Annotated in this window: 17 protein-coding genes and 2 pseudogenes (1 of these 19 cut by a window edge); 4 read left to right on the plus strand and 15 right to left on the minus strand. The window is 72.8% G+C overall.

Annotated elements, in window-relative coordinates; all coding sequences use genetic code 11:
* From ACH4S8_RS08985 to ACH4S8_RS09000, 4 genes and pseudogenes are all read right to left on the minus strand, one after another.
* Positions 1-966 (minus strand): annotated as a pseudogene (locus tag ACH4S8_RS08985) (SDR family NAD(P)-dependent oxidoreductase) (its annotated part extends 4,515 nt beyond the left edge of the window); the annotation flags it as partial.
* 54 nt (positions 967-1,020) lie between these two features.
* Complete coding sequence (locus tag ACH4S8_RS08990) at positions 1,021-11,787, minus strand: SDR family NAD(P)-dependent oxidoreductase (protein WP_398392033.1); 10,767 nt, start codon at positions 11,785-11,787, stop codon at positions 1,021-1,023.
* Positions 11,788-11,858: 71 nt separating this feature from the next.
* Complete coding sequence (locus tag ACH4S8_RS08995; protein ID WP_398392357.1) at positions 11,859-35,231, minus strand: type I polyketide synthase; 23,373 nt, start codon at positions 35,229-35,231, stop codon at positions 11,859-11,861.
* Positions 35,232-35,672: 441 nt separating this feature from the next.
* Positions 35,673-35,949, minus strand: a pseudogene (locus tag ACH4S8_RS09000) (acyl-CoA dehydrogenase); the annotation flags it as partial.
* 376 nt (positions 35,950-36,325) lie between these two features.
* On the opposite strand from ACH4S8_RS09000, the gene ACH4S8_RS09005 reads away from it, so the two are divergent.
* Complete coding sequence (locus ACH4S8_RS09005; protein ID WP_398392034.1) at positions 36,326-38,494, plus strand: SpoIIE family protein phosphatase; 2,169 nt, start codon at positions 36,326-36,328, stop codon at positions 38,492-38,494.
* Positions 38,495-38,664: 170 nt separating this feature from the next.
* Here the strand turns inward: ACH4S8_RS09005 and ACH4S8_RS09010 are convergent, their stop codons facing one another.
* The 4 genes from ACH4S8_RS09010 to ACH4S8_RS09025 all read right to left on the minus strand — a co-directional run bounded on the left by ACH4S8_RS09010 (position 38,665) and on the right by ACH4S8_RS09025 (position 45,267).
* Entirely contained in the window at positions 38,665-39,849 is a 1,185-nt protein-coding gene (locus ACH4S8_RS09010) for a type III polyketide synthase (RefSeq protein ID WP_398392035.1), read from the minus strand.
* 1,468 nt (positions 39,850-41,317) lie between these two features.
* Positions 41,318-41,758, minus strand: a complete 441-nt coding sequence (locus ACH4S8_RS09015; protein ID WP_398392036.1) for a hypothetical protein — start codon at positions 41,756-41,758, stop codon at positions 41,318-41,320.
* 394 nt (positions 41,759-42,152) lie between these two features.
* Positions 42,153-43,265: a catalase family protein gene (locus tag ACH4S8_RS09020; RefSeq protein WP_398392037.1), complete on the minus strand. Its 1,113-nt coding sequence runs from the start codon at positions 43,263-43,265 to the stop codon at positions 42,153-42,155.
* Positions 43,266-44,973: 1,708 nt separating this feature from the next.
* Positions 44,974-45,267: a hypothetical protein gene (locus ACH4S8_RS09025; protein ID WP_398392358.1), complete on the minus strand. Its 294-nt coding sequence runs from the start codon at positions 45,265-45,267 to the stop codon at positions 44,974-44,976.
* A gap of 467 nt (positions 45,268-45,734) precedes the next feature.
* Between ACH4S8_RS09025 and ACH4S8_RS09030 the strand changes: the two genes are divergently transcribed.
* A complete protein-coding gene (locus ACH4S8_RS09030; protein ID WP_398392038.1) occupies positions 45,735-47,120 on the plus strand; it encodes an MFS transporter in 1,386 nt (461 codons plus the stop codon).
* Positions 47,121-47,177: 57 nt separating this feature from the next.
* Here the strand turns inward: ACH4S8_RS09030 and ACH4S8_RS09035 are convergent, their stop codons facing one another.
* The 4 genes from ACH4S8_RS09035 to lnt form a co-directional block, all read right to left on the minus strand.
* Positions 47,178-49,103, minus strand: coding sequence for a helix-turn-helix domain-containing protein (locus ACH4S8_RS09035; RefSeq protein WP_398392039.1), 1,926 nt, complete (start codon positions 49,101-49,103; stop codon positions 47,178-47,180).
* Between the two features lie 134 nt (positions 49,104-49,237).
* Positions 49,238-50,038, minus strand: a complete 801-nt coding sequence (locus tag ACH4S8_RS09040) for a 3-hydroxybutyrate dehydrogenase (RefSeq protein ID WP_398392040.1) — start codon at positions 50,036-50,038, stop codon at positions 49,238-49,240.
* A gap of 60 nt (positions 50,039-50,098) precedes the next feature.
* Complete coding sequence (locus tag ACH4S8_RS09045; protein ID WP_398392041.1) at positions 50,099-50,572, minus strand: NUDIX hydrolase; 474 nt, start codon at positions 50,570-50,572, stop codon at positions 50,099-50,101.
* A 147-nt stretch (positions 50,573-50,719) separates the two neighbouring features.
* On the minus strand, positions 50,720-52,333 hold the full coding sequence (gene lnt / locus ACH4S8_RS09050; protein WP_398392042.1) for an apolipoprotein N-acyltransferase: 1,614 nt from the start codon (positions 52,331-52,333) through the stop codon (positions 50,720-50,722).
* 249 nt (positions 52,334-52,582) lie between these two features.
* Here lnt and ACH4S8_RS09055 point away from each other — a divergent pair, with 249 nt between their 5' ends.
* Positions 52,583-53,632 carry an O-antigen ligase family protein gene (locus ACH4S8_RS09055; protein WP_398392043.1) on the plus strand — a complete coding sequence of 350 codons (1,050 nt, stop codon included), beginning with the start codon at positions 52,583-52,585 and terminating at the stop codon, positions 53,630-53,632.
* A 72-nt stretch (positions 53,633-53,704) separates the two neighbouring features.
* Here the strand turns inward: ACH4S8_RS09055 and ACH4S8_RS09060 are convergent, their stop codons facing one another.
* Both ACH4S8_RS09060 and ACH4S8_RS09065 read right to left on the minus strand, forming a co-directional pair.
* Complete coding sequence (locus tag ACH4S8_RS09060) at positions 53,705-54,250, minus strand: hypothetical protein (RefSeq protein ID WP_398392044.1); 546 nt, start codon at positions 54,248-54,250, stop codon at positions 53,705-53,707.
* Between the two features lie 75 nt (positions 54,251-54,325).
* Positions 54,326-55,111, minus strand: coding sequence for a glutamate racemase (locus ACH4S8_RS09065; RefSeq protein ID WP_398392045.1), 786 nt, complete (start codon positions 55,109-55,111; stop codon positions 54,326-54,328).
* 58 nt (positions 55,112-55,169) lie between these two features.
* Between ACH4S8_RS09065 and ACH4S8_RS09070 the strand changes: the two genes are divergently transcribed.
* Positions 55,170-56,348 carry a glycosyltransferase gene (locus ACH4S8_RS09070; protein ID WP_398392046.1) on the plus strand — a complete coding sequence of 393 codons (1,179 nt, stop codon included), beginning with the start codon at positions 55,170-55,172 and terminating at the stop codon, positions 56,346-56,348.
* Positions 56,349-56,353: 5 nt separating this feature from the next.
* Here ACH4S8_RS09070 and ACH4S8_RS09075 read toward each other — a convergent pair whose 3' ends face one another.
* On the minus strand, positions 56,354-57,664 hold the full coding sequence (locus tag ACH4S8_RS09075) for a TerD family protein (protein WP_398392047.1): 1,311 nt from the start codon (positions 57,662-57,664) through the stop codon (positions 56,354-56,356).
* Positions 57,665-57,671: the final 7 nt, after the last annotated feature.

Consider the following 57,671-nt stretch of genomic DNA (forward strand, 5'->3'; position numbering starts at 1 on the left):
GGCGCCGGCCAGCGCTTCGAGGATCACGCGCTGCTGCGAGGGGCCGTTGGGCGCGGTCAGGCCGTTGGACGCGCCGTCCTGGTTGACGGCGCTGCTCCGGACGACGGCGAGCACCCTGTGACCGAGCCGGCGGGCGTCCCGCAGCCGCTCCACGAGCAGCAGGCCGGCGCCTTCGGACCAGGACGCGCCGTCCGCCGCCGCCGCGAAGGACTTGCAGCGGCCGTCGGGGGCGAGTCCGCGCTGGCGGCTGAACTCGACGAAGGCGCTCGGGCCCGCCATGACCGTCACGCCGCCGGCGAGCGCCATGGAGCACTCGCCGCCCCGCAGCGCCTGCACGGCGAGGTGCAGGGCGACGAGCGAGGACGAGCAGGCGGTGTCGACGGTGACCGCGGGACCCTCGAATCCGAAGGTGTAGGCGATGCGCCCGGAGGCGACGCTGCCGGAGTTGCCGGTGCTCATCAGCCCCTCGACCCCCTCGGGGAGGACGCCGGGCGTGAAGCCGTAGTCGTGGTACATCAGGCCGGCGAAGACGCCGGTGCGGCTGCCCTCGAGGCCGGAGAGGTCGATGCCCGCGTGCTCGAAGGCCTCCCAGGCGGTCTCCAGCAGCAGCCGCTGCTGGGGGTCCATGGCCAGCGCCTCGCGCGGTGAGATGCCGAAGAACTCGGCGTCGAAATCGGCCGCGTCGTGCAGGAAGCCGCCCTGCCGGGTGTAGACCTTGCCGGGCCGCTCGGGGTCGGGGTCGTAGAGCGCGTCGACGTCCCAGCCGCGGTCCTCGGGAAACGCCGAGATGGCGTCTTCGCCCTCGGCCAGCAGCCGCCACAGTTCCTCGGGGGAACCGACGCCGCCGGGGAACCGGCAGCTCATGCCCACGATGGCGATCGGCTCCTGGTCGCGGGCCTCCAGCTCGCGCACCCGCCGCCGGGCCTGGCGCAGGTCGGTGGTGGCCCGCTTGAGGTAGTCCCGGAGCTTGTCCTCGTTCATCATCGGTGTCGCCCGCCCCCTTTTTTTGGCCTGTGCAGTTCAGGAGATGCCGAGTTCGTCGTCGAGGAGCTCGTACAGCTCCTCGTCGCTCGCCGAGCTGAGGTCGTCTTCGTCCTCGGCTCCGCCGGCGCCTCCCGGATCGGCCGGCTCGTCCCCGTTCCAGCGGGCGAGCAGCGCCTGGAGACGCATGTTGATCCTGGTTCGGGTGACGTTGTCGACGCCGTCCGCTCCGGTGCCGTCGAGGGCGCCGTCCAGGGCGGCGGCGAGGCGGTCGAGCTCGTCGAAGACCGGTGCCGTCCCGGCCGCACCACCGGGGAGGTCCTTCAGCACCCGCCGCGCGAGTACCGCGGGCGTCGGGTGGTCGAAGACCAGCGTCGCGGGCAGCCGCAGGCCGGTGGCCTTGTTCATCCGGTTGCGGAACTCCACCGCGGTCAGCGAGTCGAAGCCCAGGTCGCCGAAGGCCTGGTCGGGCTGGACGGCCTTGGCCGAGCCGTGGCCGAGGACGGCGGCGACCTCGGAGCGGACGAGGTCCAGGACGGCCTCTTCGCGCTCGTTCTCGGGCAGGCCCGCGATCCGTTGCGCCGGCGGTACGGAAGCCGCCCGGTCCGTGCGCCGCGGCCGGCCGCCGACGAGCGCCCTGAGCAGTGGCGGCACCGGCGCGGTCGCGTTCCGCAGGGCGGCGAGGTCCAGCCGGGCCGCCAGCACGAGGGGCTCCTGCAGTGCGAGCGCGGCGTCGAGAAGTTCCAGGCCGTCCTCGTCGGACAGTGGCAGCACGCCGCCGCGGGCGAGCCGGGTCCGGTCGGTGCCGCCGAGGGACTCGGTCATGGTGCCGGTGCGCTGCCACAGGCCCCACGGCAGCGACACCGCGGGCAGCCCCTGGGCGCGGCGGCGCCGGGCGAAGGCGTCCAGGAAGGCGTTGGCCGCGGCGTAGTTGGCCTGGCCGGGGGTGCCGAGTGTGCCCGCGAGCGAGGAGAAGACCACGAACGCCGACACGTCGCCCGCCAGTTCGTGCAGGTTCAGCACCGCGTCGGCCTTGGGGCGCAGCACCTTCTCCAGGCGCTCCGGCGTGAGCGAACCGATCACGCCGTCGTCGAGGACGCCGGCCGTGTGGACGACGGCCGTCACCGGCGTGCCGGACAGCACCTCGGCGAGGGCGTTCCGGTCGGCCACGTCGCAGGCGGCCCAGAGCACTTCGGCACCCGCGGCGGTCAGTTCCGCCCGGAGTTCCGCCGCGCCCTCGGCGTCCGCACCGCGCCGGCTCATCAGCAGCAGGCTGCGCACGCCGTGCTCGGCGACCAGGTGCCGGGCGACGAGCCCGCCCAAGGCGCCGGACGCGCCGGTCAGGAGCACCGTGCCGGTCCCGAAGTCCGGGGTGGTCCGCGGGGCGTCGGCGGCGGCCCTGGCGAGCCGGGGCAGCAGGAGCGCGTCGCCGCGGAGCGCCGCCTGCGGCTCCTCGGAGGCGAGGAGGCGGGGGACGGCTGTCGCCACGGCCCGCTCCAGGTCGGCATTCGCTTCGATGTCGAGGAGGACGATGCGGTCCGGGTTCTCCGACTGTGCCGACCGGACCAGGCCCCACACGGCCGCCTGCACCGGGTCGCCCTCTTCCGGCTCGTCCCCGGCGGCGACCGCGCCCCGGGTCACCAGCACCAGGCGGGCGGCCCGGTCCTCGGCCGACCACCACTGGACCAGCCGGAGCACTTCGGCGAGGACGCTCCGGACCCGCTCGGCATCGGTACCCGACCCGCCGGGGCAGGGGACGACGACGGCGTCCGTGTCCGCCTGCGCCCCGGTCTCCACCGCGGGGGCGGCGAGGAGAGCGGTGATGTCGTCGTAGGCCTGTACGGCCGGTGTCCGCGCGTCGGCCGTGGCGGCGAGCGGTGCCCACTCCACGGTGAACAGGGAGTCCCGGGAGCTCGTGCGCAGCTGTTCGGCCGACACCGGGCGCAGCGTCAGCGACTCGACCGACATGACGGGACGGCCCGTGCCGTCGGCGGCCTCCAGCCGTACCGTGTCCCCGCCGGCCGGGGAGAGCCGTACCCGCAGGCCCGTCGCTCCGGTTCCGTGCAGTGTGACGCGGGACCACGCGAAGGGCAGCAGGGGCCCGTCGGCGGCCGGTACGAGACCGCCCGCGCCCAGCGCGTGCAGCGCGGAGTCGAGCAGGGCCGGGTGCACGCCGAACGCGTCCGCGTCCGCCTGCGCCCCGTCGGTGACGGCGAGTTCGGCGTAGACCGCGTCGTGGCCGCGCCATGCGGCACGCAGCCCCTGGAACAGCGGGCCGTAGCTCAGGCCGAGGTCCGCCAGGCGGTCGTAGAAGCCGTCCAGGTCCACCGGCTGGGCGTCGGCCGGGGGCCAGCTGCTCAGGTCGGTCCCGGAGGGGGCCGCGCCGGTGGTGAGGACGCCGGTGGCGTTGCGTGTCCAGGGGCCGTCCTCGGCTCGCGAGTGGACGCTCAGCGGGCGGCGGCCGGAGTCGTCCTGGGCTCCCACGAGGACCTGGAGCGCGACGCCGCCGTGTTCGGGCAGCACCAGCGGTGCCTGCAGGGTGAGTTCCTCGACCTGGTCGCAGCCGGTCTCGGCCGCGGCACGGGCGGCCAGTTCCACGAAGGCCGTGCCCGGCAGCAGCACCGTGCCCAGCACCGCGTGGTCGGCCAGCCAGGGCTGGGCCCGCAGGGACAGCAGCCCGGTCAGCAGGTGACCGCCGGCGTCCGGCAGCTCCACCGCCGCGCCGAGGAACGGGTGATCGGTGGCGTCCAGCCCGGCCGCTCGTACGTCACCGGCCGGGGCGCCCGCCTCCAGCCAGTACCGCTCGTGCTGGAACGCGTAGGTCGGGAGGTCGACACGGCGCGCACCCGGCAGGACGGCGTCCCAGTCGATGGCGACACCGTGCACCTGGGCCTGGGCCAGGGCGAACATCAGCCGGTTCCGTCCGCCGTCGCGGCGGCGCAGCGTCGGTACGACCGCGGCGTCCGCGCCGGCGGCCTCGATGGCGTCCTGGATGCCCGCCAACTGGACGGGGTGCGGGCTGACTTCGACGAACACGTCGTGCCCGTCGGCGAGAGCGGACCGGATCGCGTCGTGGAACCGCACCGTCTGCCGCATGTTGCGGTACCAGTAGCCGGAGCCCAGCTCGTCCGCGGCCAGCTTCCCGCCCGTCACCGTGGAGTAGAAGGGCACGGAACCGGGGAGCGGGCTGACGCCGGCGAACCCCTCGCTCGCCTGCGCCTCGACGCGCTCGATCTGCGGCGAGTGCGCGGCGTAGTCGACGGCGACCTTGCGGGCCTGGACGCCCTCCTGTCCGCAGTGCGCGAGGAGTTCGTCGAGGGCGTCGGTGTCCCCGGAGACCACGACGGTGGCGGGCCCGTTCACGGCGGCGACGCCGAGGCGGCCGGTCCACCGGCCGACCAGTTCCCGTGCCTTCTCGTCCGGGAGCGTGACCGAGGCCATGGCGCCGCGGCCCTGGAGTTCGCGGACCGCGAGGCTGCGCCGCACCACGATGCGCGCTCCGTCCTCCAGGGAGATCGCTCCGGCGATCACCGCCGCGGAGACCTCGCCCTGGGAGTGCCCGACGACCGCGTCGGGGGTCACTCCGAAGGAGCGCCACACCTCGGCGAGGGCGACCGTCATCGCCCAGAGCACGGGCTGCAGCACGTCGACCCGGTCCTGCTCGGCCTCGGAGGTGCCGCGCAGCACCGAGGTCAGCGACCAGTCCACGTGCGGCGCGAGGGCGCGTTCGCAGGCTTCGATCCGGTCGCGGAAGACCGGGGAGTTCTCCAGCAGTTCGGCGGCCATGCCCACCCACTGCGATCCCTGCCCGGGGAAGACGAAGACGGTCTTGCCGCCGGTGCGCGCGGTCCCGGTCACCACACCGGGCGGCGTATCGCCGTCGGCGACACCGGCCAGTCCCCGCCGGAACTCCTGGAGGGTCTGCCCGACCACTACGGCGCGGTGTTCGAAGGCCGCCCTGGTCGTGGCCAGCGAGTGGGCCACGTCGGCCACCAGGGCCGTCTCACCGTCGTCGTCCCTGTCGCCGTCGTTGTCACGGCCGCTGTCAGGGTCGTTGTCGTCATCCCTGGCGTTGTCCCTGGCGTTGTCGTTGTCGTTGTCGTCCAGGAAGGACACGAGGCGGGCGGCCTGCGCCCGCAGCGCTGCTTCGGTCCTGGCGGAGAGCACCCACGGCACGGCCGCGCCGGAGCCGGACGCCGGGGGCAGTTCCTCGGCCGCGGGAGCCTGCTCGATGATGGTGTGGGCGTTGGTGCCGCTGACACCGAAGGACGAGATCGCGGCCCGGCGCGGGCGGTCCCGCTCGGGCCAGTCGACAGCCTCGGTCAGCAGCTGTACGTCACCGGCCGACCAGTCCACGTGCGGCGTGGGTTCGTCGACGTGCAGGGTCCGCGGCAGCACGCCGTGCCGCATCGCCATGACCATCTTGATCACACCGGCGACACCCGCCGCGGCCTGCGTGTGACCGATGTTCGACTTCAACGAGCCCAGCCACAACGGCCGTTCGCCGTCCCGTCCCTGGCCGTACGTGGCGAGCAGCGCCTGCGCCTCGATCGGGTCACCCAGCCTGGTGCCCGTGCCGTGCGCCTCCACCGCGTCCACATCGGCAGGCGTGAGCCCGGCGGACGCCAGCGCCTGCCGGATCACCCGCTGCTGCGCAGGACCGTTGGGCGCGGTCAGACCGTTGGACGCACCGTCCTGATTCACGGCGCTCCCCCGCACGACAGCCAGCACACGGTGACCGTTGCGCTCCGCGTCGGACAACCGCTCCACCAGCAGCATGCCGACACCCTCACCCCAGCCCGTGCCGTCGGCACAGGCCGCGAACGCCTTGCACCGGCCGTCGGGCGACAGCCCGCGCTGACGGCTGAACTCCACGAAGACCGTCGGGCCGGCCATGACGGTGACGCCGCCGGCCAGCGCCATCGTGCACTCGCCGTTGCGCAGCGACTGGACGGCCAGGTGCAGGGCCACGAGCGAGGACGAGCATGCCGTGTCCACCGTGACCGCCGGGCCCTCCAGCCCGAACGTGTAGGACACGCGCCCGGAGGCGACGCTGCCGGAGCCTCCGGTGGTGAGCAGGCCCTCGACGCCCTCGGGCAGTTCGCGCGGGCCCTGGCCGTAGTCGTGGTACATCAGGCCCGTGAAGACGCCGGTACGGCTGCCCCGGACCGTCGCCGGGTCGATCCCGGCGCGTTCGAACGCCTCCCAGGACGCCTCCAGCAGCAGCCGCTGCTGCGGGTCCATCGCCAGGGCCTCGCGGGGGCTGATGCCGAAGAAGCCGGCGTCGAACTCGGCCGCCTCGTGCAGGAAGCCGCCGTCGCGCGCGTAGGTCTTGCCGAGGCGCTCGGGGTCGGGATCGTAGAGCCCGTCGACGTCCCAGCCGCGGTTGTCCGGGAACCGGGAGATGCCGTCCCGGCCGGAGGCCACCAGCCGCCACAGGTCCTCCGGTGAGCGGACCCCACCCGGGAGGCGGCAGCTCATGCCGACGATGGCGATCGGCTCGTCGGCGGCGGCCGCGGTCTGCCGCGCCGAGGTCGCGACCGTGGCGGCCAGGGCCTCGCCGAGGAGTTCGGTGCCGATGTACCGGGCGAGGGCGACGGGGGTGGGGTGGTCGAAGACGAGGGTGGCGGGCAGGCGCAGGCCGATGGCGGAGGACAACCGGTTGCGCAGCTCCACGGCCGTCAGCGAATCGAAGCCCAGGTCCTGGAAGGCGTGCGCGGGCTGGACGGCCCGGGGCGAGGAGTGCCCGAGCACGGCGGCGACTTCGGCCCGGACCAGCTCCAGGAGGGCCTCGTCGCGCTCGTCGGCGGCCAGACCGGCGAGGCGTTCGGCCAGGGATCCGGTGGTGGCGCGCCGGGCCGTGCCGCGTACGGAGACACGGACGAGTCCGCGCAGCAGGGCCGGTACGGTTTCTGCGCCCCGGTTGCGCAGGGCGGCGGCGTCGAGGCGGACGGGGACGAGCACGGGCTCGTCGGAGGCGAGCGCCGCGTCGAACAGCCGCAGACCGTCCTCGGTGGACAGCGGCAGGACGCCGGAGCGCGCCATCCGCGACCTGCCCGTCTCGTCGAGGGCGTCGGCCATGGCACCCTCCTGCTCCCACAGGCCCCACGCCAGCGAGACCGTGGGCCGTCCCTGGGCGTGGCGGCGCCGGGCGAAGGCGTCGAGGAAGGCGTTGGCCGCGGCGTAGTTGCCCTGGCCGGGGTTGCCGAAGACGCCCGCTGCGGAGGAGAACAGCACGAACGTCGTGCTCGGGCCGGTGAGTTCGTCCAGGTTGAGCACGGCGTCGGCCTTGGGCGCGAGGACGGCGTCCACGCGCTCCGGGGTCAGCGCGGCGATCACGCCGTCGTCGAGCACACCGGCGGTGTGCACGACGGAGTCGACCGGGGTGGCGGCCAGCAGCCGGGCGAGGGCGTCGCGGTCGGCGAGGTCGCAGGCGGCCCACGTCGCTTCGGCGCCGAGCGTCGCGAGTTCGGCCTTCAGGTCCGCGGCGCCCGGGGCGTCCGCGCCACGGCGGCTGACGAGCAGCAGCCGGCGCACGCCGTGTCCGGTCACCAGGTGACGGGCGAGGGTTGTGCCCAGCGCGCCGGAGGCGCCGGTGAGCAGCACGGTGCCGAGGCCGGAGGCAGCGCCCTCGGCGAGGACGGCGGCCGCTTCGTCCGCGGGGCCGGTGGCCGCGTCTCGCGTTGCCGGTAAGGCGGCGCGGGCCAGGCGCGGTGCGCCGGCCTCCCCTTCGCGGACGACGACGTGGGGCTCGCCGGACAGTACGACGCCGGGCACGAGCGCGGCCGCCTCGTCCGGGCGGTCGGTTTCGAGCAGCACGATCCGGCCGGGGTTCTCCGCCTGGGCCGAGCGCACCAGTCCGCCCGCCGCGGCGTGCGCGAGGTCGTCGCAGCGAGCCACCAGCACGAGGCGCGGCGTCCGGTCCTCGGCGAACCAGCGTTGGAGCAGCCGCAGCACGTCGGTGGTGACCGCGCGGACCCGCTCGGCGCCGGTCGCCCCTTCCGGACCGTCGGGGCACGGGACCACGACCACGTCCGGCTGCGACGGCCCGTCGGCCCCGGCCAGTGCGGCGATGTCCGGGACGTACGCGACCGCCGTCCCGTCCGCGGCGTCGGAGGGCAGGGTCAGCGGCGCCCGCTCGACGGTGAACATCGCGTCACCGGAGCGCTTGCGGAGCTGCTCGGCCGACACCGCGCGCAGTGTCAGCGACTCGACGGACGCCACCGGCTCACCGGCGCCGTCGGCCACCAGCAGGGACACGGCGTTCGTACCGGCCGGCGCCAGTCTGACCCGTACGGTGGAGGCGCCCGTGGCGCGCACGGACACCCCGGACCAGGCGAACGGCAGGAGCGGTCCGTCCGCCTCGGCCACGAGGGAGCCGTCCACGCCGATCGCGTGCAGCGCCGCGTCCAGCAGAGCCGGGTGCAGGAGGAAGGAACCGGTGTCCGTGCCGTCGGGGAGGGCGACTTCCGCGAAGACTTCCCCGCCCGCGCGCCAGGCGCTCCGCAGTCCACGGAACGCCGGTCCGTAGGCCAGGCCGAGGGCGGCCAGCCGGTCGTAGAAGCCGTCGAGGTCGACCGGCTCGGATCCTGCCGGCGGCCACGCCGTGAGCGTCCGGCCGACGGCCGCGGCACCCGCCTCTTCGGTCCCTGTGGTGACGAAGCCGGTCGCGTGGCGGACCCACGGCAGGTCGGCGTCGTCCTCGGGGCGCGAGTGCACGGTCAGCGGCCTGCGGCCGGTGCCGTCGGCCGCGCCGACCCACACCTGAACCGCGACGCCGCCCTGCTCGGGCACCACCAGGGGCGCTTCGAGGGTGAGGTCCTCCAGCAGTTCGCAGCCGGCTTCGTCGGCGGCGCGCACAGCCAGTTCGACGAACGCGGTGCCCGGCAGCAGCACGGTCCCGAGCACGGCGTGGTCGCTCAGCCACGGGTGTGTGCGCAGGGACAGCCGACCGGTCAGCAGCCGCTCGTCGCCGCCGGCCAGGGAGACGGCGGCACCCAGCAGCGGGTGGTCGGCCGAGCCCAGGCCGGCGGCGCGGACGTCACCGGGTGCGGCCGGTAAGGCGTCGAGCCAGTAGCGCTCGTACTGGAAGGCGTAGGTGGGCAGGTCGACGCGGCGGGCGCCGGGGAAGAAGGCGTGCCAGTCCGGGGAGACGCCGTGTGCGTGCAGTTCGGAGACGGCGGCGACGAGTGCGGCCCGCTCGGGGCGGTCGGCGCGCAGGGCGGGCACGGTGACGATGTCCGCGTCGTCGGCGAGGCAGCCCTGGGCGAGGGCGCTCAGCACGCCGCCCGGGCCGATCTCGACGAACGTCGTCACGCCCAGGTCGTGGAGGGTCCGGACGCCGTCGGCGAAGCGGACCGCCTCGCGGACGTGCCGGACCCAGTACTCCGGGGTGTACGGCTCGGCCAGACGACCGGTGAGGTTCGAGACCACCGGGATCCGCGGCTTCTCGAAGGTCAGCCCGCGGACGGCCTGGGCGAACTCCTCCAGCATCGGGTCCATCAGCGGCGAGTGGAACGCGTGGCTGACCTTCAGCCGGGAGGTCTTGCGGCCCTGCTGCCGGAAGACCTCGGCGATCGCGGTGACCGCGTCCTCGGCTCCGGACACCACGACGGACCGCGGGCCGTTGACCGCGGCGATGCCGACGCCGTCGGTGAGATGCGGAAGGACCTCGTCCTCGGTGGCCTGGACGGCGATCATCGCTCCGCCGGCGGGCAGGTCCTGCATGAGGCGGGCGCGGGCGGACACCAGCTTCGCGGCGTCGTCGAGCGACAGCACCCCGGCCACGTGCGCGGCGGCGATCTCGCCGACGGAGTGACCGGCCACGTGGTCCGGCCGGACGCCCCACGATTCCAGGAGCCGGAACAGCGCCACCTCGACCGCGAAGAGTGCGGGCTGTGCGGCGCCCGTGCGGTGCAGTTCTTCCGGGTCGACGTCGACTACGGCGTCGAGATGCGCGCAGACCTCGTCGTACGCGGCGGCGAACGCCGGGTAGGACGCGTACAACTCGCGCCCCATGCCCGGGCGTTGCGATCCCTGGCCGGAGAAGAGGAACCCGACGCGCCCGCCGGTGCCGGAGAGGCCGCGTGCGACGCCCGGTGCCGGGGCGCCGGAGGCCACGGCCCGCAGTCCCTCGGCGAGTTCCGCCGGCGTCTCGCCCTGGACGACCGCGCGGTGCTCCAGGGCCGTGCGCGTCGTGGCGAGGGAGAACGCGACGTCGAGCGGGGGTACTTCGGCGTCCGTGCGGGACAACAGGCGTTCGGCCTGTGCGCGCAGGGCCTCCTCGGTCCTGCCGGAGATCACCCACGGCACCGGTCCGCCCGCGGCCGGGCGCGCGGCCTCCGGGACGACGGCCTCGGCGCTCTGCGCGCCTTCCTCCGGCGCTTCCGGAGCCTCGGTGTCCTGCGCGTACGCTTCGGCCGACGGGGCTTCCTCGATGATCGTGTGCGCGTTGGTGCCGCTGATCCCGAAGGAGGAGATGCCGGCCCTGCGCGGCTGGTCCGACGCCGGCCAGGGCGTGCGCTCGGTGAGCAGCTGTACGGCGCCCGCCGACCAGTCGACGTGCGGGGAGGGCGCGTCGACGTGCAGCGTGCGCGGCAGTTCGCCGTGGCGCATGGCCATGACCATCTTGATGATGCCCGCCACACCGGCCGCGGCCTGGGTGTGGCCGATGTTGGACTTGATCGAGCCCAGCCACAACGGCTTGTCGTCGGGACGGCCCTGCCCGTACGTCGCGAGGAGCGCCTGCGCCTCGATCGGGTCGCCGAGCCGGGTGCCCGTGCCGTGCGCCTCCACCGCGTCGACCTGCGCGGTGGTCAGCCGGGCGGCGGCCAGGGCCTGGCGGATCACCCGTTGCTGGGAGGGGCCGTTGGGGGCGGTCAGGCCGTTGGACGCGCCGTCCTGGTTGACGGCGGAACCCCGGACGACCGCGAGGACCTCGTGTCCGTTGCGGCGGGCGTCCGCGAGGCGCTCCACGAGCAGCAGGCCGGCGCCCTCGCCCCAGCCGGTGCCGTCGGCACCGGCCGCGAACGCCTTGCAGCGGCCGTCGGGCGCCAGGCCGCGCTGGCGGCTGAAGCCGACGAAGGTGGCGGGGCCGACCATCGCGGTGACACCGCCCGCCACGGCCAGCGAGCACTCGCCGTTGCGCAGCGACTGGACGGCCAGGTGCAGGGCCACCAGGGACGACGAGCAGGCCGTGTCGACCGTGACGGCCGGGCCTTCGAGGCCGAAGGTGTAGGCCACCCGGCCGGAGGCGACACTGCCCGAGGTACCCGTCCCCAGGTAACCCTCCAGGTCCTGCGGGGAGTTCTGGAGGGCGGCGAGGAACTCGTGGTTCATCACGCCGGCGAACACGCCGGTCCTGCTCCCCGCCAGCGAGGCGGCGTCGATACCGGCCCGCTCGAAGAGCTCCCACGACGTCTCCAGCAGCAGCCGTTGCTGGGGGTCCATGGCGAGCGCCTCGCGGGGCGAGATCCCGAAGAGGCCGGCGTCGAACCGCGCCAGGTCGCACAGGAACGCGCCCTCGCGGGCGTAGCTGGTCCCGCGGGCCTCCGGGTCCGGGTCGTAGAGCGCGTCCAGGTCCCAGCCGCGGTCGGCGGGGAACTCCGAGACGGCGTCGCGGCCGCCCGCGACCAGCTCCCACAGGTCCTCGGGCGAGTCGACCCCTCCCGGGTAGCGGCAGCTCATCCCGATGATGGCCACCGGCTCCCCGGCGGCGTCCTCGTAGTCACGAAGGCGCCGCCGGGTCTCCTGGAGATCTGCGGTGACTCGCTTCAGGAAATAGCGGAGCTTGTCTTCGTTCGCCACCGAAATCGTCCCTCACCCCTGCGAAGACTTACCGGAATTCGGCAAGAGGTCACCGGACCGCTCAGGAGCGGTCAGGAAATCCCGAATTCCTTGCCGAGCAGATCGAATACCTCGTCGTCGGTGGCCGATTCCAGATCACTGCCGCCCGCACCAGGGTCTTCCTGGACCGGCGCCTTGCCGGATTCACCGGCAATCGCCAATACGGTCCGGAGCTTTGACAGGATCAGGTCGCGAGCTTCACTCGCCGCCAACTTCGTGACCAATTCTTGTTCGACTCTGTCCAAGTCGGCAAGTAGGGAATCCACTAGGGCTGGTTCGGCGGCCCCCGCCGTCTCCGTGAGTACGTGACGGGCCAGAAGAGCGGGTGTCGGATAGTCGAAGACCAGCGTCGCGGGGAGCCGCAGCCCGGTGGCCTTGTTCAGCCGGTTGCGCAGTTCGACGGCCGTGAGGGAGTCGAAGCCCAGGTCCTGGAAGGCGTGTTCCGGCCGGACCGTACGGTCCGACGCGTGCCCCAGGACCGCGGCCGTCCCGGCCCGGACAAGGTCCAGCACGGTCTTTTCCCGCTCGGCCTCCGGCAGTCCCTCCAGGCGCTCGGCCAGTGAGGAGGCGGAGGGAGCGGCGGCCCGGGCGGTCCTCCGGGCGGCCGCGGCCGGCACGAGGGCGCGCAGCACCGGCGGTGCCTCACCGGCGCGCAGCGCGCCGGTGTCGATGCGGGCCGGGGCGAGTACCGCCTCGTCCGAAGCCAGTGCCGCGTCGAACAGCCGCATCCCCTCCTCCGGCGGCAGCGGCAGCACGCCGCTGCGCGCCATCCGCGCCCGGTCGGTCTCGGCGAGGCTGTCCGTCATCGCACCGGGCTGTTCCCACACACCCCATGCCAGCGATGTGGCGGGCAGCCCCTCGCGGCGCCGGTGTGCCGAGAAGGCGTCGAGGAAGGAATTCGCCGCCGCGTAGCTCGCCTGACCGGCGCTGCCGACCATGCCGGCGACGGACGAGAACACCACGAAGGCGGTCAGCCCCATGTCCCGGGTGCACTCGTGCAGGTTCAGCACGGCGTCCACCTTGGGACGGAAGACCTCCTTCATCCTCTCCGGTGTGACCGAGGCGACGACCCCGTCGTCGAGCACACCCGCGGTGTGCACGACGGCCGACAGCGCATGCTCGCCGAGCCCGTCCAGCATGTCGGAGACGGCCTCCCTGTCCGCCACGTCGCAGGCCGCCCAGGTGACCTCGGCGCCCCATGCGACCAGTTCGGCCTCCAGCTCGGCCGCGCCGGGCGCGTCCCCGCCCCGGCGGCTCGCCAGCAGGAGCCGGCGCACCTTGTGCTCGGACACCAGGTGCCGGGCGACGAGCGCGCCCAGCGCACCGGACGCACCGGTCACGAGGACGGTGCCGCCGGCGAGGCCCGGCCGGTCGGCGGCGGTGGCGGTGGCGGTCCCGGTGGCCTTCACCAGGCGCGGTACGAACACCTCCCCGTCCCGGACCGCGAACTGCGGCTCACCGGAAGCCAGCGCGGCAGGCAGCACACCGACCGCCTCATCGGTCTCCTCGGCCTCCACCAGCACGATCCGGTCCGGATTCTCCGACTGCGCGGACCGCACCAGCCCCCACACCGCGGCATGAGCCAGATCACCCCGACGCGTCACCAACGCCAGACGCCCAGAACGCTCCTCCGCCAACCACCACTGCACCAGCGCCAGAACCTCACTCGCGATGCCGTGCACCCGGTCGGCGGTCTCCGCACCCGACCCCGCCCGGCACGGAACGACCGTGACCACCGCGACGTCGGGAAGGGCCGGCTCGGCGGACAGAGCGGCCAGGTCCGCGTAGCTCCGTACGTCGAGGCCGGCGGCGGCGTCGACCCCGGTGAGGGCCGCGGGCTGCCATGCGAGGCCGAACAGCGAGTCTTCGGCACGCCTGTCGGAGCCGGCCGCCACGAGCAGTTGCTCGCGCGACACCGGCCGCAGCGACAGTGAGCCGACCGTGGCCACCGGACCACCCGAGGCGTCGGCCACGGTCAGCGACACCGCGTCCGTGCCCGTGCCCGTGCCCGTGCCCGTGCCCGTGCCCGTGCCCGTGCCCGTGCGAGAGAGCTTGACCCGCAGCGCCGTCGCCCCCGCGGCACGCACACCCACTTCGGACCAGGCGAAGGGCAGCAGCGGCCCGTCGGCGACGGGGCCGAGCCCGCCCGCGCCGATCGCGTGGAGCGCCGCGTCCAGCAGCGCCGGATGAACGGCGAACGCGCCCGCCTCCGTGCCCTCGGGGAGGGCTACCTCGGCGAGAACGTCGTTCCCGCTGCGCCACACCGACCGCAGGCCCCGGAAGACCGGGCCGTAGCCCAGGCCGAGTCCGTCCAGGCCCTCGTAGAACCCGGTCAGGTCGACGGCCTCGGCGCCCGCCGGCGGCCACGCGCCGAGGTCCGCGCCGTGCGGCGGCTCGGGCAGCGCATCCGTCAGAAAGCCGACCGCATGCCGCACCCACGGCGCGTCGTCCGGGGCGTCCTCCCGTCGCGAGTGCACGCTCAACGCGCGCCTGCCCGGCTCCTCCTCGGCCCCGACCCACACCTGCACGGCCACACCGCCGTGCTCCGGGACGACCAGCGGTGCTTCCAGTGTCAGGTCCTCGACCTGCGCGCAACCGGCCTCGTCGCCCGCACGCACCGCCAGTTCCACGAGCGCGGTCCCCGGCAGGAGCACTCTGTCCATGACCGTGTGGTCGGCGAGCCAGGGGTGCGTCCTGAGCGAGAGCCGCCCGGTGACCAGGAACCCGCCGGCACCGGGCAGCGCGACCACCGCACCGGCCAACGGGTGCTCCGCCGCTCCCAGTCCGAGTCCGGTGGCGGCGGCGCTGCCGGTGAACTCCTCGGGCGCATCCAGCCAGTAGCGCTCGTACTGGAAGGCGTAGGTGGGCAGGTCGACGCGCCGGGCGCCGGGGAAGAGCGCCTGCCAGTCCGGGGAGACGCCATGGGCGTGCAGTTCGGCGAGCGCGGTGACGACGGCCTGCGGCTCGGGGCGGTCGGTCCGTACGACGGGGACGGTGACGATGTCCGAGCCGTCGAGGCAGCCCTGGGCGAGGGCGCTGAGAACGCCTCCGGGGCCGATCTCCACGAAGGTCGTCACGCCCAGCTCGTGCAGGGTCCGGACGCCGTCGGCGAAGCGGACCGCCTCACGGACGTGCCGGACCCAGTACTCGGGGGTGTACGCCTCGGCCGGCCGGCCGGTGAGGTTCGAGACGACGGGAATCCGCGGCTCGTCGAAGGTCAGATCGCTCGCGATCTGCTCGAACTCGTCCAGCATCGGATCCATCAGCGGCGAATGGAAGGCGTGACTGACCTTCAGGCGGGACGTCTTACGACCCTGCTCCCGGAAGGCCTCGCCGATAGCGACGACCACGTCCTCGACCCCGGAGACAACGACCGACCGTGGGCCGTTGACCGCCGCGATGCCGATGCCGTCGGTCAGGTACGGCAGCACCTCGTCCTCGGTCGCCTGGACCGCCACCATCGCCCCACCCGCGGGCAACGCCTGCATCAACGCGGCCCGCGCCGACACCAGCCTCGCCGCATCCGCGAGCGACAACACACCCGCCACATGCGCGGCAGCGATCTCACCCACCGAATGACCGGCCACGTAGTCCGGACGGATGCCCCACGATTCGAGAAGCCGGAACAGGGCCACCTCGACCGCGAAGAGCGCGGGCTGCGTCGAACCCGTCCGGTTCAACTCCTCCGAGTCGACATCGACGGGCGCATCCAAGAGTGCGCACACCTCGTCGTAGGCTGCCGCGAACACCGGGTACGCCGCGTACAGTTCACGCCCCATGCCGATCCGCTGGGAACCCTGACCCGAGAACAAGAACCCCACCTTGCCGCTGGTGCCCGGTTCACCCAGGACGACCCGGGCGGACGGTGCCCCCGCGGCCAACGCGCCGAGTCCGTCAAGGAGTTCGTCCCGGTTCTCCCCCACCACAACGGCCCGGTGCTCCAAGGCCGAGCGGGTGGTGGCGAGCGAGAACCCGATGTCGGCCGGCCGCAGGTCCGTGCCCGTGGTCGTGGCCGTCGCCAGGGACAGCAGACGCTCCGCCTGTGCCCGCAGCGCCGCCTCCGTCCTGCCCGACAGCACCCACGGTACGACCACGCCGTTGTCGGGCTCGGGCGACAACTCCACGGATTCGGGGGCCTGTTCGACGATCACGTGGGCATTGGTGCCGCTGATGCCGAAGGACGACACGGCGGCACGGCGTGGGCGATCGGTCTCAGGCCAGTCGATGGCCTCGGTCAGCAGCCGGACGTCACCGGCCGACCAGTCCACGTGCGGCGTCGGCTCGTCCACGTGCAGGGTCCGCGGCAGGATGCCGTGCCGCATCGCCATGACCATCTTGATCACACCGCCGACACCCGCAGCGGCCTGCGCATGACCGATGTTCGACTTCAGCGAACCCAGCCACAACGGCCGCTCCTCCGGCCGCTCCTGACCGTACGTGGCGAGCAGCGCCTGCGCCTCGATCGGGTCACCCAGCCTCGTACCCGTACCGTGCGCCTCCACCGCGTCGACCTGATCCGAGGACAGGGCCGCATTGGCCAGCGCCTGCCGGATCACCCGCTGCTGCGCCGGACCGTTCGGAGCCGTCAGACCGTTCGACGCACCGTCCTGGTTCACCGCCGTACCGCGAACCACCGCCAACACCCGGTGCCCGTTGCGACGGGCATCCGACAACCGCTCCACCAGCAACATGCCCGCGCCCTCGGCCCACCCGGTACCGTCCGCCCCGGCCGCGAATGCCTTGCACCGGCCGTCCGCCGACAGACCGCGCTGACGGCTGAACTCCACGAACGTCGAGGGAGTCGCCATGACGGTGACGCCGCCGACGAGGGCCATCGAGCACTCGCCGCTGCGCAGCGACTGGGTCGCCAGGTGCAGCGCCACCAGCGAGGACGAACACGCCGTGTCCACCGTGACCGCCGGGCCCTCCAGCCCGAACGTGTACGAAACGCGCCCCGAAGCCACGCTGCCCGCACTGCCGCTGCCCAGGTAGGCGTCCATGCCCTCCGGAGCCGTTGTCACGCGCCCGCCGTAGTCGTGGTACATCACGCCGGCGAAGACACCGGTCCTGCTGCCCCGCACCGTCGCCGGGTCGATCCCGGCCCGCTCGAACGCCTCCCACGACGTCTCCAGCAGCAACCGCTGCTGCGGATCCATCGCCAGCGCCTCACGCGGCGAGATCCCGAAGAAGGCCGGGTCGAACTCGGCAGCCTCGTGGAGGAAGCCGCCGTGGCGCACGTAGGACCTGCCGGAGCGGTCGGGGTCCGGGTCGTAGAGGTTCTCGACGTCCCAGCCGCGGTCCTCGGGGAATCCCGAGATCGCGTCGCCGCCGGAGGCGACGAGGCGCCACAGGTCTTCGGGCGACCGCACGTCACCGGGGAACCGGCAGGCCATGCCCACGATCGCGATCGGCTCGTCCGTCGCGGTCACCGCGGCGACCGCGGCATCGAACTGCTCCTGGACGCCCAGTGACTCGGCCAGCAGGAAGTGGGAGAGCGCGACGGGCGTGGGGTGGTCGAAGACCATGGTCGCGGGGAGCCGCAGCCCGGTCGCCGTGTTCAGCCGGTTGCGCAGTTCCACCGAGGTGAGCGAGTCGAAACCGGCGTCCTGGAAGGCGTGTTCCGGCTGGACGTTCCGGGCCGAGGCATGGCCGAGTACGGCGGCCACCTCGGTACGCACCAGGTCCAGCACCACCTGTTCGCGCTCGGCCTCCGGCAGCCCGGCCAGCCGCTGAGCCAGCGATCCCTTCGGCGCGGTCCGCGCCGTGCGCCGCACCGGCGCGACCCGCACCAGTCCGCGCAGGACCGGCGGCACCGTGCCCTGCAGGCCGCCCAGGTCCAGCCGGAGCGGGGCGACGGCGGCCCGGCCCAGGGCCAGGGCCGCGTCGAACAGTCGCAGTCCTTCACCGACGTCCATCGGGGCCAGGCCCACCCGCTTGAGCCGGGCGAGGTCCGCCTGGTCGAGGCGGTCGGCCATGCCGCTGCCCTGCTCCCACAGGCCCCACGCCAGCGACGTGGCGGGAAGCCCCCGGGCGCGGCGGGCTTCGGCGAAGGCGTCGAGGAAGGTGTTCGCCGCCGCGTAGTTGCCCTGTCCCGCGCTGCCCAGGATTCCGGACACCGAGGAGAAGACGACGAACGCCGACAGGTCGCTCGTCAGCTCATGGAGGTTGAGCACGGCGTCGACCTTCGGGCGCAGCACCTTCTCCATGCGCTCCGGGGTGAGCGCGGCGATCACGCCGTCGTCGAGGACGCCGGCCGTGTGCACCACGGCCGTGACCGGTGTGCCGGACAGCACCTCGGCGAGGGCGTCCCGGTCGGCCACGTCGCAGGCCGCCCAGCGCACCTCGGCGCCCGACGCGGCCAGTTCGGCCTCCAGTTCGGCCGCGCCGGGGGCCTCCGCGCCGCGTCGGCTGACCAGCAGCAGGCTGCGTACTGCGTGTTCGGCGACCAGGTGCCGGGCGACGAGCGCGCCCAGCGCACCGGACGCTCCGGTCAGCAGGACGGTGCCGGAGCCGAGGTCCGGCGTGCCGGTGGCGGTCCCGGCGGCCTTCACCAGGCGCGGTACGAACACCTCCCCGTCCCGGACCGCGAACTGCGGCTCACCGGAAGCCAGCGCGGCAGGCAGCACACCGACCGCCTCATCGGTCTCCTCGGCCTCCACCAGCACGATCCGGTCCGGATTCTCCGACTGCGCGGACCGCACCAGCCCCCACACCGCGGCATGAGCCAGATCACCCCGACGCGTCACCAACGCCAGACGCCCAGAACGCTCCTCCGCCAACCACCACTGCAGCAACGCGAGAACCTCACTCGCGATGCCGTGCACCCGGTCGGCGGTCTCCGCACCCGACCCCGCCCGGCACGGAACGACGACGACGTCCGGTGTCCCTTCCGACTCCCGCAGTGCGTCGAAGTCCGCGACAGTCTCGATCACCAGCGTGTCGGTGGCGGAGGAAAGGGTGAACGGCGTCCACTCCAGCGCGAACAGTTGATCGCCGCCACCGGCACCGCGCAATTGCTCCGCCGAGACGGCCCGCAACGACAGCGACTCGACCGAGGCCACCGGGTCACCGGTGCCGTCGGCCACGGTCAGCGTCACCGAACCGGTGGCCGTCCGCGACAGTTTCACCCGCACCATCGCCGCACCGGCAGCCCGCACGACGACGCCGGACCACGCGAACGGCAGGACCGGGCCCTCGTCCAGCGACACCAGCCCACCGGCGGCCAGCGCGTGCAGGGCGGCGTCCAGCAGCGCCGGGTGCAGGGCGAACTCCGCCGCCTCGGCCGCCGACTCGTCCGGCAGCTCTACCTCGGCGAAGACGTCGTCCCCGTCGCGCCACACCGAGCGCAGGCCCTGGAAGACCGGACCGTAGTCCAGGCCCGCAGCAGCCATGCCCTCGTAGAACGCCGTCAGGTCGACGGCCTCCGCGCCCGCCGGCGGCCACGCGCCGAGGTCCGCGGCGTACGGTGCCTCTGCCGAGGACAGCACACCCGTCGCGTGCCGCAGCCATGAACCGTCGGCGACACGCGAGTGCACGCTCAGCTGCCGTCGGCCGGACTCGTCCTCCGAGCCGACGGCCACCTGAAGGGTGACGCCACCGCGCTCGGGCACCACCAGGGGAAGTTCAAGGGTGAGGTCTTCGATCGATCCGCACCCCGTCTCGTCGCCCGCCCGGATCGCCAACTCGACGAACGCGGTGCCGGGCAGCAGAACGGTCCCGTTCACGGCGTGGTCGGCGAGCCAGGGGTGGGTTTCGAGGGAAAGCAGTCCGGTGAGCAGGACCCCGTCGCTGTCGGCCGTCGCAATCGCGGCACCGAGGAGCGGATGGTCCGCCGCTCCCAGGCCTGCGGCCCGGACGTCACCGGGCGCCTGGGGAACGTCGAGCCAGTAGCGCTCGCGCTGGAAGGCGTAGGTCGGCAGGTCGACGCGGCGGGTACCCGGGAAGAGCGCCTGCCAGTCGGGCGAGACGCCCTGGACGTGCAACTGCCCGATCGCGGCAGTGATCGCATACCGCTCGGGGCGGTCGGCGCGCAGGGCGGGGACGGTGACGATGTCCGCGTCGTCGTCGAGGCAGCCCTGGGCGAGGCCACTCAGCACACCGCCCGGACCGATCTCCACGAACGTCGTCACGCCCAGCTCGTGGAGAGTCCGGACACCGTCGGCGAAGCGCACCGCCTCACGGACGTGTCGGACCCAGTACTCGGGGGTGTACGGCTCGGCCAGACGGCCGGTGAGGTTCGAGACGACGGGAATCCTCGGCTCGCCGAAGACCAGACCGCGAACGATCTCCGCGAACTCCTCCAGCATCGGGTCCATCAGCGGCGAGTGGAACGCGTGACTGACCTTCAGGCGGGACGTCCTACGACCCTGCTCCCGGAACACCTCGGCGATCGCCGTGACCGCGCCCTCGGCACCCGAAACGACCACGGACCGCGGCCCGTTGAGCGCCGCGATGCCGACGCCGCCGGTCAAGTGCGGCAGCACCTCGTCCTCGGTCGCCTGGACCGCCACCATCGCGCCACCGGCGGGCAGGGCCTGCATCAACGCGGCCCGCGCCGACACCAGCCTCGCCGCATCCGCGAGCGACAACACACCCGCCACATGAGCGGCCGCGATCTCACCCACCGAATGACCCGCCACATAATCCGGCCGGATGCCCCACGACTCCAGCAACCGGAACAGCGCCACCTCGACCGCGAACAACGCCGGCTGCGCCGAACCCGTCCGGTTCAACTCCTCCGAGTCGACATCGACCGGCGCATCCAGATGCGCGCACACCTCGTCGTACGCCGTGGCGAACACCGGGAACGCGTCGTAGAGTTCGCGGCCCATGCCGACCCGCTGCGAGCCCTGACCCGAGAACAAGAACCCGGTCTTGCCGCTGGTGCCACCGCCCACCGGAGCGGCCCCGGACACAAGCGCCTCCAGCCCCTGCCGGAGCTCCGCAAGCTCCTCCCCCACGACCACAGCACGGCGCTCCAGCGCCGCACGCGACGTCGCCAGCGAGAACGCCACGTCCTCCGCCCGAACCCCTGCGCCTCCCACGCCCCCGACACCCTCGGCGTCCCCGGTGTCCAGGAAGGACAGCAAGCGGCCCGCCTGCTCCCGCAGCGCCGCATCGCTCCTCGCCGACAGCACCCATGGCACGACCGCGCCCGAAGCCGAAGTCGGGGTCGGGGTCTGGGTCGAAGCAGAGGACTCCTCCGCCACGCCAGGCGCCTGTTCGACGATCACGTGGGCATTGGTGCCGCTCACGCCGAAGGACGACACGGCGGCACGGCGCGGGCGATCGGTCTCAGGCCAGTCGATGGCCCCGGTCAGCAGCCGGACGTCACCGGCCGACCAGTCCACGTGCGGCGTCGGCTCATCCACATGCAGGGTCCGCGGCAGCACACCGTGCCGCATCGCCATGACCATCTTGATGATGCCGCCGACGCCCGCAGCGGCCTGCGCATGACCGATGTTCGACTTCAGCGAACCCAGCCACAACGGCCGCTCCTCCGGCCGCTCCTGGCCGTACGTGGCGAGCAGCGCCTGCGCCTCGATCGGATCGCCCAGCCTCGTACCCGTACCGTGCGCCTCCACCACGTCGACCTGATCCGAGGACACACCGGCGTTCGCCAGCGCCTGCCGGATCACCCGCTGCTGCGCCGGACCGTTCGGCGCCGTCAGACCGTTCGACGCACCGTCCTGGTTCACCGCCGTACCGCGAACCACCGCCAACACCCGGTGCCCGTTGCGACGGGCATCCGACAACCGCTCCACCAGCAACATGCCCGCGCCCTCGGCCCACCCGGTACCGTCCGCCCCGGCCGCGAATGCCTTGCACCGGCCGTCCGCCGACAGACCGCGCTGACGGCTGAACTCCACGAACACGGACGGGCCTGCCATCACCGTGACGCCGCCGACGAGGGCCATCGAGCACTCGCCGCTGCGCAGCGACTGGGTCGCCAGGTGCAGCGCCACCAGCGAGGACGAACACGCCGTGTCCACCGTGACCGCCGGGCCCTCCAGCCCGAACGTGTACGAAACGCGCCCCGAAGCCACGCTGCCCGCACTGCCGTTGACGAGGTAGCCCTCCAGTCCTGCCGGCGAGGTGTGCACGCGCCCGCCGTAGTCGTGGTACATCACGCCGGCGAAGACACCGGTCCTGCTGCCCCGCACCGTCACCGGGTCGATCCCGGCCCGCTCGAACGCCTCCCACGACGTCTCCAGCAGCAACCGCTGCTGCGGATCCATCGCCAGCGCCTCACGCGGCGAGATCCCGAAGAACTCGGCGTCGAAGTCCGCCGCGTCGTGGAGGAAGCCGCCCTCCCGGGTGTAGCTGGTGCCCCACTGGTCGGGGTCCGGGTCGTAGAGGTTCTCCACGTCCCAGCCGCGGTCCTCGGGGAAGCCCGACACGGCGTCGCGGCCGGAGAACACCAGCTGCCACAGGTCTTCGGGCGACTGCACGCCGCCGGGATAGCGGCAGGCCATGCCCACGATCGCGATGGGCTCGTCCGCCGTTCCGGTGGCCGGGGAGAGGGCCGCCGGCACGGCTGCCGCCGCCGCGCCGGAGCCTGCGGCTTCGGTGGTGAGGAAGCGGGCGAGGGCAAGCGGGTTCGGGTGGTCGAAGACCAGGGTGGCGGGCAGGCGCATGCCGACGGCCGAGTTGAGCCGGTTGCGCAGTTCGACGGCGGTCAGCGAGTCGAACCCGATGTCCTTGAACGAGTCGTCCGCTCCGACCGACCGGGTCCCGGCGTGCCCGAGCACGGCAGCGACCTCGGTACGCACCAGGTCCAGCACCACCTGCTCGCGCTCGGCCTCCGGCAGCCCGGCCAGCCGCCGGCCGAGGGAGGACGATGCCGCCTTCGCCGCCGCTGCCGCGCGCCGCACCGGCGCGACCCGTACCAGTCCGCGCAGGACCGGCGGCACGGGCTGCCCCTGTCCGTCGCGGAAGGCGGACGTGTCGAGCCGGATCGGGGCGACCGCTGCCCGATCGGTGGCCAGTGCCGTGTCGAACATCCGCAGGCCGTCCGCCGACGGGATCGCGGCGAGGCCCATGCGCTTGATGCGCGTGAGATCGGTGTGGTCGAGGCCGCCGGTCATGGCGCTCTCGCTGTCCTGCGCCCACAGGCCCCAGGCCAGCGACGTGGCCCTCAGGCCCGCGGCACGGCGGTGCTCGGCGAGGGCGTCGAGGAAGGTGTTGGCGGCGGCGTAGTTCCCCTGGCCCGGCGTGCCGAGGGTGCCCGCCACCGAGGAGAAGAGCACGAACGCGGACAGGTCGCCGGACAGCTCACCCGCCAGGTCGTGCAGGTTCAGCGCCGCGTCCACCTTCGGTCGGAACACGGCGTCCAGCCGCTCGGGGGTCAGCGAGCCGATGATTCCGTCGTCGAGGACACCGGCGGTGTGAATGATCGCGGACAGGCTCTGCCCGGGCCCGGTCAGGAGTGCACGGACGGCGTCGCGGTCGGCCACGTCACACGCGGCCCAGGTGACGTCGGCGCCCTGGGCGGTCAGCTCGGCGGCGAGCTCGGCCGCGCCGGGTGCGTCCCCGCCGCGGCGGCTGACCAGCAGCAGACTGCGGACGCCGTGCTCGGCGACCAGGTGCCGGGCGAACAGCCCGCCCAGCCCGCCCGACGCTCCGGTCAGCAGGACGGTGCCGGAACCGAGACCGGCAAGCTCCGGATCCGCGTCCGGCGCGGCGACGCGGACCAGCCTCGGCACCCGGACCTCGTCGTCCGCGTGCACCGCGGCCTGCGGCTCACCCGACGCGATCAGGGCGGGCAGCACCCGGGCAAGACCGGCGCCGTCAACACCACTGCCGACGTCGGCAGCGGCATCGGCATCGCTGGAGGTCTCCACCAGCACGATGCGGTCGGGGTTCTCGGTCTGCACCGAGCGCACCAGCCCGCGGACCGCCGACTGGGCGAGGTCTCCCGTACGCGTCACCAGCACCAGGCGCGCCGGGCGTTCCTCGGCCAGCCACCACTGCATCAGCTCCAGCACTGCGTGGGTGACCTCACGGACCCGTGTGGCGAGGTCCGCGTCGGCCCCGGTCGGACAGGGCACGACCACGGCATCGGCATCGGCTCCGGCTCCGGCTCCGGCATCGGTGCCCGCCGGCGAGTCGGCGGCCCGAAGAGCGGCGAGGTCCTCGTACGTCTCGATCCTCATGCCGTCCGGCGCGGACGGCAGGCCGACCGGTGTCCACTCCAGGCCGAAGACCGCGTCGTCGTGGCCGGAACCGGCGCGCAACTGGTCGGCGGGCACCGGGCGCAGCGTCAGCGTGTCGACCTGCGCGATCGGCTCACCGGTGCCGTCGGCCAGCATCAGCGACACCGTGGAGGTGCCGGTGCCGACCCGCGAGACCTTCACCCGCAGGCCGGAGGCTCCGGCAGCCGCCAGGCGCACGCCGCTCCAGGCGAACGGCAGCAGCCCGTTCCCCGTCCCGGCCTCGGGCTCGACCGCGCCCAGCCAGACGGTGTGCAGGGCGGCGTCGAACAGCGCGGGGTGCAGGCCGTACGCGCCCGCGTCCCTCCGCTCCGCGCCCGGCAGCTCCGCCTCGGCGAAGAAGTCGTCCCCGCTCCGCCACGCGGCGCGCAGCCCCTGGAAGACGGGGCCGTAGTCGAGCGCCATGCCGGCGAGGCGGTCGTAGAACCCGTCGACGTCGACCGGCTCCGCGCCCACGGGCGGCCACGCGGCGAGCGAGCCGTCCATGGGCCCTCCTGCGGCGACGGCCAGCGAGCCGGAGGCGTGCCGGACCCATGCCCGCCCGGAGACGTCCTCGTGGGCGTACGCGTCCTCGCCGTCGATCCGCGAGTGCACGGTCAGCGGTCGGCGGCCCGAGCCGTCGTCGGCGCCGACGCGCACCTGCAGGGCGACGCCGCCGCGCTCGGGCACGAGCAGCGGTGCCTCCAGCGTCAGCTCTTCCAGCAGGTCGCAGCCCACGGCGTCGGCAGCGGTGATCGCCAGCTCGACGAACGCGGTTCCCGGCAGGAGCGCGACTCCGCTGACGGCGTGGTCCATCAGCCACGGGTGCGTATGCGCCGAGAGCCGCCCGGTGAGCAGGTGTCCGTCGCCGTCGGCCAGCGGCACGGCGGCGCCGAGGAGCGGGTGACCGGCCTCGCCCTGCCCCACCGCGCGCATGTCACCGGCGGAGGCGGGGGCGTCGAGCCAGTAGCGCTCGCGCTGGAAGGCGTACGTGGGCAGGTCGACGTGCCGGGCGCCGGGGAAGAAGGCGTGCCAGTCCACTTCGGCGCCGCTGACGTGCAGTTGGGCGTACGCGGTGGTGAGCGCCCGGGGTTCGGGGCGGTCGGCCCGGAGTACGGGGATGGTGACGATGTCGTCCACGCAGCCCTGCGCCATGCCACTGAGGACACCACCGGGACCGATCTCCACGAACGTGGTCACACCCAGCTCGTGCAGGGTCCGCACACCGTCGGCGAAACGCACCGCCTCGCGGACGTGCCGCACCCAGTACTCGGGGGTGTACGACTCGGCCGACCGACCGGTGAGGTTCGAGACCACCGGGATCCGCGGCTCACTGAACGTCAGACCGCCGACGACCTCGGCGAACTCCTCCAGCATCGGTTCCATCAGCGGTGAATGGAACGCGTGGCTGACCTTCAACCGGGAGGTCTTGCGGCCCTGTCGGGTGAAGACCTCGGCGATCTCCAGCACGGCGTCCTCGACACCGGAGACCACGACGGACCGAGGCCCGTTGATCGCCGCGATGCCCAGACCGTCGGTCAGGTGCGGCAGCACCTCGTCCTCGGCCGCCTGCACGGCAACCATCGCACCGCCCGCGGGCAACGCCTGCATCAGCGCAGCCCGTGCCGACACCAGCCTCGCCGCGTCCGCGAGCGACAACACACCCGCCACATGAGCGGCCGCGATCTCACCCACCGAGTGACCGGCCACGAAGTCCGGCCGGACACCCCACGACTCCAGCAGCCGGAACAACGCCACCTCGACCGCGAACAACGCGGGCTGCGCCGAACCCGTCCGGTCGAGCTCCTCCGAGTCGACATCGACCGGCGCGTCCAAAAGCGCGCACACCTCGTCGTAGGCCGCAGCGAACACCGGGTACGCCGCGTACAGCTCGCGCCCCATCCCCAGCCGCTGCGAACCCTGCCCCGAGAACAAGAATCCGACCTTGTCCGCCGAACGAGCTCGCCCGGCGACGACGTTCACCGCCGGTTCGCCTGCCGCGAGGGCCTCAAGACCCGCCCGCAGTTCGGCCGGGTCGGTGCCGATCACCGCTGCCCGGTGCTCCAGCGCCGACCGCGTCGTCGCCGCCGAGAATCCGGCGTCGACGGGCGACACGTCATCGGTCGCGACGGCCAGCAGACGCTCCGCCTGGGCCCGCAGCGCCACTTCGCTCTTTGCCGACAGCACCCACGGCACGGGCACCGGACGGTGTTCCCGGGCCTGCTCGGCCACGGCCGCGGCGGGCGCCTCCTCGATGATGGTGTGGGCGTTGGTGCCACCGATGCCGAAGGACGACACCGCGGCCCGGCGGGGCCCGGCGGTCCCGGGCCATTGCACCGGCTCGGTCAGCAGCCGCACGGCGCCCGCCGACCAGTCGACGTGCGCGGTCGGCTCGTCCACATGGAGCGTCTGCGGCAGCAGGCCGTGCCGCATCGCCAGAACCATCTTGATCACGCCGGCGACGCCCGCGGCGGCCTGTGTGTGGCCGATGTTGGACTTGACCGAGCCCAGCCACAGCGGCCGGTCGTCGGAGTGTTCCTGACCGTACGTGGCGAGGAGCGCCTGCGCCTCGATCGGGTCGCCGAGCCTGGTCCCCGTGCCATGGGCCTCGACGGCGTCCACGTCGGCCGGCGTGAGCCCGGCGGACGCCAGCGCCTGTCGGATCACCCGCTGCTGCGAGGGACCGTTCGGCGCGGTCAGACCGTTGGACGCGCCGTCCTGGTTCACCGCGCTGCCGCGGACCACCGCCAGCACCTGATGCCCGTTCCGACGGGCGTCGGACAGCCGCTCCACCAGCAGCAGGCCCACGCCTTCGCCCCAGCCCGTACCGTCGGCACCGGCCGCGAACGCCTTGCACCGGCCGTCGGGCGACAGCCCCCGCTGCCGGCTGAACTCCACGAACAGGTCCGGCGTGGTCATGACGGTGACGCCCCCGACCAGGGCCATCGAGCACTCGCCGCTCCGCAGCGCCTGCGCGGCGAGGTGGAGGGCCACCAGCGACGACGAGCACGCCGTGTCCACCGTGACCGCCGGGCCCTCCAGGCCGAACGTGTAGGAGATGCGTCCGGAGACGACCGAGGCCGCCTTGCCGGTGAGCGCGTACCCCTCGATCTCCTCGGGCGCGTTGCGCAGCCCGTTGGCGTAGTCCTGGCCGTTGGTGCCGATGAAGACACCGGTGCGGCCGGCGCGGACGGACGCGGGGGCGATGCCGGCCCGCTCGAAGGCCTCCCACGCGGTCTCCAGCAGCAGCCGCTGCTGCGGGTCCATGGCCAGCGCCTCGCGCGGCGAGATACCGAAGAGACCGGCGTCGAAGCGGTCGGCGCCCTGGATGAAGCCGCCCTCGCGCGAGTACGTCTTACCGGGCCGGTCGGGGTCGGGGTCGTAGAGCGCGTCGATGTCCCAGCCGCGGTCGGTGGGGAAGCCGGACATCGCGTCCCGGCCGGAGCTCAGCAGCTCCCACAGGTCCTCCGGCGACTCGACGCCGCCGGGGAAGCGGCAGCTCATGCTGACGATCGCGAGGGGCTCGTCGGCCGCGGCGGCGGCCGTCACCTGCGCGGCGTCCGCCGCCGACCCGTGCCGGCCGAGGAGTTCCTCGCCCAGGTGACGGGCGAGGGCGGCGGGGGTCGGGTGGTCGAAGACCAGGGTGGTGGGCAGCTTGAGGCCGGTGGCCGTGGTGAGCCTGTGGCGCAGTTCGACGGCGGTGAGCGAGTCGAAGCCGGTCTCGCGGAACGTCCGGTCGGCTTCGAAGGCGCCCTTGCCCGTGTGGCCGAGCACCGTGGCGGCCTGCTCGCGGACCAGGTCCAGCAGGATGCGGTCCTGTTCCCCCGGCGTGGCGCCGAGGAGGCGCCGGCCCAGTGCGGACGCGGGTGCTTCGGCGCTCTGCGCCGCCCGGGCGCGTGCTTCGAGGGCCTTGCGGGCCTCGGGCACGCCGTGCAGCAACGGGCAGGGGCGCGTACCGGCGAAGGCCGGGACGAAGCGGTCCCAGTCCACGTCCGCGACGGTCACGGAGGTCTCGCCGTGGGTCAGCGCATCGTGCAGCACGGAGATCGCGGAAAGGGCCGCGATCTCCCGTACGCCGCGCCGCCGCAGGTGGTCACCGGCGGCGCCGTCGGCCATGCCTCCGTCCGCCCAGGATCCCCATGCGACGGCCAGTGCGGGCATGCCCTGCGCCCGGCGCTGCTCGGCGAGGGCGTCGAGGAAGGCGTTCGCGGCACCGTAGGCTCCCTGGCCGCCGTTGCCCCAGACGCCGGTCATCGAGGAGAAGAGCACGAAGGCGTCGAGGTCCTGGCGGTCCCGGGTCAGCTCGTGCAGGTGGAGCGCCGCGTCCACCTTGGGGCGCAGCACGTGGGCGAGGCGCTCGGGCGTGAGCGATTCGACCAGGCCGTCGTCGAGTACGCCCGCGGTGTGCACCACGGCGTTCACGGTGTGCCGGCCGAACAACTCGGCGAGCGCGTCGCGGTCGGCCGCATCGCACGCGGCGACGGTGACCTCGGCGCCCAACTCCTCCAGTTCCGCCTTGAGTTCGGCGGCGCCCGGGGCGTCGGGTCCCCGGCGACCGGTGAGCACCAGGTGTTCGGCACCGGCACCGGCGAGCCAGCGGGCCACGTGCCCGCCCAGCGCACCCGTACCACCGGTCACGAGCACGGTGCCGCGCGGCGACCAGGGTGCGTCCACAGGTGCCGTGCTCTGCGGGGCGCGCACGAGACGGCGGCCGGAAACGCCGGAGGCGCGTACGGCGAGCTGGTCCTCGTCGGCCTGGCCCAGCACGCCGGCCAGTCGCTCCAGCGCGCGGGAGTCGGGCTCGGCGGGCAGGTCGACGAGCCCGCCCCAGCGCTGCGGCTGCTCCAGCGCGACGACCCTGCCCAGGCCCCAGAGCCGGGCGGAGACGGGGTCGGTCAGCGGGTCCGTCGGGCCGGTCGACACCGCGCCGCTGGTCAAGCACCACAGCGGGGCCTCGATCCCGGCGTCGCCGAGGGCCTGGACGAGCAGGACGAGCCGCTGGAGGGCATCAGCCCCCGCTTCTCCCTGCGCCGCGGCGAACAGGATGCCGTCGGCCTGCTCGTGCCCGGCGTCGGCGAAGGCCCGGGCGAGCACGTCGCGGTCGGTGTCCTCGCCCATGGCGAACGGTACGAGCGTAACGCCGAGTTCCATGAGCCCGGCACGGATCGCCTCGGTCCACGCGGTCTCCTCGGAGACCGCGTAGAGCCAGGTCCCCGACGGAGCGGCCCCGGCCATGTCGCCGAGCGGTTGCCAGGTGATCCGGTAGCGCCGGCCGTCGGCGGTGGACTGCTCGCGCCGCTGTCGGCGCCAGGCCGCCAACTTGGGTGCGACCACGTCCAGTTCGTCGGGCTCTACTCCCAGGAGCGCACCGAGGGACGCCCGGTCCTCGCTTTCGACGGAGTCCCAGAACTCGGCGTCCATCGCCTCCGGGGCGCCGGCGGTCACCGCCCGAGGCGCGTCGAGCCAGTAGCGCTCGCGCTGGAAGGCGTACGTGGGCAGGTCGACATGCCGGGCACCGGGGAGGAGCGCCTGCCAGTCGGGCGAGACGCCCTGGATGTGCAACTGCCCGACGGCGGTGACGAGTGCGTACGGCTCGGGCCGGTCGGCACGCAGAACGGGAACGGTGACGACGCCCGTACCGTCGTCGAAACAACCCTGGACCAAGGCGCTGAGGACGCCACCGGGGCCGATCTCGACGAACGTCGTCACGCCCAGATCGCCGAGGGTCTCGATGCCGTCGGCGAAGCGGACCGCCTCGCGGACGTGCCGGACCCAGTACTCGGGGGTGTACGCCTCGGCCAGACGGCCGGTGAGGTTCGAGACGACGGGAATCAGCGGCTCATTGAACGTCAGACCACTGACGACCTCCGCGAACTCCTCCAGCATCGGTTCCATCAGCGGCGAGTGGAACGCGTGACTGACCTTCAACCGGGAGGTTTTACGGCCCTGTCGGACGAAGACCTCGGCGATCTCCAGCACGGCATCCTCGGCACCGGAAATCACAACGGACTGAGGTCCGTTGAGCGCCGCGATGCCGACGCCGTCGGTCAGGTGCGGCAGCACCTCGTCCTCGGTGGCTTGGACCGCGACCATGGCGCCACCGACGGGCAGGGCCTGCATCAACGCGGCCCGCGCCGACACCAACCTCGCCGCATCAGCGAGCGACAACACACCCGCCACATGCGCCGCCGCGATCTCACCCACCGAATGACCGGCCACATAATCCGGCCGGACGCCCCACGATTCGAGAAGCCGGAACAGCGCCACCTCGACCGCGAAGAGCGCGGGCTGCGTCGAACCCGTCCGGTTCAACTCCTCCGCGTCCACGTCGAGCGTCACATCGAGGTGGGCACGGATCTCGTCGTACGCGGCGGCGAACACCGGGAACGCGTCGTAGAGTTCGCGCCCCATGCCGACCCGCTGCGAACCCTGACCCGAGAACAGGAACCCGACCTTGCCACCGATGGCACCACCCACCGGAGCAGCACCGGAAACAATCGCCTCCAACCCCCGCCGGAACTCGCCGAGATCCCCGCCCACGACCACAGCACGGCGCTCCAGCGCCGCACGCGACGTCGCCAGCGAGAACGCCACGTCCTCCGGCCGAACCCCTGCGCCTCCCACGCCCCCGACACCCTCGGCGTCCTCGGCGTCCAGGAAGGACAGCAGCCGGCCGGCCTGGGCGCGCAGTGCCGCGTCGCTCTTCGCCGACAGCGCCCACGGGACCGGTCCCGTAACGGCCGTCTCGCGGGCGGGCTCTTCGCTCGTCGCGGCCTGCTCGACGATGACGTGCGCGTTGGTGCCGCTGATGCCGAAGGACGACACGGCGGCACGCCGCGGCGCGTCGGTCTCAGGCCACTCCACGGCCTCGGTCAGCAGCCGGACGTCACCGGCCGACCAGTCCACGTGCGGCGTCGGCTCGTCCGCGTGCAGGGTCCGCGGCAGCACGCCGTGCCGCATCGCCATGACCATCTTGATCACACCGGCCACGCCCGCCGCGGCCTGCGCGTGACCGATGTTCGACTTCAGCGAGCCCAGCCACAACGGCCGGTCGCCGTCCCGTCCCTGGCCGTAGGCGGCGATGAGGGCTTCCGCCTCGATCGGGTCGCCGAGCCGCGTGCCCGTACCGTGCGCCTCCACGGCGTCGACGTCCGCGGGCGCGAGTCCGGCGGCCGTCAGGGCCTGGCGGATGACGCGCTGCTGGGAGGGGCCGTTCGGCGCCGTGAGTCCGTTCGACGCGCCGTCCTGGTTGACCGCACTGCCCCGCACGACGGCCAGTACCCGGTGGCCGTTGCGCCGGGCGTCGCTGAGCCGCTCCACCAGCAGCATGCCGACGCCCTCGGCCCAGCCCGTACCGTCGGCCCCGGCGCCGAACGCCTTGCACCGGCCGTCCGCCGACAGGCCGCGCTGACGGCTGAACTCCACGAACATGCCGGGCGTGGACATCACGGTGACCCCGCCGGCCAGGGCCATCGTGCACTCGCCGCGGCGCAGCGACTGGACGGCCAGGTGCAGCGCCACCAGCGAGGACGAGCACGCCGTGTCCACCGTGACCGCCGGGCCCTCCAGGCCGAACGAGTAGGCCACGCGGCCCGAGGCGACGCTGGTCGTCGTGCCGGTCAGCAGGTAGCCCTCGATGCCGTCGACCGGCTCGTGCAGCCGGGGGCCGTAGTCCTGTGCCGTCGCACCGATGAACACGCCCGCCCGGCTCCCGCGTAACGTGGCCGGGTCGATGCCGGCCCGCTCGAAGGCCTCCCACGCGGTCTCCAGGACCAGTCGCTGCTGCGGGTCGATCGCGGCGGCCTCGCGGGGGCTGATGCCGAAGAAGCCGGCGTCGAACTCGGCCGCCTCGTGCAGGAAACCGCCGTGCCGCGTCGAGGACTTGCCGAGCGTGCCGGGCTCCGGGTCGTAGAGCGCTTCGACGTCCCAGCCGCGGTCCGCCGGGAATCCGGAGACGGCGTCGCCGCCGGAGGCGACCAGCCGCCACAGGTCCTCGGGGGAGCTCACCCCGCCGGGCAGGCGGCAGCTCATGGACACGATGGCGATGGGCTCGTCGGGGTCGGCCGACGGCGCGGGCGCGGAGGCCGCCGTGTCCTCGCCGCCCAGGGACCGGTCGGCGAGATGGCGGGCGAGCGCGGCGGGGGTCGGGTGGTCGAACAGCAGCCCGCTGGGCAGGCGCAGGCCGGTGGCCTCGCCCAGCCGGTCGCGCAGTTCCACCGAGCTGAGCGAGTCGAAGCCGAGGTCCTTGAACGTCCACTCGGTCTCGACCTGGCGGGCTTCTGCGTGGCCCAGGACGGCGGCGATGTGCGCGCGGACGAGGTCGAGCACGGCCTCGTCGCGTTCGGACCGGGGCAGTCCGGTCAGCCGTCGGCCCAGGGCTCCGAGGGGCGCGCCGCCGGCCTGGGCGATGGCGTCCGGCCGCGGAGCCGCAGGAGCCCGGCCGGCGGTGGCGACGGACGGCGTGGTGTCGCCGTCCAGCCAGTACCGCTGCCGTTCGAACGCGTAGGTGGGGAGCGCGACCTTGCGGCGTACGCCTCGCCCGCCGCCGAACAGGGCGTCCCAGTCCGGCTCCACGCCGTGGACGTGCAGCGAGGCGACCGCCGTCAGCAGGGCCTGCGCCTCGGGGCGACGGGCGCGCAGGGCGGGGACGAGCAAGGACTCGCTGTCGGCGCCGGCGCGGGCCATGGAGGTGAGCACGCCGCCGGGGCCGAGCTCCAGGTACGTGCGGACGCCCTGCTCGTCGAGGCGGGCGACGCCGTCGGCGAAGCGGACCGCGTCGCGCACGTGGCGGACCCAGTACGCGGCCGTGCACCCTTCGTACCCCGAGGGATCCTCGGACAGCCGGCCCGTCACGTTGGACACGATCGGGATGCGCGGGGTGTGGAAGGTCAGGCCCTCGGCCACGTCGCGGAACTCCGCCAGCATGGGCTCCATGTGCGGGGAGTGGAAGGCGTGGCTGACCCGCAGCCGACTGGTCCTGCGGCCCAGGGCGGCGAAGGCGTCGGCGATCTCGGTGACGAGCTCCTCGTCGCCCGAGACGACGACGGAGTCCGGGCCGTTCAGGGCGGCGATGCTCACGCGGTCCGTGCGGCCGCCGATGCGGGCACGGACCTCGTCCTCCGCTGCCTGGACGGCGATCATGGCGCCGCCTGCGGGCAGTGCCTGCATCAGGCGGCCGCGCGCGGCCACGAGGGTGCAGGCGTCGGCGAGCGAGAGGACGCCGGCCACGTGCGCGGCGGCGAGTTCGCCGATGGAGTGGCCCATCAGCACGCCGGGGGTGATGCCCCAGCTCTCCAGCAGCCGGAACAGGGCGACCTCGACGGCGAACAGCGAGGTCTGCGTGTAGAGGGTCCGGTCGAGTTCGGCCGCTTCCTCGGTGCCTTCGGGCGCGAACATGACCTCGCGCAGCAGTCGCGGCAGCAAGGGGTCGAGGTGTGCGCACACCTCGTCCAGCGCGGTGGCGAACGCAGGGAAGGCCTCGGCCAGTTCGCGGCCCATGCCGGCTCGCTGGCTGCCCTGGCCCGAGAAGAGGAAGGCGAGCTCGCCGCGCGGGCCGGTGCGGCCCGTGGTCAGTGCGGCGTCGATGCCGCCGGTGGACAGCTCGCGCAGGGCGCGCAGGACGTCGTCGCGGTCCTCGCCCACGACGACGGCCCGGTGTTCGAAAGCGGTACGGCCGTTGGCCAGCGACCAGCCGACGTCGGGCAGGGCGAGACCGGGGTGCGCCTCGGCATGTGCGAGCAGGGCGGCGGCCTGGGCGCGCAGCCCGGATGCGGTCTTGGCGGACAGCGGCCAGGGGGTCGGCGCCGCGCTCGTACCCGCCTCCGCCTCCGCCTCCTCCGCCGCGCCCGCCTCCTCCGCCGCGGTCGCCTGGTGTTCCGCCAGCACGACGTGGCAGTTGGTGCCGCCCATGCCGAACGAGCTGACGCCGGCGAGCAGCGGGCGGTCCTCCTGGTCCTCCCACGGCGTGTGCTCGGTCTGCACCCGCAGGTTCAACCGGTTCAGGGGGATCGCCGGGTTCGGCGTCTCGAAGTTGAGGCTGGCGGGCAGTTCGCGGTGGCTGAGCGACAGGGCGGCCTTCAGCAGGCCGGTGATGCCGGCGGCACCCTCCAGGTGGCCGACATTGGTCTTGGCCGAGCCGACCCGCAGTGGGCGGCCGGGCTCACGTCCCGCACCGAGCACCGTGCCGAGCGCGGCTGCCTCGACGGGGTCGCCGACCTTGGTGCCGGTGCCGTGCAACTCCACGTAGCCGACGTGGGCGGGGTCGATCCCGGCCCGCTCGTAGGCGAGACGCAGCACCTGTTCCTGCCCCGCCTGCAGCGGCACGGTCAGCCCGTCGCCGCCACCGTCGTTGTTGACCGCGCTGCCGCGGATCACGCAGTAGACGTGATCGCCGTCCGCGACGGCCCGGGCGAGAGGTTTGAGCACGACGATGCCGCCGCCCTCGCCGCGGACGTAGCCGTTCGCGCGGGCGTCGAAGGTGAAGCAGCGGCCGTCGGGGGACAGGCCGCCGAACTTGGCGGCGCCCATGGTGCTCTCGGGGACGATGTTGAGGTTCACGCCGCCCGCGAGAGCGATCGTCGATTCGCCCTCGCGGAGGCTCTCGCAGGCGAGGTGGACCGAGACCAGGGAGGAGGACTGGCCGGAGTCCACGGTCAGGCTGGGGCCGTTGAGCCCGAGGAAGTACGAGACCCGGTTGGCGATGATGCTGCGGTGCAGGCCGGTGACGGTGTGCGGGGAGATGGCAGTGAGCCCGGAGCGGTGGTGCAAGGTCGCGTAGTCGTCCCAGATGGCGCCGACGAATACCCCGGTCCGGGTGGAGCGCAGCGTCCCGGCACGCACGTGCGCGTCCTCCAGCGCTTCCCAGGTCAGCTCCAGCACGAGCCGCTGCTGCGGGTCCATGGCGGCGGCCTCCTTGGGGGAGACTCCGAAGAACCCGGCGTCGAAGTGGCCGATGCGGTCGAGGAATCCGCCCCGTCGGATGTCGGTCCTGCCGGGTACGGACGGGTCGGCGTCACCCACCGCGGCCCCGTCCCACCGGTCCGGAGGGACGTCGGTGACGGCGTCCGCGCCCTCGCTGAGCAGCCGCCAGAAGGCGGCCGGGTCGGCGGCCCCCGGCAGTCGGCACGCCAGGCCGATCACGGCTATGCCATCGGCCGAATCCGCCGAAGCCGAACCGAACCGATTCACCATTCCGCTGAGCTCGGACTCGACCATATTGCGCTCCCCCACCCACACAGAGAATGAAAAGACACCGCCCCGTGCCGGCCACGGCACAGGCGATCGGCACGACCGGACGGCAACAAGTTGCGATGTGGCCCTAGTTTCGGTCCCGCGGCCGCTCTCCGTCGCCGCAGCGGATCAGCTTTAGGGGAATCCCCAATGGTCGACGTGCACGAGCATGGGCAGGCGGGAATCTCTAAGGAGAACCCTAGGGACAGCCGTAGGAGAATTGCGGCTTGTACAGCCTCTCCCAATTCTCCTCCGCATTCTCCTCCGCCGATAAGGTGGAGTGTAAATTCGACGGCGGATCCGGCGGTCGTGGAAGAGGTACCAGACGGCTGATATCGCCGTGGCGTCGGAGACCGTGGGGTCTGTCGAAAGTGCTCGGTCCGGGCAGCTCGTGCCCGTCTCGGGCGAGCAACTGGTCGCGATGCCGGCGGCGAAGAAGACGTAGCTGTCGGACCCCTCGACGTCGGTGCGGCGGCCGAAGGCGGAGACGACGGAGACGAGTGCGGCGGCGTTGCCGCTCTGCCGGACTGGACCGGGGCCGAGGACCGTGACCTGCCAGGCGTACCGGTGGTCCAGGCCGTAGAAGCCCGGGAACTCGTTGAGCGCGGCGATCCGGGCGGTGTCCCACCGCTTGTCCGGTTCCCCCCTCCCCCGCAACGGACGACGGCGTCGGAAAGACGGCGAACAGGTTCTCCTTCGCCGCGACCGGCTACCGCCCCGCCGAGCGCGATGCCCGGCATCCCGCGGGCGGCAGGTCTGCATGACGTAGGGGCGGCCTGATCATGCTGCTCCTGCGCGCCTCTAGAGCGAACCCGGACCGGCCGTCGCCACCGGGCGCCGGCGCCCGGTGGTCCTGCGGCGGTCGTCACGTCCCGGCAGGCGATGCCCCCGGCAAGGTGAGCACGGCCCCACCGGCCTCGGCGTTCCCTCATGGTCGGCGTTCACCGCGCGATCCGCCGTCGTGGGCGAAGCGACCACCGGTGTTATTCAATGAGGTGTGCGGTCAGGGGTCCCGGTGCCCTGACGCACGGGTCCGAGTACAGCCCCGGCGCCGCGTCGGGGATTGCCGAGAGAGCCGCATGGACTCCACACCCTCCCCCTCGTCCTCTTCGCCGTTCGACACGGTCAGCAGCGCCCTGGGGCGCTACGTCCCGCGCGGCGGAGCGGCAGCGGCGGCCGGCCCTGCGAACCCGCAGGGCGACCGCGCCACCCGCCAACGCGTACCCGACAACCCGGCAGCCGACCGGCAGGATCGGATTCTCGGCGTGGTCAACCTGGACAGGGATCTGAGAATCACCCGCTGCAATCTGGACGCCCCCGTATTCGCGGGTCTGAACGCCGCAACCGGGAGCCCTTTCGCCGATCTCCTGCCCGCCGGGGACGTACCGACGGTCACACGGCGGTTGCGGCAGGTCCTGGAGATCGGTGAGGCGCACGTCGCCCGGATCCAGCGCCTGCGGCGCGCCGACGGGTCGGAGCTGGTGGTCTCGCTGAGCATCCTGCCCGCCGCGGCGCCTCAGGAGGGCTTGACCGTCTCCGTGATCGCCATGGCCAGGAGGCTGCACCTGTACGCCGCCGAGACCGCGATCGGCACCTCGCTGGACATCGGCGAGACCGCGCAGTCGCTGGCGGAGTCCCTGCTGGCCTGGGGAGAGGTGGCCGCCGTCGATCTCGACTTCGCCGTGTGGACGGGCGAGGGAGTCACCGAGCAGGCGCAGGGCCGCATCCGGCTACGGCGGGCAGCCCTGGTGCCGGACCGGGCGTGGCCCGAGGGTTACGTGACTCCGGGCGGTGATCTTCCGAGCGACGCGAGTCGCCTGCTGGCACAGGCGGTACGGCGGGGCGATGCCCCGCAGCCCATCGTCATACCCGACCGGGAGGCGGTCGAGCGGCTGCTCGGCAGTCAGCGCGTGATCCGTGCCCTGGTGCCCGGTGACCGGTCGGCGAGTGTGGCGTGCGTACCGCTGGTTCTGGACGGCGCGCCACCCGTCGTGCTGGGCGTGGCGGAGGTCTGGCGGCGGGCGGACCACCCCTTCCGCGACAGCGAGTTGTTCGACCTGCAGGAACTGGTGGCCAGGACCGCCCATCACGTCGACCTGGCCCGTCAGCACCAGCGCGAGCACACACAGGTGCTGGCGTTGCAGCGCCGGCTGCTGCCCCGGACCGGCGGCCGCACCATTGAGATCGCCAGCGTCTACCAGCCCGCCACCCCCGACAGCGCGGGCGTCGGCGGCGACTGGGTGAACAGCTTTCCGCTGCCGGACGGCCGCACCGCGCTGGTGGTAGGTGACGTCGTCGGGCACGGCCTGGGAGCCGCGGCAACCATGGGCCAGCTGAGCATGGAGGCCCGCGCGCTGCTGTCCGCGGGGTTGGCACCCGACGAGGTGCTGGAGCACCTGGACGAGACCGTGACGCTGCTGGACGACGCGGAGTCCGGGCTGGCGGCCGGCTACAGCGCTCTCGGCTCCACCTGCTGCATCGCCCTCTACGACCCGGTCAGCCACCACGTGGCGCTCTCCAGCGCGGGCCACCTCCCTCCGGTCCTGGTGCTTCCGAACGGACACGCAGGCCCGCTCGCGGTCCGCCCTCACCCCGGCCTGGGAGCCGAGTTCGCGCTGCGGGAGCCGTTCGACGTGCACACGTTCGACGCACCCCCGGGCTCCCTGCTCGCCCTCTACACCGACGGCCTGGTGGAGGATCCGGCCCTGTCGATCGACGAGGGCATCAGCAGGCTGGCGGATGCCGTGTCCTCGGTGCACCCCTGGGACGCCCTGCAGCAGGCCGCACGGCACGTCGTCTCCGCGCTGGCGCCCGTGCGCCAGCGCGACGACGTGACCCTGCTGCTCGCGCGCATGATCGGCTACCGCAAGGGGGACACCGCGACCTGGCGGCTACCCGCTCGCGACGACGCGCCCGCCCGTGCCCGCGCGCACGTCTCCGCGCTGCTGCGGCAATGGCGCACCAGGAGCGACGCCCAGGACGACGTGCCGCTGCTGGTCAGCGAGCTGGTCACGAACGCGGTGCGCTTTGCCGCCGGTCCCATCACGGTACGACTGATCAGGGCCGGTGGTGGTCACGGGCTGCTGTGCGAGGTGGGCGACACCGGCAACGGCAGGCCGCGTCTGAGCCGGGGCGGCCTCCTCGACGACGGCGGTCGCGGCCTGCGCATCGTGCACCGGCTCACCACCCGGTGGGGGGTCCGGTGGACGGACACCGGCAAGGTGGTCTGGGCGGAAGTCGCAAGATGACGCGGCTGCGGGACGGGGCGCGGCCGGGCGTACGAGAGCGCGGCGAGGGCAGGGGCGGCGTGCGCGTCAGCCGACGCCACCGACGGCCCGGACGGCGCCCTCGGCGGTACCGGTGGCGTGACCGGTGATGCGGACGGCCCGTTCGCTGCTGCGGTTGGCGTGGGCTCGCACTACAGCCACTCCCCTTCCAGGGCGGTTGCGGTGAGGCCCGGTGCCGCCGCGTACAGGACGGCGCGACTGCCCGACTTCTGTCCGGCGTCGTGCGCCCGCCTCAGGATGTCGAACACGGCGGCGCCTCCACGGTTGCCGCTGGTGTAGCTGTCCCGGCTGTAGTCCAGCAGCCCGGACGGCCACGCGTCGGGCATCGTCTGTTCCATGTACTCCAGCACCCGGGTCCCGCCGGGGTGCGCGAGCAGCACGTCGGGGTGCCAGGAGTCGGGGTCGTCCTGGTAACGGAGGCGCAGCCACTCCCACATCGCGGTGACCGTCTCCTGTACGGCGCGCGGCCCTCGCCGGTCCATCACGAAGTGGGTGCCGTCCGCCCGCGTTTCCAGGCAGTGCAGGTCTTGGGTGTCGGGCACGGTGTGGTGCCAGGCCGCGTCCAGCCGCAGCACCGACTCGCGCCTCGGGCGACCCGTGACCACCGTGGCGACCGCGGTGTCCGCGAACAGCAACCGGACGATCAGGGACTCGAGGGTGTCGTCCGCGGGCTGGTAGGTCGTGCTCAGCGCCTCCGCGATCACGACCAGGACCACCCGATCGGGGTCCGCGGCCACGAGATCGGCCGCCAGGGCCAGGGAACGGGTTCCCGCGACACAGGCCCACTGCGTGGCCGGCAGCAGCATCACGTCGTCGCGGAGAGCAAGCTTGTTGGCCAGGGCGATGTCCAGACCGGGCAGCGCCGGGGTGGTGGAGTGACTGGTGATCAGGCAGTCGACGTCCGCGGCGTCCAGCCCGGCGATCTGCAGGGCCCCGCGCGCCGCACGCTCCCCGTAGGACTGCACGGCCTCCCAGGCCGGCGCGGTGCGCTCCTGGACGGTCTGCGGCGCGGGTATCGCCTCGAGGGCTGCGATCACGCGGTCCACGTCCTGCTGGGTGAACCCGTCGCGTGCCAGCGTCTCTTGGACGGTCCCGATGCCGACAGCCTGCAGGCCGCTGCGGTCGCCGGGCGCGACGGCGGTCTCCAGCGGCAGCATCCACCCGCGGGTCTCGATGCCCGTACTGGCCGCGATGCCGTCGATCCGCGGCGCCCACGCCACATCCGGGTGCCGGTCGCGCACCTCCGCCACGATCTGACCGGTCTCCACGGCGTGCTCGCCGTGTATCACAGCAGGAGGACAGAGGTAAGCGGCCATGATGAGCACCTTTCCAGGGGGCAAGGAGGAACGTCACGAGGACTGCGTCATGGGCCGCTTCGGAACTTCGCGCCCATGCCGATGGGCTCCACTTCGGGAGCCGCTGTCCAGGTCGAGCATGGACACCAAAGGGACATTTCCGCTGTGACCGACACAACTCGGGCGCATTTCGGGGGGCGTGATACGGCACACACCGCCGAAACAGAGGGGCCCTCAGAGCGGTTCCACAGGTCTTGGCTGACTCCACATCAGCCGGGGATGTCGCCCGGTCCGGGCGCGCACCGTCGGCGGGCCGGGGTCGGCGCCCGCCGTGACGGTCCCGCGGAGGCGGCCGGCCGATGCCGCGACACGGCACCGAACGACTCCCGTGGCCGACGGAAAAGACCGGCTCGTCGACATCGTCACCCGCCGCGCCCCGCTCCAGGCCTTCCTGCGCCACGCCGAGGAGATCCGGCAGGCCGCGCAACGTCCGCCGTCCCACCGCCGGACCGACCGCGCTCCACCCCGAACGCCGGAGGATCGAGTCGGCCTTCCACTCCCTGCGCCACACGCCGCAAACCGGACCGTTGCCGTGCTCCCAGGCCCCCGGCCGGTGTCCGTCAGGAGCCATGAGCACACCCGGCCGCCCATCAGGCTGCGCCTCGGAGCATGGCGGAGGTTGCCGGATCCAGGCCCGGAACCGACCCCACCTCGTCCACCGTCGCCCTGGAAGCCGTCAAGGACCAGGGCATCGCCGCTGCAGGCGTGCCGCCTGACGGAGAACCAGGCCGGACTGGACAGGCTGTTCCGGAGAACCTGCCGCCGCCGCGTCGACCGCGAATCGCCCCGCACCGCGTCAAGTGCCCGATCTCACGGCACGCGTCACCGCCGGACCAGGCCCAGGCCCTCGGCGCGGCCCGCATCAGCGACGCGACCATCACCGTGGACCGGAGTCAACAGGTCCCGGTGGTCGACGAGACCGGACGCTGCAGTTGATGCGGACCGACCCGGCACGTTCCTGGCATCTGCGGGACCGCCCGGGGGATCGGCTTGGACGACGCAAGCGGACTACGCGCCGAACTCGGCCGGCGGGTCCACGAAGGCATCCTCCGCAGGATCGCCCGAGCGTCCACGCGCTTGATGACGAATGAAAACGTCCGGCTGCCGGCACGACCCCTTCTCCGGGGCATTGATAGCCGCGAGCTCGCCTTGACCACGCGGCCTCGGAAGCACCCTGACGAGTTGCGTGAGCGAGCCGCCCGCGAGGTGAGGACTTCGGGCTGCTCCGCCTCGCGCGCCGTCCGGGATCCGGGCATCCGCGAGGAAGCCCCGCGACCATGGGCCCGCCAGGCCGAGGCCGACCGAGGCGAGCGGCCCGTTCCGCCGACCACTGCGGTGAGTCGAACTGCCGCGAGGTCACCGCAGCGGCTCGCCGGCCCATGACCGATCGCACCGCAGACCACGACGCGCGCGTGCGTCGCCAGCCGGGTCAGGGCGGCGTCGAGGGCGGGACGAGGGAGGTGTCGATCTTCAGGGCGCCCTCGCCGTCGGAGACCACGTGCTCCTGGACGCCGAGCATTCCGACCGCGTGATCACCCGGCTGGAAGTCGGGGCGGTTGGAGACGGTGGCCTCGATGGCCGATCCGGCGCGCATCACCTCACCGGTGCCCACCGGCAGCAGGCAGGAGGGACGGTCGTCCAGCCGGCCCCGCATCGCCGGGTCCAGGGAGATGACACGCGTGCGGCCCGCGAACCGGTCCGGGCCCGGTTCCTCGACGGACCCCGTGCAGTGCTCCCAGCCATCGGGGTGCACGTCGCCCACGGGGCGGGCCGACAGACGGATCTGACGGTCGGTCGCGGACCTCGCGCCTCCTGCCGTTACGACTCCCCCGACCATACCGATCAGTGGGTACGCCAACGACCACGACATGCGCCACAGACCCCCTCCCCCCTGGTCCCGTACCAGTCAGGTCGGACTCGACCGGCCGGGCCCGATCCGGTCGAAGACAGGCAGCCCTGCGAAGTCGACGCCCAGGGTCTTGAAGTCGCAGGTGCTTGCAGACGACGGACGTGGTCATGGACGGGGACCTTGCCGACGTCAGGTCGTGGGCGAGTGAACCGGATGCCGGGCACGAGCAGTTCGTGCACGAGTTCAACAGGTCCGAGCCACGGGAGTCGCCACCGGCCTCCGGGGCACCACACACCTGCCGGCCATCCAATCCGCCGGCCACCACCTGGCCACCGCGCCCCTGGGTGTCCAGCGGGCCGGTGGACGGCGGTGCCGTGCCCTCTTGACCTGCGCGACGGCGCGCGACCGAGGCAGCTCAGCCCAGCAGCTCAGCGCTGCCGGCCGGTTCGCGCCGCTCTTGCCCGTTGATGCGGTGCCGTTCGATGGACGAGCGCCGGTACACCTCCTGCCGCACCCGCTGGATCTCGCCGATGGGCCGGTGCTCCTCGCGTGAACGCCACGGCGTGATCGACGTGGCGTCGGCGGCCGCCAGGTTGTCGTCCCCGCCGATAGCCTGGCGCGGGAGATCCACCCGGGCGACCGTCACCCAGGGGGACAGGTCCTCGGGCCACTTGACGGACGTGTTGTCCACCTGCATACGGGCCAGATCGGTGTTGAGCTGGACCTGGAGCTCGAAGGAGTGGTCCCGCTCCGCGGCCTCGGCCACCAGGGTGCGGCGGAATGCCTCATTGTCCGCGCGCACGTCCACGATCTGCTGTGTGATGGAGGCCAGGGACGCGGCGGTCGGCACGGTACGGATCTTGGCGATGTGGTCGCCGTACCGGAAGGCGCCCATGCTGTTGTAGCTGTACGACAGCAGGTTCCTGCGCGGGACACCGGTGAACGACAGCATGGCGAACAGTTCGTCCCACAGCCAGCTGTCGGGATCGGCGAGCGTCAGCCGACGGGTCAGGAACTCCGCCATCCAGGTCTTGCGGCGGGCCGGATCCACGAGGGCCTCGGGCAGTTCGGCGAACAAATCCTCGATCACCATGTAGTCGTAGGCCGTGTTCGCGAAGAAGACATCGTTGTTGATCAGGTTGAGGTCGAAGGTGCCGCTGTCTCGTTCGTCGTCCAGCAGCGAGGGACCGGCGACTCCGAACAGCTTGATGCCCATTCCGCAAGCCGCGCCCAGCTGATGGTCGGGGCGGTCGTGGCCCAAACCGTTCGAGTAGCGGACGACGGCGTCGTACGTGGTCGGCCGCGCGAAGATTCCCTGCCGGTAGAAGCCAGGATTGTCACCAACCGTGACCGTGGCCTTGAGGAGGCCGTAGGTCTTGCCGTGGGCCGTGCGGACAGCACGGCCCACGGTCTCGCGCTCGACCGAGGCGCGAGTACGACGCGCCACCTGGGCGACGACTGCTTCCAACTCCTCCTGGTAGGAAGGGCGTTCGATGGGCTGATAGTCCTCGTAGCGAACAGGATTCATTGTGCCGCCTCCCTCTCGTGGTGTACTGCGCACAGACGCTAGTGTGCAATTCAGTTGTGCACAACATAACTGTGGGCGATCACACTTTCCCGGCACCGAATCGTCGGTGCCGGCTACTCGTCGGCGCCCAGCGGGTGGGGTGCGGCGCAGAGGGACGGCGGACAGAAATGAACGGCTCCCTCCAAGCAGTCCAGTCACCACCTGGCCTGTCCGGCCAAGGTCCGCCGGCGCATCGAGCACGACTACCGCGAAATCGACACGGCTTGGGCCCGGACCACTTCGAAAGCCGATCCTGGCCGGCCGACACCACCACGTCACCCTCGTGACCGCCGCCCACGTCTTCCTCTGCCGTACGCGGACCAGGTGGAGGTTTCTGTGCCGGGGAGCCCTGCCAGTGCTTCAGCCACCGGCTTCCCCTTTGCCGCTCGGTGAGCCACTAACCGGTAGAAGAGGCGCTGATGCTGACGGAAGGACTGGTGGAAGGACTGACGGAGGAACTGGCGGAGGGCCTCGCGGAAGGGGTTGCCGTCTGCGAGGGCGAGCTGGGGCGGCGGCCGCTGGAGGCTCGGGGGGTCGGCTTCGCCTTCACCGGTGGCGGCGCACTGGTGGTGGCGGGAGGCCGAGAGACCGGTGACGTGCTGCGAGTCGCCGTTGGCAGAGGACGCCGGGTCCCGTCACCGTTTCGGTCCCGGACGCCCTTTCGGGCCGGGTGCGTGGTCACACGCTCCGGTGAAGCCTGCGAATCGGGAACGCGGACCCCGGGCTCCTCGGGGGACGGCTGTTCCGGGATCGAGGCTGCTCGTGGGACCGTCGACTGGGGAAACACCGATGCGGTGGCCAGGCCTCCGAGGAGGGTGAAGGCGGCTGCGGCAAGAGACCGGACGGCATACTTCTTCAGCCGCGCCGGACGGTCGTACCGGTCAGCCGACGGGTCTTGCGAGGCAGTCGGCGACCCGGGAAGGGGCGACCCGGAGGAGCTCGGTCCCCAACTCGGGCGGACCTCCGGCATCGCGGCCTCGACGGTCGGAGCACCGCCGCTCCGATCGCTCAGCTGTGCCACGCCGGGGTCGTACGCCCCACACTCCGGGCAGGTAACGGCGCCGTTGAGCGTGCGGCTGCACGGGATGCAGTAGTTCATGAAGCGACCGTCCTCAGTCCTTGAGTTGACGGGAGCAAAGGTGCACCCAACCCGGGCAGCAGTCAGCGGTGGGGAGACGCCGCTTGGTTTGTTTCGGACCGATCTTTGGCATGTACAAACCTCACTTACCGGTCTACAGGTGGGTCAACCGGTTACTGGGTTCAACGGGACGCATCGCATGAGTGCTCACCCGCAGGCCGAAAAGTGGGGTATGTAACTCTGCTGGAAGGGGCGTTGATGACCGGGACGGCGCGGCAGCCTCGGCGTACGAGCCGAACGGTTGCGGCTCGATCCGGGCCGAGTGCTGCTCACTTCCCACGGCTCGACGCCCCCCGGGCGCATTTTCTTCGCTCCTGCGATGTCCTGGGGCAAGGCGGTCAGGCCGAGGAGAGTCTCACGGGCAGCAGCAACCGCACTGCAACCGGAGCCGGTCGTCTTGGCGGCCGCCGCGAGTCTGCTCCCACCTTCGAGACCTGCCGGACCGCGGGAGGGCAACCGGAATTGAGCGCTTACCGGCATGGAGGTGAGGCGCGCCAGACTGCCGGGCCCGCCGCGGCGACAGCGGTCGCATCAGCGTCGACGCTGCGGAACACCACCCTGATCACGCAGCACGCGGCCAGGTTGTGAGCACCGGGTCAGGGGGTCGGACCGCGCAGCCGCACGGCCCGGCACCTTCCGGCCATCCAGCGGGGCCGGTCGAGGGGCGATTGTCCAGGGGCAGTTGACGGCCGGGCCCCCTGTGTCAGGGGTGCAGACGTCGAAGCCGAGGCCGCCGTCGAGGGTGTCGTTGCCGGCATTGCCGTTCATGGTGTCGTTGCCGGCCAGTCTGGAAATGGTGTCGTTGCCGGGTCCCTTGGAGTGCAGCCGCCGGACGGTGCGACGGTGTCCCTGGTGCTGTTGCCGGTCTGCTCAACGGTGATGCTGCTACCCCGCCCCACCCCGGAAGTGATGGTGGTGCCGGTCTTGTTGACCAGCGTGGCGAGAATCCCTGCCGGTCGTGCTGCGGCAGCCGCGGTGGATGCGTCCGTGAGGTACGAGTGAAACCGCACACCGTGGCCAGAAGCGCGACGGTGCGCTGGACCCTCCTTCAGCACCAAACCAGCACGGAAGTCAGCACCGCACCATCAAATCACCCCGAACTACGCGTCCCGGACAGCACTTGCTTCGACCACCTTCGAGCCCCTGAACCGCCCGTCCGCGAACCGGCATGGTGGCCGCACGCATAAGCAAGCCTCGAACTATGTTGCCCCGCCACATGTGCGCCTGACCTGCATGTTTCTACGGTGTGCCGACACGTACCCGTCCCCACCGCACACGAGGAAGTGGCGCACATGGCCTCCGGAACCACCGCTCCCCCACCCCCCGCCAGCCTCAAGCGCATCGTCGCCGCGAGCCTCATCGGCACCACCATCGAGTGGTACGACTTCTTCCTCTACGGCTCCGCCGCCGCCCTGGTGTTCAACAAGCTGTTCTTCCCCGACTCCGACCCGCTCGTCGGCACGCTCCTGTCCTTCCTGACGTACGCCGTCGGGTTCGCGGCCCGGCCACTGGGCGCGCTCGTCTTCGGGCACTACGGCGACCGGCTCGGCCGCAAGCGGCTGCTGGTGCTGAGTCTGCTGCTGATGGGCGGGGCGACCTTCGCGATCGGCCTGCTGCCCACGCACGCGACCGTCGGCGCGGCGGCCCCCGTCCTGCTCACGACGCTGCGTCTGGTGCAGGGCTTCGCGCTGGGCGGCGAATGGGGCGGTGCCGTCCTGCTGGTGTCCGAGCACGGCGACGCGAAGCGGCGCGGGTTCTGGGCGTCGTGGCCGCAGACCGGAGCTCCGGCCGGTCAGCTTCTGGCGACCGGCGTTCTGTCGCTGCTGACCGCCACGCAGTCGGACGGCACCTTCGTCTCGTGGGGCTGGCGTGTCCCGTTCCTCCTCTCCGGCGTTCTGGTCGTCGTCGGTTTGTGGATACGTCTGTCTGTCGACGAATCGCCCGTGTTCAAGCAGGCGTTGGCACAGGCCGAGGCCCGCAAGACTTCAGGAGCGGACGAGTCGGCGAAGCTGCCGCTGGTCTCCGTCCTGCGCCACCACTGGCGTGACGTGCTCGTCGCGATGGGCGCCCGTATGGCCGAGAACATCAGCTACTACGTGATCACCGCCTTCATCCTCGTGTACGCCACCACTTCCGCCGGTGTCTCCCGGCAGACCGCGCTCAACGCCGTCCTCATCGCCTCGGCCGTGCACTTCGCCGTCATCCCGGCCTGGGGCGCCCTCTCCGACCGCATCGGCCGCCGCCCCGTCTACCTGCTCGGCGCCGCGGGCATCGGCCTGTGGATGTTCCCGTTCTTCTCCCTCATCGACACCGGCGGCTTCGCGAACCTCGTCCTCGCCGTCACCGTCGGCCTGGTCCTGCACGGCGCCATGTACGCGCCCCAGGCCGCCTTCTTCTCGGAGATGTTCGCGACCCGGATGCGCTACTCGGGTGCCTCCATCGGGGCCCAGTTCGCCTCCGTCGCGGCGGGCGCGCCCGCCCCGCTCATCGCGACGGCCCTGCTCTCCTCCTACGACAGTTCGACTCCCGTCTCCCTCTATGTGATCGGGTCGGTTCTGCTGACTCTGATCGCCGTGGGCCTCGCGAAGGAGACCCGCGACCGCGACCTGTCCGCCATCGAGACCGTGACCGACGATCAGCCGGCTCCGGTCACACCGGCAGACGCCCGTACGGTCTGACCGCGAGACCGCGAAACCTCGCTACCCGATCCCCGTACGCGATGCCGCGTGCGGGGATCAGCGCGGCCCGTGTGACGACAACCGGTGTAGTCTCAGGGCGAGTTGAATCTCCAATATGCGGGCCGGGCTCTGCCAGTCGTCCCCGAGCAGGCGCCCCACCCGCTCCAGCCGCTGTGCCACGGTGTTCACATGCACGTGCAGGGCGTCCTTCGTGCGCGCCGGGCTCATCCCGCTGGCGAAGTACGCGTCGAGGGTGACCAGCAGGTCGGTGCCGCGCCGTTCGTCGTAGCCGACGACCGGTCCGATCGTCCTGCCGACGAACCCTGAGATGTCCCGGTCCCCGGCGAGCAACAGTCCGAGGAAGCCGAAGTCCTCGGCGGCCGCGCCGTCGCCCGTCCGGCCGAGCAGGCGCAGCGCTTCCAGGCAGCGCTGCCCCTCCGTATAGGCCGCGGCCACCGCTTCGGGGTGCGCCGCGAGCCGGTCGAGCGGCGCGGAGGCGCCGACGGTCACCGGCTCCTGAACGGCGGTGCCCAGTTCCTTGGCCGTGCGGCGGGCCAGTGCCGTCGCCGTGTCTCCCGGCCCGAGCGGGAGCAGGAGGACGGTTCCGCCGTCGCGGGCGGCGGCCAGTCCGTGGCGGGTGGCGGCGAGGTGGGACGCGGCCGACCACAGCCGTCTGCGCGCGCCGGCCTCCTGGCCGGCGTCGGCGCCCACGGCGTCGAGCCGGGCCGCCAGCACCACATGGTGTCCGTCGAGATCGGCGTGCAGACGGGCCGCCCGCTCCCTCAGCAGCCCGGGATCGCGGTCGCGGGCGTCGAGCAGGTCGTCCAGCAGTTCGCCGCGTACCCGCTGTTCGGCTTCGGAGGCGGAGCGTCTGGCGAGCAGGAGCAGTGAGGTGACCATCGCGGCGCGTTCCAGGGTGCGCTGGTCGACGGGGTCGAGGCTGGGGTGCCCGCGCAGCACCAGCGCGCCGAGCAGTTCGCCTCCGGCCGCCACCGCGGCGACCCAGCCGTCGCCGTGCCGTACGGCGTGGCCGCCGGCGCGGGCGGCCGCCACGGCCACGGGCGGGGTGCCGCCGGGGTCCGTGAACTCGACGGTGCCGTCCAGGACCTCGGAGACCGCGGCGGCGACGTCGTGGACGCCCCCGCCCCGCAGGACGAGTTCGGCCAGCCGGTCGTGGATGCCGGAGGCCCGCTCGATCACCGCGCTGCGGTCCCGGATGATTTCGTTGGCCCGGCCGAGCCGGTCCAGGGCGGAGCGGGTCTCCGTCAGCGCGTTCGCCGTGTCGATGGCCGCGGCGGCCAGGGCCGCGAACGAGCCGAGCAGGGCGATCTGTTCCCGCTCGAAGACCCGCGCCCTGCGGTCCGCCGCGAACAGCACGCCGATGACCTGGGGGCCGATCATCAGGGGCACTCCCAGAATCGCGACGAGACCTTCGTCCTGGACGCCCGCGTCGATGGTCCGGGTGTGCTGGAAGCGCTCGTCCTTGAAGTAGTCGTCGGTGACATACGGGCGGGCTGTCTGTGCGACGAGTCCGCCGAGGCCCTCCCCCATGCCGAGCCGCAGCTGCTGGAAGCGCGCGGCGACCGAGCCCTCGGTGACCCGCATGTAGGTGTCGCCCCTGGCCGCGTCGTTCAGGCTGAGATACGCGATGTCCGTGCCCAGCAGCGACCGGGCCCGCTGCACGATCGCCCGCAGTACGGCGTCCAGGTCGCGCAGGCCCGCGAGGTCGTGCGCGGTCTCGAAGAGCGCGGAGAGTTCGGCCTCGCGGCGGCGCCGTCCCTCTATCTCCGTGCACACGCGCAGAGCGAGCAGCTTGGCCTGTTCGAGCGCGGCGACGCGCCCCTCCGACAGGCCCTCGGCACGGGCGAGCAGCACCGGCTGCTCGTAGGCGTCGGCACTCGCTCCTTTGGCCAGGAGTTCCAGGAACGGCGCTTCCGCGCTGTCGGCGGAGCGCTCGGCTGATGGCAGGTGATCGCGAGACATGGCAACAGGATCGCGCATCCGCGGGGCGGCGCCCCGGCCCTGTGGACAACCATCCGCGGGGCAGCACCTCGGCCCTGTGGACAACTCGCGAACGGCCCAGGTGGGCAGGGGCGCGAGTGGGGCGGGCACCCGGCTCAGTGCGCGGTCCAGCCCCCGTCCAGAGCCAGCGCGGTTCCGGTGATGAAGGCCGCCTGCGGACCGCAGAGATAGGCCACCGCCTCCGCGACCTCCTCCGGCTCGATGAGCCGCTTGACCGCGCTGTCGCGCAGCAGGATCTCGGTCAGGACGCGCTGTCGCGGAATGCCGTGTGTGCGGGCCTGATCGGCCAGTTGTTTCTCGACGAGTGCGGTCCGCACATAGGCAGGGTTCACACAGTTCGAGGTGACCCCGTGGGGGGCGCCTTCGAGGGCCGCGGTTTTCGAGAGCCCTTCGAGTCCGTGCTTCGCGGCGACGTAGGCCGATTTGAACGCCGAGGCGCGCAGCCCGTGGACGGAGGAGACATTGACGATGCGGCCCCAGCCCTGCCCGTACATGTGGGGCAGAGCGCCGCGGATGAGGCGGAACGGCGCCTCCAGCATCACGGTGAGGACCGTGTGGAACACGTCGGGCGGGAATTCCTCGATGGGGCGGACCATCTGCAGTCCGGCGTTGTTCACGAGGACATCGGTGCCGGCCGCGGCCTGTTCGGCCGCGTCGAGGTCGGTGAGGTCGAGGACGTGCGGTTCGACCGTCCCGGCCAGGCCGTGCGTCTGCCGGGCCAGGGTCTCCAGACCCGCGGCGTCCCGGTCGACCGCTCTCACCTTGGCTCCGGCGGCGGCGAGCCGCAGCGCGCAGGCGCGGCCGATGCCGTTCGCGGCGCCGGTGACGAGGGCGGTGCGGCCGCCGAGGTCGAGTGCGGAGGCGTGGGGGCCCGGGAGGGCGCTGAACGCGGTCATGCCTCGACCCTAGGCAGCACCCAGGCCCCCACCGATGTGGTCAGCGCACACACTTCACCGTCAGGTCGTGGGCTCGAACCATGTGGGTTCGTCGAGCAGCGCCTGCTTGATCCGGCGGAGCGCGTAGTCGTCGAGCTTCGGCAGGGCGTTCACGTCGAACCAGGCGACGTGGAGCGACTCGTCGTCGTTGACGCGGGCCTCGCCGCCGACGGCACGGCATCGGAGGGTGGTGTCCATGAACTGACAGACGTCACCGTTGGCGAAGGTCACCTGTCCGCCGGCCTGGATCATCACGACGCGCTCGACCTCGATGTGCACGGCCGTCTCCTCGTACACCTCGCGCACCGCGCAGGCCGCGGGCTGCTCCCCCGGGTCCGGGATGCCGGAGATCAGCGCCCATTTGTGGCTGTCCGAACGCTGGCCGAGCAGAACCCTGCCCCCGTCGTCGAAGACCACGGCACTGACTCCGGGGAGCCAGAGGAGCTGGTGGCCCGCGAAGGCCCGGATGGTGCGGATGAAGTCGGGAGTTGCCATGGCCCAGACCATATCCGCGCGACGTCGCCGCCTCGCGGACAGGCTTCGGCCCGGTCACGGGCGCCCGGGACGGGACCGCGGCGCACAAGCTTCGGCCCGGTCCCGGGCACCCGTGTTCCACCGCGGCGCACAGGCCGCGGCCCTGTCCTAGGCGCCGGTGTTCCGGCGCGACCGGACCGCCGTCGCGGCCGCCCAGCCGAGGCCGCCCGCGGCGATCAGCACCAGGAGCACCTCGGGAATGATGCCGAGCTTCGTGGCCGGGGTCTCGGAGGAACGCAGCGGCACCTTCTGGACCAGCGAGTCGGCGACGAACATCCCGGTCTTCTGGGTGATCTTCCCGTCGGGCATGATCACGGCGCTGACCCCGCTCGTCACGGGCACCGTGACGGTACGGCTGTGCTCGACGGCGCGGATGCGGGACATGGCGAGCTGCTGGTAGGTCATCTCGCTGCGGTCGAAGGTCGCGTTGTTGCTGGGCACGGAGATGATCTGCGCGCCGTCGGTGACGGTGCTGCGCACGGCCCAGTCGAACGCCGCCTCGTAACAGGTGACGAGCCCGACGCCGGTGCCGTTCATCTTGAACACCCCCGGCTTCGTGCCGCGGCTGAAGTCCTGGCGGACCATGCTCGTCCAGTTCTTGTTGATCGCTCCGAGCAGCGGGCGCAGGGGGAGGTACTCGCCGAACGGCTGGACCTGGCGCTTGTCGTACGTCTTCACCGGGCCCTTGACCGGGTCCCACAGGATCTGCTCGTTGTAGAGCTTGCCGCCCCGCTTGACGACCGCGCCGACGGAGACGGGGGCGCCGATCGCCTTGGCCGCCCCGTCGATCACGTAGCGGGCGTCGCGGTTGGCATACGGGTCGATGTCGGAGGAGTTCTCCGGCCAGAGCACCAGGTCGGGCTTGGGCTTCTTGCCGGCCCTGACCTCGGCGGCCAGCCGCTCGGTCTCGGCCACGTGGTGGTCGAGGACGGCGCGCCGCTGCGCGTTGAAGTCGAGTCCCGCGCGCGGGACGTTGCCCTGGATGAGCGCGACCGTCGCCGTGCCGTCCTCGGCCTTGTCGCTGACCAGCGTCCGCGCGGCGAGCGCGCCGAGGACCGGGACGGCCATGCTGAACAGCGCCACCGCGGCGCCGCCGCGGCGCAGGACGCCGGTGCCGCGGCGCTCGACGACGAGACGGACGATCTCGTACAGCCCGAAGCCGCACAGCACGACGCCGAAGCCGAGGACCGGAGTGCCGCCGACCGCGGCGAGCGGCAGGAACACACCGTCGGCCTGGCCGAACGCGACCTTCCCCCAGGGGAAGCCGCCGAAGGGCGCACGCGCGCGTGCCGCCTCGCCGGCGATCCAGACGGCCGCCGCCCACAGCGGCCACCCGGGCAGCCGGGAGACGAAGGTGATCCCCGCGCCGACGAGCGCTATGCAGATCGCCTCCACCGCGACGAGCGCGAGCCAGGGTCCGGAGCCGACCTCGACGCCGGTCCAGACCAGCAGGGGCAGCAGGAATCCGAGGCCGAACAGATACCCGAGGCCGAGACCGGCCTTCCAGGAACGACCGCGCAGGGTCCAGGCGAAGACCGCGAAGGCTGGCAGGGCGAGCCACCACAGGGTCCGTGGCGGGAAGCTGACATACAGCAGCACTCCGGAGAGCGCCGCGGCGGCGGCCGGAACTAGGCGGCGCACCAGGGCGGACCCGCGTGGGGCGGGCGCGGCCTGGGGTTCGAGCTGTTCCGGCTCGTCTACGGTGGTTGCGGTGGCGGTCACTCGGGGAGTGTACGGCGGCTGACCTGGGGGCGGACAGCTCGGCCTGCCGGGTCCCGATGGGTGGAACGGGGTTCGACGGGTCCTCGTGCACAGACCTGCTGCAACGTTTCTGCACAACGGGTCCCCAAACCTGCGCACCAGCCGTTACGGTGTGGCCGAGCCTCTGACGTGCGACCGGATGCGGTGACGACGCCCGGGGCCCGACGGAGTCGGGGGGCGACGGGGGTGGGTTCCGCGGAGATGGCGTCCATGGCCGACGCGGTGCCCACGGGCGAAAGACGCAGCGCTTCGGACATCGCCGGCATCGTCGTGCTCGCGGCCTGTGCCGGCTGGTCGCTGATCGCGGCGGCGGCGCACGACGGCCGACCCGAGGGCATGCTGCTGGCGGTCCTCGCCGTGACGGCGGGGTACGCCGCGGGACGGATCTCCGGAGCGCTCCTGCCGGTGGCCGCCCCCTGTGCCGCGGCGCTGGCCGGGCTCGGCCTCGCGATCGCCACGCCCGGCCCGCAGATCAGCCTGCAGCTCGGCCACACCGGTGCCACGGCCGCCCTGCTCACCCTCTCCTGCGGCGCGGCGTGCTGCGCCGCCTGGGCCGCGCGCCCGTCCCCACTGCGGCTCGCGCTGCGCCTGCAGGCCGCCGGAACCGCGGTGACTGCGGCCTTCCTCGGGTCCACCACCGGAGTCGTCACCTGCACCGGGGTCCTGCTGTGTTCGCTCGCCACCGCCCGTGTGGGCCGCCGGGCCCTCGGCCTGACGGGGTTCGCGGCCGGCACGGCCCTGGTGACCGGGGCGACGTGGGCGATCGGCGAGGACGTGCTGCCGGGCGGACCGGCCGCCTCCCTGGAGGGGCAGCTCACCGAGCACCGCGTCCTGCTCTGGCACGACGCCCTGCGCATGGCCCGCGCGGATCCCGGACTGGGCGTCGGACCCGGCCGGTACGGAGAGTTCAGTCCCACGGTCGCCCAGTCCCTGCTGCCCGACGGCAAACCCCACTCCGCGCCCCTGCAGCAGGCCGCCGAGCAGGGGCTGACCGGAGTGGTCCTGCTCGCGGCGGCGTTCTGCTGGGTCCTGTACGCGCTGCTGCGCTCGCCGCGCACCACGCCGGTCGCGCTGACGGCGGGCGCCGCCCTGACCGCGGTGGCCGCCATCGCGTCGATCGGCAACGCGCTGAGCTTCATGACGGTGACCGCGGGCGCGGGGCTGCTGGCCGGGTTCGCGACCGCGCGGCCGCTGGCCGCGGCGGAGCCGGACGAGGTCCCGGCCCCGGCCCGGCACTCGGACGGCCGCCTGAAGACGTGAACGAGGCCCGGCACTCCGGCGCCCGGCACTCCGACGGCCGGCTGAAGACGTGAGCGACGCCCGGTCCGGCCGTCAGCGCCGCACGCCGGTCCTGTCCGGGCGCAGCCGGCCGCGGATGACCCGGACCGCCGCCTCGGCGTTGTCCACGGTGATCGTGAACGTGTGACCGTCGCCCAGGCGCAGCACCATGCCCTCGCCTCGCCGGACGATCACGCCTGTGCCCTGCTCGGGCCGCCAGCGATACCCCCAGCCACCCCACTGACGCGGGGTGACCTGGGGCGCGAAGTCGGCGCCGACCACCGTGGAGAGGGGGATGCGGCGGCGCGGAACCCCTATGTGACCGCAGCGCACCTCCAGGAAGTCCTCGTCCACCCGCACGGCGACATGGACGAAGGCGAGCGTGCCGAAGAGGATGAGCAGTCCGGCCGCGATGCACCCGACGACGGACATGACCAGCGGTGCCGTTCCCGATGTCCCGCCGGAGGTGACGGCCAGTTCGATCCCGAGTGCCAGGCAGGCCACGCCGCCTATGGCGGGCAGCCACTGGACGCGGTTCCTCGCACGCCCGGTCCAGATCTCCGGGTGGGGGGAGGTTTCGCCGTGGGGGTGGTCCCTCATGTCTTGAGACTACTCAGGTTCCGCTGCGCGGGCACCGGTCTCTCCGCCGAGCGATGAGGGTGGGGACTGCGGCGCTCAGCGCGCGGGGCTGACCGCCGACAGAATGCGGCCTTCCTCGTAGGTGAGCGCCGTGGCGGACAGGGCTCCCTCGCGGCCGCTCTGGAGCACCGTGACGGTGGAGGTGGCGGGGGCCTTGGGGTCCGGGAGCTCGCCGATCCGGCGCAGTGCCTGGGTGGCGACCGCTCCGGCGCTGCCGTGCAGGACGAGCGGCGGGCGGCCGGGGCGCTGCACGGCCGCGCGGATGCGCTCGGCGACGAGCTCGTAGTGGGTGCAGCCCAGGACGACGGATGTCACGTCCTCGGGGGTGCGCGCCGCGGCCGCCGCGATCGCCGCGTCGATGGCGGCCTGGTCGGCGTGCTCGACGGCGTCCGCGAGTCCGGGGCAGGCCACCTCGGTGACCGCCACTCCGGCGGCGAACTCCTCGATCAGTCCGCGCTGGTACGGGCTGCCCGTGGTGAGGGGCGTGGCCCAGATGGCCACGGGTCCGCCGCCCGCGGCGGCCGGTTTGATCGCCGGGACGGTGCCGATGACGGGCACCTGCGGCTCGAGGCGGGCGCGCAGGGCGGTCAGGGCACGTACGGAGGCGGTGTTGCAGGCGACGATCAGGGCGTCGGGCCGGTGCAGCGCGGCGGCCTCGGCGACCGCGAGGGCACGCGCGGTGACGTCTTCCGGTGTGCGGGGTCCCCAGGGCATGCTGCCGGGGTCGGAGGAGAGGACGAGATCGGCGTCGGGCCGCAGTCGACGCACCGCGGCGGCAGCAGCGAGCAGTCCGATTCCTGAGTCCATGAGCGCGATCTTCACCCGGTCACCATAGACGATCCGTCTTTACGGGCGACCGCGGTGGGGCAGACTGCGGCGGGTGAGCGCCCTCGTGTGGATCGCCGTCGGATCACTGGCCGCATGGCTGTGGCTGCTGCTCGGCCAGGGCTTCTTCTGGCGTACGGACGTGACGTTGCCCGCCTGCCGTGAACCGTCGGACTGGCCGTCCGTCTGTGTCGTGGTGCCGGCCCGGGACGAGGCCGCGATCCTGCCCGCGAGTCTTCCGTCGCTCCTGGCCCAGGACTATCCGGGGCGGGCCGAGATCTTCCTCGTCGACGACGGCAGCTCGGACGGCACGGGAGAGCTGGCCCGCGAACTGGCGCGCCGGCACGGGGGCCTGCCGCTCACCGTCGGTTCGCCCGGAGAGCCGCCGGCGGGCTGGACGGGCAAGCTGTGGGCCGTACGCCACGGCATCGGCCTCGCCCGCGCGCGAAAGCCCGAATACCTGCTGCTGACCGACGCCGACATCGCGCATGCCCCGGACAGTCTGCGGCTCCTGGTGGCGGCGGCCCGCACGGGTGGCTTCGACCTCGTCTCGCAGATGGCGCGGCTGCGCGTGGAGAGCATGTGGGAACGGCTCGTCGTGCCCGCCTTCGTCTACTTCTTCGCGCAGCTCTACCCCTTCCGCCGGATCGCCGTGAAGGGCTCGCGGACGGCGGCCGCGGCGGGGGGATGCGTCCTGCTGCGCGCGGACGCCGCCGAGCGGGCGCGGATCCCGGACGCGATCCGGCATGCCGTCATCGACGACGTGGCCCTCGCCCGTGCCGTCAAGCGCGGCGGCGGCCACATCTGGCTGGGCCTGGCCGAGCGCGTGGACAGCGTGCGTCCCTATCCGCGGCTGCGCGACCTGTGGCGCATGGTCTCGCGCAGCGCGTACGCCCAGTTGCGGCACAGCCCGCTGCTGCTCGCCGGGACGGTCGCCGGGCTCGCCGTGGTGTACCTGGTGCCGCCGGTCGCCCTCGTGGCGGGCCTCGCCGCGGGGAACGCGTGGGCGGCCGCGGCCGGCGGGCTCGCCTGGCTGGTGATGACGGCGACCTACGGACCGATGCTCCGTTACTACGGGCAGCCCCTGGCGCTCGCCCCCCTGTTGCCGGTCACCGCGTTCCTGTATCTCCTCATGACGGTCGATTCCGCGGTGCAGCACTACAGGGGGCGCGGCGCGGCCTGGAAGGGCCGCACCTACGCACGCCCCGGCGCCGCGTTCGACGACACCCCCTAGCCAGGTCACTTCCTGCCCGGCGTCCAGTTCATGCCCCAGCCGTAGACCTGGTCGACGGTGCGCTGCGGACTCACCCCGCGCGCGGGGATCAGATACCGGGCCTCGCGCTGGACGACCAGGTCGGCGCCGTTGCCGGTGATGAGGGCGAGCGCGCAGACGGTGGAGGGCACCGTGCATTCGTCGAGCGAGAAGTCGATGGGCGCCCCGTTCTGCGGCTGGAGGGTGACCGTGGCGTGCAGGTCGGCGAAGGACCGGGCGCCTTCGTAGATGGTCACGAAGATGAGGATGCGCCGGAAGTTCTGTTTGTGGTCGAGGTTGATGGTGAGGTTCTCGCCGCCGTCCACGGCTCCGGTGCGGTCGTCACCGTCGAGATGTATGAAGGGCGGCTGGTGCAGTGCCCCGAAGGCGTTGCCGAGTGCCTGCACGACTCCCTTGCGGCCGTCGGACAGTTCGTACAGGGCGCAGAGGTCGAGGTCGAGGTCCGCGTGCATGGCGACGGCCCGGCCGCGTTTGCTGCCCCACCCCGAGAACTGCTTGCGCACTTCCCAGTTGAGGTTGACGCGCATGGCGCCGCCGGTGCCGCCCTGTTTGGAGAGCGAGACGGAGGGTGCCTCCTTGGTCAGTGTCACCTTGGAGAGGCGGACGGGCGCCGGAGGGGCCATGGGGGGCGGCATCGTGACGGGCGGGGCGACCGGCGGCGGCATCGTGACGGGGGGTGCGACGGGGGGCGGCGGTCCTTGCACGAGGGTGGCGGGCCCCTGCGGCGCGGCGGCCGGGGGCGCCGCGTGCTGCGGCTCGTCCACCGTGATCCCGTAGTCGGTGGCCAGCCCTTCGAGGCCGCTTCCGTAGCCCTGCCCGACGGCGCGGAACTTCCAGGCCCCCTGGCGCCGGTAGAACTCGCCCAGGACGAAGGCGGTCTCCACGGTCGCGTCGGTGCTGTCGAAGCGGGCGATCTCCGTGCCGCCGTGTACGTCGAGGACCCGGATGTACAGCCCGGGAACGCGCCCGAAGGAGCCGCCGTCCGCGGAGGCGGCCAGGACCACGGTCTCGACGGCGGGTTCCACGCGCGTGAGGTCGACGAACAGGGTGTCGGTCACCTGGCCGCCGTCGTTCCGCTTGCCCTCGTGGCGCACGGAGCCCGAGGCGTGCGCCGGCTGGTTGTAGAAGACGAAGTCGCCGTCCGAACGAACCTTTCCGGCCACCAGCAGAAGGGCGGACGCATCGGCGTCGGGCACCCCCTGTCCTGAACGCCACCCCAATTCCACCCGGAGTGCGCTCGTCGGGACAGGAACATTCGATCCCTTAGGCATTGACATGTACGCC

The organism is Streptomyces sp. NPDC021080 (assembly GCF_044333225.1).
Lineage (GTDB): Bacteria > Actinomycetota > Actinomycetes > Streptomycetales > Streptomycetaceae > Streptomyces.

Excerpts from the sequence above, each read along its gene's own strand:
- ACH4S8_RS08995 (WP_398392357.1), bottom strand. The coding sequence starts at position 35,231 with ATGGTCGAGTCCGAGCTCAGCGGAATGGTGAATCGGTTCGGTTCGGCT.
- ACH4S8_RS09005 (WP_398392034.1), top strand. The coding sequence starts at position 36,326 with ATGGACTCCACACCCTCCCCCTCGTCCTCTTCGCCGTTCGACACGGTC.
- ACH4S8_RS09010 (WP_398392035.1), bottom strand. The coding sequence starts at position 39,849 with ATGGCCGCTTACCTCTGTCCTCCTGCTGTGATACACGGCGAGCACGCC.
- ACH4S8_RS09015 (WP_398392036.1), bottom strand. The coding sequence starts at position 41,758 with ATGTCGTGGTCGTTGGCGTACCCACTGATCGGTATGGTCGGGGGAGTC.
- ACH4S8_RS09020 (WP_398392037.1), bottom strand. The coding sequence starts at position 43,265 with ATGAATCCTGTTCGCTACGAGGACTATCAGCCCATCGAACGCCCTTCC.
- ACH4S8_RS09030 (WP_398392038.1), top strand. The coding sequence starts at position 45,735 with ATGGCCTCCGGAACCACCGCTCCCCCACCCCCCGCCAGCCTCAAGCGC.
- ACH4S8_RS09035 (WP_398392039.1), bottom strand. The coding sequence starts at position 49,103 with ATGTCTCGCGATCACCTGCCATCAGCCGAGCGCTCCGCCGACAGCGCG.
- ACH4S8_RS09040 (WP_398392040.1), bottom strand. The coding sequence starts at position 50,038 with ATGACCGCGTTCAGCGCCCTCCCGGGCCCCCACGCCTCCGCACTCGAC.
- ACH4S8_RS09045 (WP_398392041.1), bottom strand. The coding sequence starts at position 50,572 with ATGGCAACTCCCGACTTCATCCGCACCATCCGGGCCTTCGCGGGCCAC.
- ACH4S8_RS09055 (WP_398392043.1), top strand. The coding sequence starts at position 52,583 with ATGGCCGACGCGGTGCCCACGGGCGAAAGACGCAGCGCTTCGGACATC.
- ACH4S8_RS09060 (WP_398392044.1), bottom strand. The coding sequence starts at position 54,250 with ATGAGGGACCACCCCCACGGCGAAACCTCCCCCCACCCGGAGATCTGG.
- ACH4S8_RS09075 (WP_398392047.1), bottom strand. The coding sequence starts at position 57,664 with ATGTCAATGCCTAAGGGATCGAATGTTCCTGTCCCGACGAGCGCACTC.